General features: G+C 58.6%; 53 protein-coding genes, 1 other RNA gene and 2 pseudogenes (2 of these 56 only partly in view). 28 read left to right on the forward strand and 28 right to left on the reverse strand.

Translation table 11 applies throughout. The features are described 5' to 3' along the window. Positions 1-1,570 carry the 3' portion of an oxidoreductase gene (locus tag EIEH_RS16295; protein ID WP_015870443.1) on the forward strand. Its footprint begins 497 nt before the window's first position, so the window shows 1,570 of its 2,067 coding nt (coding positions 498-2,067); the start codon falls outside the window, past its left edge; its stop codon occupies positions 1,568-1,570. Between the two features lie 58 nt (positions 1,571-1,628). Here EIEH_RS16295 and EIEH_RS16300 read toward each other — a convergent pair whose 3' ends face one another. From EIEH_RS16300 to EIEH_RS16310, 3 genes are all read right to left on the reverse strand, one after another. Next, positions 1,629-3,680 (reverse strand): oxidoreductase, encoded by a 2,052-nt coding sequence (locus EIEH_RS16300; RefSeq protein WP_015870444.1) that lies wholly within the window; start codon positions 3,678-3,680, stop codon positions 1,629-1,631. A 78-nt stretch (positions 3,681-3,758) separates the two neighbouring features. Next, positions 3,759-5,183 carry an APC family permease gene (locus EIEH_RS16305; protein ID WP_107775180.1) on the reverse strand — a complete coding sequence of 475 codons (1,425 nt, stop codon included), beginning with the start codon at positions 5,181-5,183 and terminating at the stop codon, positions 3,759-3,761. A gap of 68 nt (positions 5,184-5,251) precedes the next feature. After that, positions 5,252-6,436 (reverse strand): MalY/PatB family protein, encoded by a 1,185-nt coding sequence (locus EIEH_RS16310; RefSeq protein WP_015870446.1) that lies wholly within the window; start codon positions 6,434-6,436, stop codon positions 5,252-5,254. A gap of 372 nt (positions 6,437-6,808) precedes the next feature. Here EIEH_RS16310 and nrdR point away from each other — a divergent pair, with 372 nt between their 5' ends. From nrdR to pgpA, 6 genes are all read left to right on the forward strand, one after another. Continuing rightward, on the forward strand, positions 6,809-7,258 hold the full coding sequence (gene nrdR / locus EIEH_RS16315; protein ID WP_015870448.1) for a transcriptional regulator NrdR: 450 nt from the start codon (positions 6,809-6,811) through the stop codon (positions 7,256-7,258). A 22-nt stretch (positions 7,259-7,280) separates the two neighbouring features. After that, positions 7,281-8,402 (forward strand): bifunctional diaminohydroxyphosphoribosylaminopyrimidine deaminase/5-amino-6-(5-phosphoribosylamino)uracil reductase RibD, encoded by a 1,122-nt coding sequence (ribD, locus tag EIEH_RS16320; protein WP_015870449.1) that lies wholly within the window; start codon positions 7,281-7,283, stop codon positions 8,400-8,402. Between the two features lie 142 nt (positions 8,403-8,544). After that, on the forward strand, positions 8,545-9,015 hold the full coding sequence (gene ribH / locus EIEH_RS16325) for a 6,7-dimethyl-8-ribityllumazine synthase (protein WP_015870450.1): 471 nt from the start codon (positions 8,545-8,547) through the stop codon (positions 9,013-9,015). Between the two features lie 21 nt (positions 9,016-9,036). Continuing rightward, a complete protein-coding gene (gene nusB, locus EIEH_RS16330; protein ID WP_015870451.1) occupies positions 9,037-9,456 on the forward strand; it encodes a transcription antitermination factor NusB in 420 nt (139 codons plus the stop codon). A 109-nt stretch (positions 9,457-9,565) separates the two neighbouring features. Next, positions 9,566-10,537 (forward strand): thiamine-phosphate kinase, encoded by a 972-nt coding sequence (gene thiL / locus EIEH_RS16335; protein WP_015870452.1) that lies wholly within the window; start codon positions 9,566-9,568, stop codon positions 10,535-10,537. Between the two features lies 1 nt (position 10,538). Then, positions 10,539-11,039, forward strand: coding sequence for a phosphatidylglycerophosphatase A (gene pgpA, locus EIEH_RS16340; protein ID WP_035610367.1), 501 nt, complete (start codon positions 10,539-10,541; stop codon positions 11,037-11,039). Between the two features lie 81 nt (positions 11,040-11,120). Here pgpA and dxs read toward each other — a convergent pair whose 3' ends face one another. From dxs to xseB, 3 genes are all read right to left on the reverse strand, one after another. Then, positions 11,121-12,986 carry a 1-deoxy-D-xylulose-5-phosphate synthase gene (gene dxs, locus EIEH_RS16345; protein ID WP_015870454.1) on the reverse strand — a complete coding sequence of 622 codons (1,866 nt, stop codon included), beginning with the start codon at positions 12,984-12,986 and terminating at the stop codon, positions 11,121-11,123. 75 nt (positions 12,987-13,061) lie between these two features. Continuing rightward, positions 13,062-13,967, reverse strand: a complete 906-nt coding sequence (gene ispA, locus EIEH_RS16350; protein WP_015870455.1) for a (2E,6E)-farnesyl diphosphate synthase — start codon at positions 13,965-13,967, stop codon at positions 13,062-13,064. 3 nt (positions 13,968-13,970) lie between these two features. Continuing rightward, entirely contained in the window at positions 13,971-14,213 is a 243-nt protein-coding gene (gene xseB, locus EIEH_RS16355; RefSeq protein ID WP_015870456.1) for an exodeoxyribonuclease VII small subunit, read from the reverse strand. Between the two features lie 210 nt (positions 14,214-14,423). Between xseB and thiI the strand changes: the two genes are divergently transcribed. Further along, positions 14,424-15,872 (forward strand): tRNA uracil 4-sulfurtransferase ThiI, encoded by a 1,449-nt coding sequence (gene thiI / locus EIEH_RS16360; protein WP_015870457.1) that lies wholly within the window; start codon positions 14,424-14,426, stop codon positions 15,870-15,872. On the opposite strand, the gene EIEH_RS16365 is transcribed toward thiI, so the two are convergent. From EIEH_RS16365 to panE, 7 genes are all read right to left on the reverse strand, one after another. Then, positions 15,869-16,624: an energy-coupling factor ABC transporter ATP-binding protein gene (locus EIEH_RS16365; RefSeq protein WP_015870458.1), complete on the reverse strand. Its 756-nt coding sequence runs from the start codon at positions 16,622-16,624 to the stop codon at positions 15,869-15,871. The two genes, thiI and EIEH_RS16365, sit on opposite strands and share 4 nt — an antisense overlap. Then, positions 16,602-17,375: an energy-coupling factor transporter transmembrane component T gene (locus EIEH_RS16370; RefSeq protein ID WP_015870459.1), complete on the reverse strand. Its 774-nt coding sequence runs from the start codon at positions 17,373-17,375 to the stop codon at positions 16,602-16,604. Before EIEH_RS16370 ends, EIEH_RS16365 begins: the two co-directional genes overlap by 23 nt. After that, a complete protein-coding gene (gene cbiM, locus EIEH_RS16375) occupies positions 17,375-17,980 on the reverse strand; it encodes a cobalt transporter CbiM (RefSeq protein ID WP_015870460.1) in 606 nt (201 codons plus the stop codon). Before cbiM ends, EIEH_RS16370 begins: the two co-directional genes overlap by 1 nt. Then, a complete protein-coding gene (locus tag EIEH_RS16380; RefSeq protein WP_015870461.1) occupies positions 17,967-18,449 on the reverse strand; it encodes a hypothetical protein in 483 nt (160 codons plus the stop codon). Before EIEH_RS16380 ends, cbiM begins: the two co-directional genes overlap by 14 nt. Positions 18,450-18,531: 82 nt before the next feature. Beyond that, the gene (locus EIEH_RS16385; protein WP_015870462.1) at positions 18,532-19,317 is read right to left on the reverse strand and encodes a DUF4198 domain-containing protein; all 786 of its coding nucleotides are present in this window, start codon (positions 19,315-19,317) and stop codon (positions 18,532-18,534) included. Positions 19,318-19,621: 304 nt separating this feature from the next. Further along, the gene (yajL, locus tag EIEH_RS16390) at positions 19,622-20,212 is read right to left on the reverse strand and encodes a protein deglycase YajL (RefSeq protein WP_015870463.1); all 591 of its coding nucleotides are present in this window, start codon (positions 20,210-20,212) and stop codon (positions 19,622-19,624) included. Next, the gene (panE, locus tag EIEH_RS16395; RefSeq protein WP_015870464.1) at positions 20,172-21,089 is read right to left on the reverse strand and encodes a 2-dehydropantoate 2-reductase; all 918 of its coding nucleotides are present in this window, start codon (positions 21,087-21,089) and stop codon (positions 20,172-20,174) included. Before panE ends, yajL begins: the two co-directional genes overlap by 41 nt. Positions 21,090-21,258: 169 nt before the next feature. On the opposite strand from panE, the gene EIEH_RS16400 reads away from it, so the two are divergent. Next, complete coding sequence (locus EIEH_RS16400; protein ID WP_015870465.1) at positions 21,259-21,750, forward strand: YajQ family cyclic di-GMP-binding protein; 492 nt, start codon at positions 21,259-21,261, stop codon at positions 21,748-21,750. A gap of 35 nt (positions 21,751-21,785) precedes the next feature. Here the strand turns inward: EIEH_RS16400 and EIEH_RS16405 are convergent, their stop codons facing one another. The 3 genes from EIEH_RS16405 to EIEH_RS16415 are packed head-to-tail and all read right to left on the reverse strand — an operon-like array spanning position 21,786 to position 25,296. Next, entirely contained in the window at positions 21,786-23,165 is a 1,380-nt protein-coding gene (locus tag EIEH_RS16405) for an MFS transporter (protein ID WP_015870466.1), read from the reverse strand. A gap of 36 nt (positions 23,166-23,201) precedes the next feature. Beyond that, positions 23,202-24,683 carry a muropeptide MFS transporter AmpG gene (gene ampG / locus EIEH_RS16410; protein WP_015870467.1) on the reverse strand — a complete coding sequence of 494 codons (1,482 nt, stop codon included), beginning with the start codon at positions 24,681-24,683 and terminating at the stop codon, positions 23,202-23,204. A 34-nt stretch (positions 24,684-24,717) separates the two neighbouring features. Further along, complete coding sequence (locus EIEH_RS16415; protein ID WP_015870468.1) at positions 24,718-25,296, reverse strand: lipoprotein; 579 nt, start codon at positions 25,294-25,296, stop codon at positions 24,718-24,720. A 419-nt stretch (positions 25,297-25,715) separates the two neighbouring features. Here EIEH_RS16415 and bolA point away from each other — a divergent pair, with 419 nt between their 5' ends. The 8 genes from bolA (at position 25,716) to EIEH_RS16455 (ending at position 35,824) form a co-directional block, all read left to right on the forward strand. Next, positions 25,716-26,042 (forward strand): transcriptional regulator BolA, encoded by a 327-nt coding sequence (bolA, locus tag EIEH_RS16420; protein WP_015870469.1) that lies wholly within the window; start codon positions 25,716-25,718, stop codon positions 26,040-26,042. A gap of 457 nt (positions 26,043-26,499) precedes the next feature. Next, on the forward strand, positions 26,500-27,801 hold the full coding sequence (gene tig, locus EIEH_RS16425) for a trigger factor (RefSeq protein ID WP_015870470.1): 1,302 nt from the start codon (positions 26,500-26,502) through the stop codon (positions 27,799-27,801). 229 nt (positions 27,802-28,030) lie between these two features. Then, entirely contained in the window at positions 28,031-28,651 is a 621-nt protein-coding gene (gene clpP / locus EIEH_RS16430; protein ID WP_015461119.1) for an ATP-dependent Clp endopeptidase proteolytic subunit ClpP, read from the forward strand. 182 nt (positions 28,652-28,833) lie between these two features. Next, entirely contained in the window at positions 28,834-30,105 is a 1,272-nt protein-coding gene (clpX, locus tag EIEH_RS16435; RefSeq protein WP_015870471.1) for an ATP-dependent protease ATP-binding subunit ClpX, read from the forward strand. Positions 30,106-30,329: 224 nt separating this feature from the next. Further along, positions 30,330-32,684, forward strand: coding sequence for an endopeptidase La (lon, locus tag EIEH_RS16440; protein ID WP_015870473.1), 2,355 nt, complete (start codon positions 30,330-30,332; stop codon positions 32,682-32,684). A 216-nt stretch (positions 32,685-32,900) separates the two neighbouring features. After that, positions 32,901-33,173, forward strand: coding sequence for a nucleoid-associated protein HU-beta (gene hupB, locus EIEH_RS18220; protein WP_015870474.1), 273 nt, complete (start codon positions 32,901-32,903; stop codon positions 33,171-33,173). A gap of 283 nt (positions 33,174-33,456) precedes the next feature. Beyond that, a complete protein-coding gene (ppiD, locus tag EIEH_RS16450) occupies positions 33,457-35,337 on the forward strand; it encodes a peptidylprolyl isomerase (RefSeq protein WP_015870475.1) in 1,881 nt (626 codons plus the stop codon). Between the two features lie 142 nt (positions 35,338-35,479). After that, on the forward strand, positions 35,480-35,824 hold the full coding sequence (locus EIEH_RS16455; RefSeq protein ID WP_015870476.1) for a ComEA family DNA-binding protein: 345 nt from the start codon (positions 35,480-35,482) through the stop codon (positions 35,822-35,824). A gap of 78 nt (positions 35,825-35,902) precedes the next feature. On the opposite strand, the gene queC is transcribed toward EIEH_RS16455, so the two are convergent. Both queC and EIEH_RS16465 read right to left on the reverse strand, forming a co-directional pair. Beyond that, complete coding sequence (queC, locus tag EIEH_RS16460) at positions 35,903-36,592, reverse strand: 7-cyano-7-deazaguanine synthase QueC (protein ID WP_015870477.1); 690 nt, start codon at positions 36,590-36,592, stop codon at positions 35,903-35,905. A 52-nt stretch (positions 36,593-36,644) separates the two neighbouring features. Continuing rightward, positions 36,645-38,360, reverse strand: coding sequence for an SgrR family transcriptional regulator (locus tag EIEH_RS16465; protein WP_015870478.1), 1,716 nt, complete (start codon positions 38,358-38,360; stop codon positions 36,645-36,647). 100 nt (positions 38,361-38,460) lie between these two features. On the opposite strand from EIEH_RS16465, the gene cof reads away from it, so the two are divergent. Further along, complete coding sequence (cof, locus tag EIEH_RS16470) at positions 38,461-39,279, forward strand: HMP-PP phosphatase (RefSeq protein WP_015870479.1); 819 nt, start codon at positions 38,461-38,463, stop codon at positions 39,277-39,279. 153 nt (positions 39,280-39,432) lie between these two features. Continuing rightward, positions 39,433-39,894 (forward strand): Lrp/AsnC family transcriptional regulator, encoded by a 462-nt coding sequence (locus tag EIEH_RS16475; protein WP_015870480.1) that lies wholly within the window; start codon positions 39,433-39,435, stop codon positions 39,892-39,894. A 28-nt stretch (positions 39,895-39,922) separates the two neighbouring features. Here the strand turns inward: EIEH_RS16475 and EIEH_RS19190 are convergent, their stop codons facing one another. After that, positions 39,923-40,138, reverse strand: coding sequence for a hypothetical protein (locus tag EIEH_RS19190; RefSeq protein WP_128574010.1), 216 nt, complete (start codon positions 40,136-40,138; stop codon positions 39,923-39,925). Positions 40,139-40,192: 54 nt separating this feature from the next. Between EIEH_RS19190 and glnK the strand changes: the two genes are divergently transcribed. Beyond that, the gene (gene glnK / locus EIEH_RS16480; RefSeq protein WP_015870482.1) at positions 40,193-40,531 is read left to right on the forward strand and encodes a P-II family nitrogen regulator; all 339 of its coding nucleotides are present in this window, start codon (positions 40,193-40,195) and stop codon (positions 40,529-40,531) included. A gap of 24 nt (positions 40,532-40,555) precedes the next feature. Continuing rightward, positions 40,556-41,833: an ammonium transporter AmtB gene (gene amtB / locus EIEH_RS16485; protein ID WP_015870483.1), complete on the forward strand. Its 1,278-nt coding sequence runs from the start codon at positions 40,556-40,558 to the stop codon at positions 41,831-41,833. 33 nt (positions 41,834-41,866) lie between these two features. Here the strand turns inward: amtB and tesB are convergent, their stop codons facing one another. Both tesB and EIEH_RS16495 read right to left on the reverse strand, forming a co-directional pair. Further along, positions 41,867-42,733: an acyl-CoA thioesterase II gene (tesB, locus tag EIEH_RS16490; RefSeq protein WP_015870484.1), complete on the reverse strand. Its 867-nt coding sequence runs from the start codon at positions 42,731-42,733 to the stop codon at positions 41,867-41,869. A 45-nt stretch (positions 42,734-42,778) separates the two neighbouring features. Continuing rightward, on the reverse strand, positions 42,779-43,108 hold the full coding sequence (locus EIEH_RS16495; RefSeq protein ID WP_015870485.1) for an MGMT family protein: 330 nt from the start codon (positions 43,106-43,108) through the stop codon (positions 42,779-42,781). Positions 43,109-43,250: 142 nt separating this feature from the next. Between EIEH_RS16495 and ffs the strand changes: the two genes are divergently transcribed. Together ffs and EIEH_RS19195 are read left to right on the forward strand one after the other, a co-directional pair. After that, positions 43,251-43,347: signal recognition particle sRNA small type (gene ffs, locus EIEH_RS18225), an RNA gene on the forward strand. A 738-nt stretch (positions 43,348-44,085) separates the two neighbouring features. Further along, positions 44,086-44,193 (forward strand): annotated as a pseudogene (locus EIEH_RS19195) (IS5/IS1182 family transposase); the annotation flags it as partial. A gap of 19 nt (positions 44,194-44,212) precedes the next feature. On the opposite strand, the gene EIEH_RS16505 reads toward EIEH_RS19195, so the two are convergent. The 4 genes from EIEH_RS16505 to EIEH_RS16520 form a co-directional block, all read right to left on the reverse strand. Next, positions 44,213-44,416 carry an HHA domain-containing protein gene (locus tag EIEH_RS16505; RefSeq protein ID WP_012847872.1) on the reverse strand — a complete coding sequence of 68 codons (204 nt, stop codon included), beginning with the start codon at positions 44,414-44,416 and terminating at the stop codon, positions 44,213-44,215. 20 nt (positions 44,417-44,436) lie between these two features. Next, entirely contained in the window at positions 44,437-44,805 is a 369-nt protein-coding gene (gene tomB / locus EIEH_RS16510; RefSeq protein ID WP_015870487.1) for an Hha toxicity modulator TomB, read from the reverse strand. 359 nt (positions 44,806-45,164) lie between these two features. After that, complete coding sequence (locus tag EIEH_RS16515; protein WP_015870488.1) at positions 45,165-48,317, reverse strand: efflux RND transporter permease subunit; 3,153 nt, start codon at positions 48,315-48,317, stop codon at positions 45,165-45,167. Between the two features lie 43 nt (positions 48,318-48,360). Next, positions 48,361-49,545, reverse strand: a complete 1,185-nt coding sequence (locus tag EIEH_RS16520; protein WP_015870489.1) for an efflux RND transporter periplasmic adaptor subunit — start codon at positions 49,543-49,545, stop codon at positions 48,361-48,363. 141 nt (positions 49,546-49,686) lie between these two features. Here EIEH_RS16520 and acrR point away from each other — a divergent pair, with 141 nt between their 5' ends. The 3 genes from acrR to mscK all read left to right on the forward strand — a co-directional run bounded on the left by acrR (position 49,687) and on the right by mscK (position 54,339). Next, on the forward strand, positions 49,687-50,400 hold the full coding sequence (gene acrR, locus EIEH_RS16525) for a multidrug efflux transporter transcriptional repressor AcrR (protein ID WP_015870490.1): 714 nt from the start codon (positions 49,687-49,689) through the stop codon (positions 50,398-50,400). A 6-nt stretch (positions 50,401-50,406) separates the two neighbouring features. Beyond that, positions 50,407-50,760 carry a DsrE/DsrF/TusD sulfur relay family protein gene (locus EIEH_RS16530; protein WP_015870491.1) on the forward strand — a complete coding sequence of 118 codons (354 nt, stop codon included), beginning with the start codon at positions 50,407-50,409 and terminating at the stop codon, positions 50,758-50,760. 216 nt (positions 50,761-50,976) lie between these two features. Beyond that, the gene (mscK, locus tag EIEH_RS16535; protein ID WP_015870492.1) at positions 50,977-54,339 is read left to right on the forward strand and encodes a mechanosensitive channel MscK; all 3,363 of its coding nucleotides are present in this window, start codon (positions 50,977-50,979) and stop codon (positions 54,337-54,339) included. 41 nt (positions 54,340-54,380) lie between these two features. Here mscK and rsmS read toward each other — a convergent pair whose 3' ends face one another. The 3 genes from rsmS to priC form a co-directional block, all read right to left on the reverse strand. Beyond that, complete coding sequence (gene rsmS / locus EIEH_RS18235) at positions 54,381-54,545, reverse strand: pleiotropic regulatory protein RsmS (protein WP_015870493.1); 165 nt, start codon at positions 54,543-54,545, stop codon at positions 54,381-54,383. Positions 54,546-54,553: 8 nt separating this feature from the next. Continuing rightward, complete coding sequence (locus tag EIEH_RS16540; protein WP_015870494.1) at positions 54,554-54,805, reverse strand: GlsB/YeaQ/YmgE family stress response membrane protein; 252 nt, start codon at positions 54,803-54,805, stop codon at positions 54,554-54,556. A gap of 77 nt (positions 54,806-54,882) precedes the next feature. Next, positions 54,883-55,422, reverse strand: coding sequence for a primosomal replication protein PriC (gene priC / locus EIEH_RS16545; protein WP_015870495.1), 540 nt, complete (start codon positions 55,420-55,422; stop codon positions 54,883-54,885). Between the two features lie 70 nt (positions 55,423-55,492). On the opposite strand from priC, the pseudogene EIEH_RS16550 reads away from it, so the two are divergent. Both EIEH_RS16550 and apt read left to right on the forward strand, forming a co-directional pair. Next, a pseudogene (locus tag EIEH_RS16550) lies at positions 55,493-55,871 on the forward strand (DUF454 family protein). 170 nt (positions 55,872-56,041) lie between these two features. Further along, a protein-coding gene (gene apt, locus EIEH_RS16555; RefSeq protein ID WP_015870497.1) for an adenine phosphoribosyltransferase crosses the window boundary here: on the forward strand, positions 56,042-56,551 show its 5' portion. It continues 42 nt past the right edge of the window; 510 of the gene's 552 nt are visible here — the first part of the coding sequence; it begins with the start codon at positions 56,042-56,044; the stop codon falls past the right edge of the window.

Below are 56,551 nucleotides of genomic sequence, written 5' to 3' on the forward strand. Positions count from 1 at the left end.
GGGGTTCGACGGGGTGGAGGTGCACGGTGCCCACGGCTATTTTCTGCAGAGTTTTTTGAGTCGGGTGTGGAACCGGCGCGAGGACGAGTATGGCTGCCAGAGCATTGAAAACCGCACCCGCCTGATGGTGGAGATCATTCGGGGTATCAAGGCCAGACTGGGGGAGGATTTCCCGGTCGGCGTGCGCATCAACGGCGAGGAGTTTATGGCGCAGGGTGCGATGACGCTGGAGGAGTCGATCCAGATTGCCCAGGCGCTGGAGCAGGCTGGAGCCTGCTATATCAGCGTCAGCGGCTATGGATTTGGTCCGCTGCCGATGACCTATGTACCGGACTATTTTCCCTATCCTGAGCCGGAGCCGGCGATGTGCCCCTATATGGATCGTTATCGCCAAGAGGGTGTCTATGCCTGGGGAGCTGCCGCGATCAAACCCCACGTACAGATCCCGGTGGTGGCGGTAGGGCGGATGGATGAACAGCGCGGGGAGCGTCTGCTGCAAGAGGGTAAGGCGGATATTATCGCCTATGGCCGTATGCTGTGGGCCGATCCGGCCTTTCCCAATAAGCTGCGGGAGGGGCGGCCTCTCGATATCGTGCGCTGTAACCGCTGTGCCACCTGTGAGGATCCGCCGCGCGCCGCGCGCCGCTGTCGGGTGAATCCGGCATTGGGCCGCGAGCGGGCGCTGGCGATCTACCCCGCAGTGCAGGCCAGACGTATTCTGGTGATCGGTGCAGGCCCGGCTGGGATGGAGGCCGCGCGGGTGGCCGCGCTGCGTGGCCATAGGGTGACGCTGTGCGATGCGGCACCGCGTCTGGGGGGACGGCTGTGGCTGGCCTCGATGATCAAGGGGTCCGCGGTGGAGAATGTGCGCCCGTTGGTGGATTACCTGATCCATCAGGTGCGTAGCATATCCGGGATTGAGATCTGCCTGAATCGAACGATGAACGCCGAAGAGGTCATGACGCTGCAGCCGGATGCCGTGGTGGTGGCGACCGGGGGTAACTATGCGCTGCCGGACATTCCCGGGATCCAGCGCTGGAATGTCCGGGGGGTCAAGTCATTGTCGCGTCTGGCGGCCTGGCCGCTGCGCGTGTTTGGGCCGGATCTGCTTAATCGGCTGAGCCGGATTGCGCTGCCGCTGGGATCGCGTATTGTGATTCTGGGCGGGCAGATCGAGGGTATCCAAGGGGCTATCTTTCTTGCCAAGCGCGGCAAGCGGGTTACCGTGCTGGAGCCTTCGGTGCAGCTGGGCGAGGGAATACCGCCCCGCTATCGGGAGCGGGCGCTGGCCTGGCTGCAGCAGCACCCGCGGGTCACTCTGCATACCGGCGTATGCTGGCAGCGTATTGAGCGGGATGGTGCCCACTTCCTGACGGCGGAGGGGGAGGATCGGTGTGAGCCCTGTCATTCGGTGCTGGTGCTGACCCGGCAGAGCCCGGCGACCGAACTGGCCGATGTCCTGCGCGTGCGCGGGGCAGAGGTGCATGTGATAGGATCGGCCAACGGGGCGCAGCATAGCCTGATCGTCGATGCTATGGCGCAGGGACGGGAGGTCGGCGTCATGCTGTAGGGCGCAGTGATGCTAGGGAAAGCGCCCGCTTGGGGGGCGCAGTCGTGTCAGGTAGCGTTTACAGTATGCAGCCGGTACGGCGTCCATCCAGTAACGCGTGTTTCAGCAGACCGTTTTCTGCGCCCAGTGCGGAGCCGATCTGATGCAGCTCCGCGACGTGAGGCGCAAGGGAGGCTGCCAGCGTCTGATCCGGCAACTGGGGCATCAGCACCATTACCGTATCACAGGGTAATGTGTGGCGTTGTCCCAGTTTGTCACTCACGATGACCTGACGGCGCTGGATAGACAGAACGTGGGTTTCTGTCAGCAGGTTGACCCCTTTACGCTGTAGCCACGGCAGTAAACGTTGCAGATAGCGCTCTGGGATCCCGGCACCCACCTCGGCACCGGACTCTACCACGGTGACCGTGCGTCCCCGTTTACGCAGGAAGACGGCACCTTGTAACCCTTCTATCTGCCCACCGACCACTACCACCCGTCGTCCGACGGGGAGAAAGAGGCGAGTTAGACGCTCCAACAGGCGCGGACCGAACAGACGCAGGGGGAGTGCGGCGCGCTGGGCAAGCTGTTTGATGCCCAGTACGTGGGGCTGATCGATACCGGGAATGGTGGGCAGTGGGTACTCGCCGCTGCTGGCGATGACGATGGCATCGGGGCGTTCGTTCTGCACCAGTGCTGGGGTGACCTCGGTACCCAGGTGCAGGGTGACCGTAGATTTGGCCAACTGGGTACTGAGCCAATCGTAGATGGGCAGGACGTTTTCCACATCGCACCCTTTGATCATCGCTGCCAGACGGATCCGCCCACCGAGTACGGGGGCGCGATCGTACAGCGTGACCCGATGACCGCGTAGCGCCGCCACCCGCGCCGCCTCCATCCCAGCGGGGCCGGCCCCGATGATCATCACCTTTTTGGGCTGTGGTGCGGGCCGGATGGCCAGCTCACGCTCCCGGCCCAGTGAAGGGTTGACCCTGCAGATCCGCGGTTGGGTGACCGGATCCTCGCAGCTGGCGCAACGGGTGCAGCGCATGATGTCTTCAGGGTGTCCCTGTAGCACTTTGCGCGGGAAGTCGGGATCGGCCCACAGTGTGCGGCCGAGACCGATGAGATCCGCATCGCCGTCACGCAGAATACGCTCCGCCCGATCCTCATCCATCCTGCCCGCGGTGATCACCGGTACGCTCACCACCCGCCGTATATGGCGCGCCGAGTCACTCCACAGCCCCTTGTCGCGCCAGGCGGCCATATGGGGCTGCATAAAGTCATCAGGCTCCGGATAGGGGAAATAGTCGGGACAATAGCGGAACGGGGCACTGCCATAGCCGTAACCGGCGACGTTGATGAACTGGGCGCCGGCCTGTTCCAGAGCTATGGCATTCTCCATGGCCTCCTCAATGGTGATGGCACCCTGCGCACCGTATTCGCGCCCATTGATGCGAACGCCCAACACAAACTCCGGTCGGCAGCGTTGGCGGGCAGCTTGCAGGATTTCCCGTACGATACGGGTGCGGTTTTCCACATTCTGGCAGCCATACTCATCATCACGCCGGTTCCATACCCGGCTGAGAAAGCTGTTTAGCAGATAGCCGTGGGCTGCGTGGATTTCCATACCGTCCAGCCCGCCCTGATCGGCACGGACACAGGCATCAACGATCTGCTGTTGTTTGTGGCGGATCTGAGCCAGCGTCATGCCCTGGCAGGGATTGGCCAGCGGCGGTTTCATCGGAATTTCGTCGACGGTGAGCGTTGAGGATGAGATAGGGGGCTCTCCCAGCCGCGGCCAGGCCGCCGGCCCGGAGTGGTGAAACTGGGCGAACAGCTTACAGCCATGGCGCTGGACACGCCCGGCCAGATGGCGCAGACCGGGAATAAACCGATCATCCCACAGGCCCAGATAGATCCCCGGGGTTTCCTCAATGGCGCAGCCGCCCAGAATGATGGCCGCCGCCCCGCCTCGGGCGATATTTTCGTACAGATCGGCAGCCCGGCTCTCTTCGGCCGTGCCATCCGGGTTCCACAGCCAGGTCGACTGACCGCTTTTTATTAAGCGGTTTTTTAACCTGCAGTGCGGGGTGAGTGTCAGGGGAGAGAAGATCAGGGGATAGCGCATGGCGGTCCTCCGGAAAGGCAGTGGGGGAAAATGGCCACGCTCCGGGAGCATTGCGCCCGGGCGTACCGTTGTTGTGATTTATTCGCTCTCATGGCTCTCTTCGATACTGTTGGCGATGCGGGGATAGCGCCAGCTGACATACAGAAAGCCGAGGACAGTGACCGTGAGCAGACCACACAGCTGAATGGCACTGGCACGGCTTGCCAGCAGATAGCACTGAAAGGCGGTTCCGGCCATGGAGAAGGCCAGCAGACATTTCAGGACCCGTGGTGAGACACGGTAGGGGGAACGGGCATACTGCTGGGGAAACAAGCGGGGTAAATCCAGCACCTTATAGGCGAGAACGATTTTGAAGCTGTAGGCCAGCAGCACCTCGCTGCTGGCAATGGCGCCCATGCTGAAATCAAACAGGATCGGAAGCAGGCCGATCAGATATAAGATCACCAACAGATAGACCGGTGTTTTGTACTGTGGGTGCAGATAGGCCAGCTGCCGGGGAAACCAGCCGTCATCGCCGGCCTGCAAAATGGGTTTGGTGCAGGTGCTAATCTTGGCATTCAGGGTCGTGGCCAGGGCAAAGATGGCGCCGCAGATGACAAAATAAATGAACAGGGGGCGGGGCAGGATAGCCTCGGCGACCAACAGCAGTGACTGACCGGCCACCTGGGTGAGTGGAAGCACGCCGGCCGCCACGCTGCATAACAGGGCATATAACAGAGCCACCGCCAGCGTAGAGATGATTATTACCAGCGGAATGTCCCGTTTGGGATTGCGGGCCTCGCCACTGACATCGACGATCACCTCGGCGCCGCCGGTGGCGAACACCAGCAGGGCCGCCGTTTGTAACAGACCGACCGTGCCGTGGGTGAGAAAGTCCGGGGGGCTGAAGAATCCCGGGCGGATGGCGGGTAGCCCGAACAGGGTAAACAGCAGCAGGGCACCGACCAGGCTTAGTACCATGATCCGCTGCACCCGTGCGGCAGTGGCCACCCCGAAATAATTAATGATGAAGAACAGGGTTAAAACGGCGATGGCGAGGGTTTTTTCGCTGAAATAGGGAATAAACGGGTGCAGATACTGCGCCAGCGAGAGGGTAAACAGCGAAATGGAGATACAGCCGATGGTGTACTGGATGATGTATAGCCCAGACCATTTCGCGCCGATGAAAATCCCGGTTTGGGTATAGAAGCCGCCGCGCAGACGCAGACAGCTGTTGACGAAGACCAGCGGAATGGCCGCCGCGATGACGAACAGTGTGGAGATGAGAAAGGCGAAATTGGCCGATCGGCCGGTCATGGCGATGGCTATGCCGGTTAGCGACATGATCCCCGCACCGATAATCTGGCCGACGGCGATCCCCATTAAGTCGGAGCGACCCAATACCCGTTTTAGCTCTTTGGTACTCATGATGTCAGTCCTTTGCGCAGGCGATCCGCGGCTCTGCACCCGGGACAGCTGACGCCGGGTCAGGGGAAAGTGGTGGCGGGTGATGTCGTTTTTCACCGTGCCCGCTATGTATGGGTGGTGACTCCGCCCCGGTGTGCAGCGTGCGGCGGCGGAGAGGGACAATATTAAGACGGCTTCAGCGCCATGATGATATTGTCGACCGCCTGGCGAATATACTCCGGCGAGGTGGCGATATTCAGGCGGATAAAGCCGCGCCCTGCGTCGCCAAACCATGCGCCATAGTCGACGGCCAGTCGCCCCCGCTGCTGGATCCGCTGCGGCAGCTCCTCGTCGCTGCAGTAGGCGCGCAGATCGATCCACATCAGGTAGGTCCCCTGCAGCGGCGAAATCTGGATCAGGGGCAGCGTCCGGCGCAGGGTGGTGTCAATATAGCCATAGTTGCTGCGAATGATCGAGAGCACCTGCTGCAGCCAGTCGGCGCCGTGACGGTAGGCGGCGGCGATGGCGTAATACCCCAGCAGACTGCCGTTGGTGGTGTGGACCACGCGCCCGGCATAGTCATCAAAGGTCTCCCGTAGCGCGGGGGGCTCAACGATCAGGAAGGCATTCTTGAGCCCGGCGAGATTGAAGGTTTTGGAGGCGGCGGCGAAGGTGAGAATGCGCGCCCGAAATGCGCCGTCGTCAACGGTGGCGCTCGGCTGATGCTGACCGTCGAGCACCAGATCCTGATGGATTTCATCGGAGATGACCAGCACGTTATGTTGTTCGCACAGCGTCAGCAGCTGCGCCAGCTCCTGCTCTTGCCAGACCCGCCCCACCGGGTTGTGGGGGGAGCAGAGAATAAACAGTCGTACCCGGTTAGCGGCGATCTTCTCCGCCATATTGGCGAAGTCCATGCTGTAATGCCCCTGATGGTTAACCAGATCGGAGGTGATCAGCGTACGGCCGCAGTCGCGGATCGCCTGCAAAAACGGATAGTACACCGGGGTATTGACCATCACGGCGTCACCGGGGTGGGAGAAGGCGTTAATCAGCCAGTACAGGCCGGTGACGACGCCGGGCGTATAGCGCAGCCACGTGCGCTGGACAGGGTAGCGGTGCCGCTGCTGCTGCCACTGTATAAACGCCTGAAAATACGCCTCCGGTATCTGGCTGTAGCCGAATACGCCATGTTGTGCCCGCTGAAGGAGGGCTTCAGTGACGGCGTCAGGAGAGCGAAAGTCCATATCGGCAACCCACATGGCGAGCAGATTGTCATCGCCGAATCTCTCCTGTAAACCGTCCCATTTCACGCTGTCGGTGTGCCGACGCGGTGTAAAGTATTTTTCTATAAATGTATTTTGTTCCATAAATAAACTATCTCCTTTTTTATTTTTATTATTTTTATTATAGAGTTCACCAGAGGCGCAGAGATGTGAATTGCTGCTCAAGAATTAATCAGCGTCAGGCGGAACGAATTTTTTATTTATATGCGATAAAAATAATGTTCATTAAAGTGAATATTATTGGTGGTGTCGGCGGATGCCAGGCTATTTTCTCCGTGGCTTGGGCTGGGGGAATATCTTTGGATCGCTGAGCGCGATCCCAGGGATATAGCCGGTGAAATATGCGTTTTATCGTGCGGTTGTGTGATTTTCCATGCAAACGAAGGCGCGGCTCCCTTTGTTGTCGGCGAGCTTGGGGGTACACTATGGCGACCCCGAAGCTGTCCAGGAAGAGTTATGCACTGTCCGTTTTGTTCCGCTGTCGATACCAAGGTCATTGATTCGCGTCTGGTGGGCGATGGCTCACAGGTGCGCCGCCGTCGCCAGTGTCTGGTTTGCAATGAACGATTTACCACCTTTGAAGTGGCTGAACTGGTGATGCCACGGGTGGTCAAGAGCAACGGTGTGCGGGAGCCTTTCAATGAGGATAAGCTGCGCAGCGGCATGCTGAAAGCACTCGAAAAGCGGCCGGTGAACTCCGACGATGTCGAGATGGCTATCAGCCATATTAAATCCCAGCTACGTGCCACCGGTGAGCGTGAGGTTGCGACCAAGATGGTCGGTAATCTGGTGATGGATGCGCTGAAGAAGCTCGATAAGGTGGCCTACATTCGTTTTGCCTCTGTATATCGCAGTTTTGAGGATGTACGGGAGTTTGGCGAAGAGATCGCCCGTTTGCAGGAGTAGCGCATTCAGCGTAGGAACCGTGATGATGATGTCTGCAGTCCATTCCGATGAATTTTACATGGCGCGCGCCTTTGAGCTGGCGCGCCGTGGCCGCTTTACCACCACCCCCAATCCTAATGTCGGTTGCGTACTGGTACGCGACGATCGCATCGTGGGCGAAGGGTTTCACCTGCGCGCCGGTGAGCCTCATGCCGAGGTTCTTGCTCTGCGGATGGCCGGTGAGCAGGCCCGTGGTGCGACGGCCTATGTCACCCTGGAGCCGTGCAGCCACCATGGCCGTACGCCCCCCTGCGCAGATGCGCTGGTGGCCGCCGGTGTCAGCCGGGTGGTCGCAGCAATGCAAGACCCGAATCCCCACGTGGCCGGACGGGGGCTATACCGTCTGCAGCAGGCGGGGATCGCGGTGCAACATGGACTGATGCTGGCCGAGGCTGAAGCCATCAATAAAGGCTTTCTGAAGCGTATGCGTACCGGCTTTCCCTATGTACAGCTGAAGCTGGGTGCTTCTCTCGATGGGCGTACCGCCATGGCCTCCGGCGAAAGTCAGTGGATCACCTCTGCTGCCGCTCGCGCCGATGTTCAGCGTTACCGGGCGCAGAGCTCGGCGATTTTAAGCAGTAGCGCGACGGTGCTGGCGGACGATCCGGCACTGACGGTGCGCTGGGATTCGCTGGATGAGGATACCCAGCGTCTGTATCCGCGTGAGCACCTGCGCCAGCCGCTGCGGGTGATCGTGGACAGCCATAACCGGGTGACGCCGCAGCACGGGCTGGTCGCACAGCCCGGTGAGACGCTACTGGCACGGATTGATCCCGATACGCAGGACTGGCCGCCATCGGTGAGCCAGCTGGCTGTACCGCGTCACGGCGAGGGGCTGGATCTGGTGCTGCTGATGATGCAGCTGGGTAAAATGCAGCTGAACAGCGTGTGGGTTGAGGCAGGGCCACGCCTGGCCGGTGCCCTGCTGCAGGCTGGCCTGGTTGATGAGCTGATTGTTTATCTGGCGCCGATGCTGTTGGGCGATGCGGCGCGCGGACTGTGCCATCTGCCTGGGTTGGAGCGCCTGGGCGATGCCCCGGCCCTGACGTTTAGCGATGTTACCCGGGTTGGCAACGATTTGCGTCTGACGCTGCGCATGGTCTAGGCGACCTAATTCCGCCCCGGCAGCGTGCCGTGCCGGGTTGGGCACAGCCGCCGAAATGACAATGGATCTGAGCAGAAGTGCAAAGAGTATGATAGAATCCGCCCCCCTGCGGGGTATAACTGACGTATGTTAAGGAAACCGTATGAAAACGATTCAAGGCGTTGTTGCTGCTCCCCAGGCGCGTGTTGCCATCGCGATCTCGCGCTTTAACCATTTCATCAATGACAGTTTGCTGGAAGGGGCGATCGACGCGCTGAAGCGTATTGGTCAGGTTTCTGACGAAAATATTACCGTCGTGTGGGTGCCGGGCGCCTATGAGCTGCCGTTGACCGTACGCGCGCTGGCGTCCTCTGGCCGTTACGACGCCGTTGTGGCGCTGGGCACCGTGATCCGCGGCGGCACTGCCCATTTTGAATTCGTTGCCGGTGAGTGCAGCTCCGGTCTGGCCAGCGTTGCGCTGAATACCGACGTACCGGTCGCCTTTGGCGTGCTGACCACTGAAACCATCGAACAAGCCATTGATCGCGCCGGGGCCAAAGCGGGTAACAAAGGTGCGGAAGCCGCGCTGACCGCGCTCGAAATGATCAATGTACTTAAAGCCATTAAAGCCTGATTTATTAGTAAGGGGAATTCCGTGAAACCTGCTGCCCGTCGCCGCGCCCGTGAGTGTGCTGTCCAGGCACTCTACTCTTGGCAGATCTCTAAAAATGACATCGCTGATGTCGAATACCAGTTTCTGTCAGAGCAGGACGTGAAAGATGTTGACGTTAACTATTTCCGTGAGCTGTTGTCCGGTGTGGCCAGCAATGCGGAGTATCTGGATGGCCTGATGGCGCCCGTGCTGTCACGTCAGCTGGATGAGCTGGGACAGGTTGAGAGAGCTATCCTGCGCGTGTCCATCTATGAGCTGAGCAAGCGCCAGGATGTCCCTTATAAAGTGGCCATCAATGAAGGCATAGAGCTGGCAAAAATCTTTGGCGCCGAAGACAGCCACAAGTTTGTCAACGGCGTACTGGATAAGGTTGCGCCACAGGTGCGTCCGAACCGTAAATAATCATTGCGGGTCGTCCGCCCGGCCTTATGGGGCCTGACAGCTATGCCACAGGCCGGTTCTCCGGCCTTTTTTTCGGCTGTGCGAACGACCAGATCGCAGGAAACAAGCTATGGCACACGGTGAATTTGATCTGATAGCCCGTTACTTTAACCGTCGGTCTACCCCGCGACACGATGTCCAGCGTGGTATCGGCGATGACTGTGCGCTGCTGTCTGTGTCGGAAAAACAGTGGGTGGCCGTCAGCAGCGATACGCTGGTCAGCGGCATTCATTTTTTACCGGAGATTGATCCGGTCGATCTCGGCTATAAATCCCTGGCGGTAAACATCAGCGATTTGGCGGCGATGGGGGCTGATCCGGCCTGGGTATCACTGGCGCTGACCCTGCCCGCGGTGGACGAACCCTGGCTACAGGCCTTCAGCGATGCCCTGTTTGAGCAGTTAGACTACTACGGTATGCAGCTGATCGGGGGGGATACGACCCGCGGCCCGCTGAGCCTGACCTATACCGTTCAGGGATTGGTGCCGGCCGGCCGGGCGCTGCTGCGCAGCGGCGCCCGCGTGGGTGACTGGATCTATGTCACCGGGACGCTGGGTGACAGCGCAGCGGGGCTGGCGCTGCTGCAGGCGCGCCTGACGGTGGCCGATGAGGCCGATCGGCGCTATCTGCTCGGGCGCCATCTGCGCCCGCAGCCGCGGGTGCTACAGGGGCAGGCGCTGCGCGATCTGGCCAGCGCTGCCATCGATATTTCCGACGGGCTACTCGCCGATTTGGGGCATATCCTCAAGGCCAGCGACTGCGGGGCCAACCTGTATCTGGATAAGCTGCCGCTCTCGGCGGAGCTGATGTGCCACGTCGACGCCGAAACCTGCCAGCGCTGGGCACTGGGCGGTGGTGAAGACTATGAACTGTGCTTTACCGTGCCGGAGATGTACCGCGGCGCGCTGGATATGGCGCTCGCCCAGCTGGGGTGCCGCTATACCTGCATCGGGCAGATGGCTCCGGCGTCGGAGGGGGTATGCCTGTGGCGTGGGGAGCGTCAGGTGACGCTGGATATACAGGGGTTTGATCACTTTGGCTAAGATGACGAAGCAACAGCAGCGGGCGGCCAGGGCGCGCCTGCGTATGGGGAATCCCTGGCACCTGCTGGCGACCGGCTTTGGCAGCGGTTTGAGCCCACTGGTGCCCGGCACCATGGGATCGATCGTCGCCATCCCGTTCTGGCTGCTGTTAGTACAGCTGCCGCAGCCGCTGTATATCGTGGTTCTGCTGCTGAGTATTGTGCTCGGCACCTACCTGTGTCACCGCACCGCGCGTGATATGGGGGTACACGATCATGGCAGCATCGTGTGGGATGAGTTTGTCGGTATGTGGATCACCCTGATGGCGGTACCGGTGCTGGAGTGGCGCTGGGTGCTGGCCGGGCTGGTGATCTTCCGGGTGTTGGACATGTGGAAACCCTGGCCGATCCGCTGGTTTGACCGCAACGTACACGGTGGTTGGGGCATTATGGTCGACGACATCGTCGCCGGGGTGCTGTCGGCGCTGCTGCTGTGGCTGGCCGGGCACTATGGTCTGCGTTGATTCGGCGGCTGGCGCGGTGCGTTGGAGAGCGTAAAAAAGGGGCCGCACTACGGCCCCTTTTGTGTTGGTGAGCGGCAGGCGTTAACGCGCCAGCCAGCCCTCCAGCTGCGCGAGGATGCCGTCGGCGTCCAGCTGCAGATCGCGGCGGATCTCCTCCTGGCTGCCCTGGGGAACAAAGCTGTCCTGCAGGCCGATATTGAGCACCGGTCGCGGCAGGCGCAGCTGCATCAGCAGCTCATTGACGCCGCTGCCGGCGCCGCCCATGACGGCGTTCTCCTCCAGGGTGACCAGGTATTCATGCTGCTCGGCCAGGCTGCGCACCAGCGCGTCATCCAGTGGTTTAACAAAGCGCATGTCAGCGACGCTGGCATTCAGGCGTTCGGCGGCTTCCAACGCTTGCGGCAGCAGGCTGCCGAAGTTAAGGATGGCAATCCGCTCCCCACGGCGGCGCAGGACGCCCTTACCGATCGGCAGGGCCTGCGGCGGCGTCAGCGGCGCGCCGGTGCCGGTACCGCGCGGGTAGCGCACTGCCGAGGGACCTTCGCGGTATTCATAGCCGGTCTGCAGCATCTGGCGGCATTCGTTCTCGTCGCTTGGTGTCATGATCACCAGATTGGGGATACAGCGCAGGAACGAGAGGTCAAAGGCCCCCTGATGGGTCTGACCATCGGCGCCGACGATCCCGCCGCGGTCGATGGCGAACAGCACCGGTAGCCGCTGGATGGCGACATCGTGGATCACCTGATCGTAGGCCCGTTGCAGGAAGCTGGAGTAGATGGCGACCACCGGGTGGTAGCCGCCAATCGCCAGTCCCGCACCAAAGGTGACGGCATGCTGTTCGGCGATCGCCACGTCGAAGTACTGCTGCGGGTATTCGCGGGAGAAGCGCACCATGCCGGAGCCTTCACGCATTGCCGGGGTAATGCCCATCAGCCTGTCATCGTTGTGCGCCGTTTCACACAGCCAGTCGCCGAAGATTTTCGAGTAGGTCGGCAGGGTTCCGCTGCTTTTGGGCAGGGTCCCGGAGGCCGGGTCGAACTTGGGTACCGCGTGCCAACTGATGGGATCTTTTTCTGCCGGGGCGTAGCCCTTACCCTTTTTGGTCATGATGTGCAGCAGCTGTGGGCCTTTCAGGTCACGCATGTTTTTCAGGGTGGCGACCAGCGCCTGCACATCATGGCCATCCACCGGGCCGATATAGTTAAAACCCAGCTCTTCGAACAGGGTACCCGGCACCACCATGCCTTTTAGGTGCTCTTCGGTACGTTTGACCAGCTCTTTGATCGGCGGCAGGCCGGAAAGCATCTTCTTACCGCCTTCGCGTAGGCTGGCATACAGCTTGCCGGATAGCAGCTGGGCCAGATGGTTGTTCAGGGCACCGACGTTTTCGGAGATCGACATTTCATTGTCGTTCAGCACTACCAGCATGTCGGCCTTGATATCGCCTGCGTGATTCATGGCCTCAAAGGCCATCCCTGCGGTCATGGCACCGTCACCGATAACGCAGACGGTGCGGCGGCCTAAGCCTTCGCGCTCGGCGGCGACGGCCATGCCCAGTCCGGCGCTGATGGAGGTGGAGGAGTGGCCGACGCTCAGCGTGTCATATTCGCTCTCGTCTCGCCAGGGGAATGGGTGCAGCCCACCCTTTTGGCGAATGGTGGCGATGCGGTCGCGTCGTCCGGTCAGGATCTTGTGTGGATAGGCTTGATGACCCACGTCCCAGATCAGCGAGTCGAACGGGGTCTGGTAGACATAGTGCAGTGCCACGGTCAGCTCGACGGCCCCCAGGCCGGAGGCGAAGTGCCCGCTGGAGCGGCTGACGCTGTTCAGCAGATACTGGCGCAGCTCATCGCACAGCGTCGGCAAACTCTCTTTGGGCAACAGGCGCAGATCGTCGGGATCCGGCACCAGCGCCAGCGTTGGGTATTTGGCAATATCAAAACTCATTAGCGGCTCATGTCTGCGTATTCGTATGACAACACCCGCCGTGCGCATTGGCCGACGGAAATTGTTATTATGGCGTTAATTATCGCGTTCAACGATAAAACTGGCTAAGGATTTTAGCGCCTGCGTATCCAGGTTGTGGCATTGCTCAAGCTCAGCCAGCGCCTGCAGCGCCTCATCCAGCAGCGTAGCGGCTTTCTGCCGCGCCTGATCCAGGCCGAGCAGGGCTGGATAGGTGCTTTTGTCCAGCTGTTGATCCGCTCCCTGGCGCTTGCCGGTCTTACTGCTGTCACCCACCACATCCAAAATGTCATCCTGTACCTGGAACGCCAGACCGATGGCGGCGGCGTAGCGGTCAAGGACCGGAAGGGCGTTCCGTCCAGGGGCACCGCCGGCCAGGGCCCCCATACGTACCGCACAGCGGATCAGCGCTCCGGTTTTATGGCGATGGATCTGCTCCAGCGCCGCCAGCGCCACGTGTCGCCCTTCGGCCTCCAGATCGAGCGCCTGGCCGCCACACATCCCGGCGACGCCGCTGGCGTGGGCCAGCTCACTCAGCATCTGTAGGCGGTCGCGGTCGGTAACCCCGGGCATCTGGCCGTCGGCCAGAATGGAAAAGGCCAGAGTCTGCAGCGCGTCACCTGCCAGTATGGCATGGGCCTCACCAAACTTGATATGGCAGGTTGGCTGGCCGCGGCGCAGATCGTCATCGTCCATCGCGGGCAGATCGTCGTGCAGCAGCGAGTAGGCATGAATGCACTCAACGGCGGCGGCCGGTGCGTCCAGCGCCGTCGGTGAGCAACCAAACAGGCTGCCGGTGGCATACACCAGATAGGGGCGCAGGCGCTTGCCGCCCAGCAGGGCGCCGTAGCGCATGGCGCCTACCAGCGGTCCGTCGGCAAAGGGCAGGGTATCCAACGCCCGGCTCAGTGCCGCATCTACCCGTTGGTGGCAGGTTTTCATCTGTTGCTCAAAAGACGCCATGGCTTACTCTTGTTCTGCATTGAAAGGCGATAGCGGGGCATCCTGATCGTCGCTGAGCAGGATTTTAACGCGCTGTTCTGCCTGCTGTAGGGTCTGCTGTCCCTGGCGGGCCAGACGGATGCCGCGCTCGAATTCGCTGAGCGCCTCCTCCAGCGGAAGGTCGCCGGACTCCAGGCGTACCACTATCTGTTCCAGTTCGCTAAGTGCCTGTTCAAATGCCGGTGCGGCGGGTGCTTTCTTGGCCATATTCTCTTTACTTGGTTGCTGGCAAAACGATGGACGGGTTCGTGGCCCGGCAAGATTCTGCATCTGCCGATGTACATGTTCGCACCGTTTTGGCTAACTTAGTGGTATACTGCGCGCCCTGTGCTCGGCACGGCGCATTCTGCAGAAGACGCGTCCGTGCAGTGTAAGCCCTTTTAACGCATATCTCGACGACTATTAGCCACGACCGCCATGAAGTTTATCATTAAATTATTCCCGGAAATCACTATTAAAAGCCAGTCTGTACGCCTGCGCTTTATTAAAATCTTGACCGGGAATATCCGCAACGTGTTGAAACCGTTGGTTGAAGATGTGGCGGTGACGCGCCATTGGGATCATATCGAAGTTCGGGCCAAAGAGGAAAGCCGCCGCGACCTGGTTCGTGATGCCTTAACCCGGATCCCGGGTATTCATCACATTTTAGAGGTGGAGGATCATCCCTACACCGACATGCACGATATCTTTGAACAGACGCTGGCGATGTACCGTGAGCAGCTGGAAGAGAAAACCTTTTGCGTGCGCGTTAAGCGCCGCGGCAAACATACGTTTACCTCAATTGAGGTGGAGCGCTATGTCGGCGGCGGTCTGAATCAGAATATCCCCAGTGCCCGGGTTCGTCTGAACCACCCCGAGGTGACGGTTAACCTGGAGATTGAAGACGATCGTTTGCTGCTGGTGCGCGGCCGCTTTGAGGGACAGGGGGGGTACCCTATCGGTACCCAGGAGGATGTTCTGTCGCTGATCTCCGGCGGCTTTGACTCCGGGGTTTCCAGCTATATGCTGATGCGCCGCGGCTGCCGGGTGCACTACTGCTTCTTCAACCTGGGCGGCTCTGCGCATGAAATCGGCGTGAAGCAGGTGGCACACTATCTGTGGAACCGGTTCGGCAGCTCGCACCGGGTACGCTTTGTCGCCATTGACTTTGCACCGGTGGTCGGTGAGATCCTGGAGAAGGTGGACGACGGCCAGATGGGGGTGGTGCTGAAGCGCATGATGGTGCGTGCCGCGTCTCGGGTCGCCGAACGCTATGGTATTCAGGCGCTGGTGACCGGGGAGGCGCTGGGACAGGTCTCCAGCCAGACCCTGACCAACCTGCGTCTGATCGACGGCGTGAGCGATACGCTGGTGCTGCGTCCGCTGATTGCCCATGACAAAGAGCATATCATCCGCCTGGCGCGCAACATCGGTACCGAGGATTTTGCCAAGACCATGCCGGAATTCTGCGGCGTGATCTCGAAGAGCCCGACCGTGAAGGCGGTGAAGGCGAGGATTGAGGCCGAAGAGGAGCACTTCGATTTCGCCATTCTGGATCGTGTGGTCGACGAGGCGCAGACCATGGACATTCGCGACATCGCGCGTCAGAGCGAGGCCGACGTCGTCGAAGTCGAGACCATCGAATCGCTGGCCGAGGGCGATGTGGTCCTGGATATCCGCGCTCCCGATGAGCAGGAGGCGAAGCCGTTGCAGCTGGCAGACAGCGAGGTGATCTGCCTGCCGTTCTATAAGCTGGCCAATGCCTTCGGCGATCTGGATCAAGTCCGTCGTTACGTGCTGTACTGCGATCGTGGGGTGATGAGCCGCCTGCAGGCACTCTACCTGCGCGAGCAGGGCTACGACAACGTCCGCGTCTACCGCCCTTAAGCGTTTCCCTCCGCCATGTTGCCGCTCAGCCTCGTTTGCAGGCTGAGCGGTAACGTCAAACCATACGCCTCCAGCAGCGTCTCATCGCGCAGGATCTGCGCCGTCGCACCTTGGGCTGCAATACGTCCACTGCAGAGCACCAGCGTTCGTTGGGTCGTCTGTAGGGCCAAATCGAGATCGTGGGTGGCGAGCAGCAGGGCGCTATTCAGGCTATTCAAATGATGGATCAGGGTACGACGTGCCTGCGGATCGAGCGCCGCGCTGGGCTCATCCAACAGGAGTAGAGCTGGATCCGCGATCAATAATGTGGCTAGCGCCGCGCGTTGCTGTTCGCCGCCCGACAGGTGATGGGGCGGCCGATCGAGTAGCGGCAACAGGCCGAAGGTGGTGGCGATCTGTTGGATCCGCTGTTGATGTGCCACCTCACTCAGCGGAGTGTCACCGATCGACAGCGCTAATTCCTCACGCAGCGATGGCAGAATCAACTGACACTCTTGGCGCTGGAACAACAGGCCTAGGCGTTGTCCCGCGCGCCGGGGCTGGCCGATGCAGGAGATCCCCTCCACCTTGATACTTCCTGCTCTAGGGGTCAAGCAGCCGCACAGGTGTAGCAACAGTGACGACTTGCCGCTGCCGTTGGCACCAATCAGGGCGACCTTTTCTCCATGGTGAATCGTCAGGTTGACATTACGTAGCACCGGTAATGCCTGGTAGGCGACGGTGAGGTGTTCAACCTGGAGTAAGATAGACACGTTCTCCTCCTATGAATAACAGCAGTGTCAAGAGGATCAGGGCGAGCGTCATACTGTCGCGCCGGCGCCAATGCAGATATCGGCGGATGTCGTAGCGCGGCATTGCGGGTTTGCAGCACAGGGCGAGGCGAACATCCTCTGCATGGCGAGTGGCGTAGACCAGTACGGAGCCGAGCATACAGGCGTAGATCCACATCCTGGTGCGTAACGTGAGACGCTGACGCGCCGGCGCGCGCAGCTGCAAGGCTTGCAGGCTGGCACGTAGATAGCGCGCTAAAGTGCTGAGGTGGCGGAAGGTGAGTAGCAGCAGCGAGACGGTGTTGGCCGGTACGCGCATCCCCTGCAATGCGGCACCTAATGTTGTGGTATCGAGTCCGGCACAAAAGAAGAGTAGGAATGCCAGTGATACGTTGGATTTGAGGGTCAACAGCCATGCGAGAGCGATGCCTGGGTGTGATGGCACCGCTGGGACTGGGGGCCAGCTAGCGCCTGCGACGCTAAAGGGTAGGGTGAGCCAGAAAAATAGCATCAAGATATTTAAAGGAATAAAGGCACGATAGGCGCCCCGCGGCAGCGGGGTGAGCAGCAGAGCGAGTGCGGCCAGGGCACCCCAAACGGCGACGAATTGTGGGGTGAGGCTCTGTACTACGCCAGCGCTGACTAACAGCGCGCCGCCGAGCCGGCAACGTGGATCCCAGCCATAGCGTGGCTTGGCCGAGAGCGTGGATCGAGGGGCGTTAAAAGAGAACATTAACGGAAGCTACCGGTGAGCAGTTCGGGAGCGACCCGCTTCAGGAACAGAAAGGCAAACAGGGTGATCCCTCCCTCCAGCAGCGCCAGCGGTAGATTGGCGATGAACAGTAGCGTGGCCGTTGAGGCAAGGGTGGCGTGACTCCAGGTGAGTGCCAGATAGATGAGTACGGCAGCGATGACGATGGGTAAGGCACCGCAGAGAAAGGCGATGCCAGACGCCAGCCGGCCGGGGCGTCGCAACCCAGGAGTCAGTGGCAGGCAGCCCAGTAGCGCTGCGCCGCCCATGACGCTGGCATTGACCCCGAGCGACAAGAGGCCGCCGAATTGAAAGAGTATCGCCTGTAGTGCCAGGGCGATGAAGATGGCGGGAAAAGCGCTCCAGCCGAGGATGATCCCCATAACGCCGAGCAGGGTGAAGTGTATCGAGCTGGCCCCCAGGGGGATACGCACCAACGAGGCCAGAAAGAAAGCGCTGCTCAGGACGGCGATACGCGGCAGCTGTTGCGTAGAGGTGTGCCGCAGCGCCAGCGTTGCCAGTAGCGCGCTACACCCCCAGCCGGAAAAGATCACCGGTAGCGTTAAGATCCCTTCACTGATGTGCATGCGTGTTTTTCCGCCCATGGTGACGCGCCATATAGCCGATGGCGGCGTAGATATTAATGAGTAAGCTAACGCCGAGTAGCGCGCGTAACGGCATGGAGAAGCGGGAGAAGAGGTCGCCATTTAACGGTTGGGGCTCCGCTTTGACCGCCTGTTGTGTCACCTTAAGGGGATGATTGAGCGCATGTCCCATACCGTCGCGCATCTCCAGACGCCATTCACCGCTCTGGTTGGGGACGAAGGCGAAACGCCCCAGGCGATCGGTACGCCCGTTCTGATATTCGGTGCTGGCATTATCGGGTGCATAGAGCTTGATCTGGGCGAAGGGGGCGGCGTCACCGGTGGAATAGCCGAACTGTACCACCTGCGCCTGATCGCTGCTTAGATCGCGCACTAGCACGCTATGTGCATCAACCGGCGCGACCAGCCCCCCCGATAGGGAGAGTAACATCCAGATTGCGATAGAACGCATGATAATTCACCTCCTCAGCCCTGTTGCCGGTCATAACGCCGTTGGAGAACGTCACGTCAGTTAATTCAACTGATGGTGATGGTTATTCTGCGATAGGAAAGACCAGCGTTGCCCGTAAATCATGTTTATTAATATCTGCTTGGGGTTGTGACTGCGTTATCCCGGCATGTAACAACCATAGCCCGGGTTGTGTAATGGTAAATTCGGCGATCCCTTGTGAATCACTTTGCTGATTGGCTAAATATGTCTTATATTCTTGGGAATAACCATCGTAGGTAATGTTGATAGTACTCTGTAGTGGTTGGCCATCTAATAATGATTGAACTTTTATTTTTCCGTTTCCTTTAATGTCGGCAGGATTAGTGAGTAGGATTAACTCCAGTTTCTGTCCTAATGCCTGCTGGTAAGTGGTATCTCCAGGGGTGGGGTTGAGTAAGGTCTTAGCGAACTTTTCATAGCGGTTAACGCTGATGACTTTTTTCCCCTGTGCTTCCAGGGTGGCACGATCGCCGGGTAACATACCTTCGGTGGTTTCACACCAAATCTGCGGTAGCCGGTGGCCAACCAGCAGCGCGCTTCCTGCTTGTGGCAAGACGACTTGGGCATCAAGGGTATTGTGCTGTGGCTGTTCATGTAGAGGAAGAGGAGTACTCACTCCACCTTGATACAAGGCGAGGGTGACATCGCTAAGATTCTCCATCTCTTCATTCACCATAAATATATGGGAGGAGATTGCCTCGACGCGGACAGACTCACCGGCGCTCAGTTGGCTCTTCTCTGGCTTAATCAGAAACTCGTGAGCGGAGGCTGCATTCAGAATCAATAGCAGTCCTAAGGGAATAAGTAAGTGCATGGTTTTAGCTAGCATAGTAACCTCCCTTACATCTTGTTGAGTTTAATAAAGCATAGGGGTGGATTTACTGGAAATAAACCGTGAAGAATAACCCGATCCTTTTAATATAATTTTTCAGTACGCGCAAGTACCCCCATCGAGAGAAGTCAACATAGGGAACGGAGGAAATATAAATATGTGATCGGTCAGGGCGTATGATGAATTAATAAAAACTGCATACATAGACGGGGAATATATTTTCCTCGTTTCTGTCCATTTTTCCGAGGGTATTGAGCGCCGCCTCTGCAGCTCCCCGAACTGGCGGGGAGCGTCTGTACGGTTAGCTTTGGTAATCGTGGATACCGGCAGCCGTGACCAGCTGCGCTGCGACTTCAGCCGCTTTCTCTCTGCCCAGCAGAATATCAATAATCTTCAGTGCAAAATCGATACTGGTGCCCGGTCCCTGGCTGGTCAGCAGGCGTACCCGCTCGTCATAGTAGGCCCGCTTATCCATCCATTTCTCTGCGGGGATCTGGGATTTCATACCCGGGTAACCGGTCATATTGGCGATGGGAAACAGGTTGTGGTGCTGTAAGATCAGCGCTGGGGCAGCGCAGATGGCGGCGATAAGACGCCCCTCCAGGTGCATCTGGCGGATCTTCTCGATCACCAGATCGCTATCGCGCAGGCACTCGGCACCGGCCAGTCCACCGGGCAGGATCAGGGCATCGAAGGGCTCATCGGCCACCTGGACCAGCGTGGTGTCCGCCAGCAGGCGTACGCCGCGCGAGCAGACGATCTCCCGGCTGCCGTCCGGCGCCGCGCTGGCGCTGACGACCCGGATACCGGCGCGCACCAGCAGATCGAGGGTGGTGACCACTTCGGTCTCTTCACTGCCAGGTGCCAGACACACCAAGGCCGATACGCTCATAGGTTTGTTCCTTTCGTTTTATCAGGTCAAAAAGTTGACGGTTTTCCGGCAACGCCAGGCCGTGGCTGCGGCCACAGCGGATTAGATGGCCGGTAATATAGTCGATTTCGGTATGGCGCTGGGCCTGCACGTCCTGCAGCATCGATGAGAGGTTGTCGGCGGTCAGGTTAATCACCTGCATCACATAGCTGTGCAGGGTCTCCTGGGTGGTGCGGTAGCCTTCTGCCTCCATCACCTCGGCGATCTCGGCGATCAGGGCGTGAATATGATCCTGATGGTGGACCAGCGCACCGTTATGGCAGCCATAGAGCACGCTGAGCGGATTAATCACGCAGTTTATCGCCAGCTTATTCCACAGCGCGGGTTGAATATTGTCGTGCCAGGCCACGTCGGGCAGAGCACGGTGCAGGGCATCGGCCAGCGCGCTGCAGGATTGCCCCGCCTCATTGAGCGGGCCGATATGGGTGATCCCCCCGGCAACATGCCAGACGGTATGCCCCTCCCGGCGCGCGGCATGCGTCGTGCTCCCTTGCAGCAGGGGTTGGCGGGGGAGCGTCTGCAACTCATCGAGCGCCCCCATGCCGTTGTGCAGCAGCAGCAGGGTACAGTGTGGGGAGAGCCGTGGCAGCAGCGGCGGCAGGGCGTTGGCGATTTGCCAGGCTTTCAGGGTCACCAGCAGCAGATCGCTTTGCGCCAGCAGGCCAGCGTCATTGGCCGGAAGCTGGCGCTGGTAGGTCAGCCCCTGTGGCGTGATCAGGTGGACGTTACAGTCTGGCTGGGGAAGCCGCAGCCAGCCCTGAACCTGATGTCCGCGCCGCGCCAGTGCAGACAGCCACAGCTTGCCCAGAGCGCCACAGCCCAGAACGGTTATCTTCATTACACCTCCACGGCATTTCCGTGCGCGCCGAAAACGCATGTTACCCCATACAGTATAAACTTTTATGCCGGTCGGTGTCCCGTCACCGTTAGCGGCGACAGCCCGGCGATCTTGCATCATGGCGCTGAGCCGTTATCATGCACGGCATTATAGCGAGAGGAGAAGTAGCATGCCGTCATTCGATATCGTATCCGAAGTGGATCTGCAGGAAGTCCGTAACGCCGTCGAAAACGCCACGCGTGAGCTGGCGTCGCGCTGGGATTTTCGTAATGTGGAAGCCAGCGTTGAGCTGAATGAGAAGAACGAAACCATCAAGCTCACCACCATTTCCGATTTTCAGGTCAAGCAGCTGGTCGATATTCTGCGCGAGAAGCTGGTCAAGCGCGGCATTGAGGCTGGCGCACTGGAGATCCCGGAGGAGTGTGAGCACAGCGGCAAGCTTTACAGCGTAGAGGCGAAGCTGCAGAAAGGTATCGATAGCGTCATGGCGAAGAAGCTGGTGAAGCTGATTAAAGACAGCAAGCTGAAGGTGCAGACGCAGATCCAGGGCGAACAGCTGCGCGTCACCGGTAAGTCACGCGACGATCTACAGGGGGCGATGGCGCTGGTGCGCGGCGCCGATCTGGGCCAGCCATTCCAGTTTAATAACTTCCGTGACTGATCCCTGCGGGGCAGGCTCTGGCTTGCCCTGAGGGGTTACTCTCCCGGTTCTGCGGCGCGTTGCAGGAACGTTTCCAACGCCTCGCGGCTGGTCATCTGGCTGTCGATCTTGATGTAGGCGGTATGCTCATCGGCGATCAGCATGACGTCGTTCACCCCCGGCTGTTGGCGCAGCTGGCAGGCCAGCATGGTATTGGCTATCAGCGCAGGCGGCAGCACAATACGCAGGCTGCTGACGTAGGGCGGTTCCTTCATGGTCAGACTGATCACAAACCACATCACCGCCAGTACCGCACAGCCGGTAAAGATGGCTTCGGCCCCGCCGCGGGCATAGATGATCCCGCCGAGAATACCGCCGATGGCGACGCCGATAAACTGGCAGGTGGAGTATACCCCCATCGCTGTTCCCTTATAGCCCGGCGGTGACTCTTTGCTGATCAGCGAAGGCAGCATCGCCTCCATCATGTTAAAGGCGAAGAAAAATAGCTGAATACCCAGAATAATGCTCCACAGATGCAGCCCAGCGTACCAAAGTACTACTTCGGCGGTGATCATCAGTACGATGCACAGCTGAAAAATCTGCTTCATCCGCCGCTGTTTTTCAGCGTAGATAATAAAAGGCACCATGGTGATAAAGGCGATCAACATGGTGCACAGATAGACTTTCCACTGCTCGCTGCGCAGCAGTCCCGCCTGTTCCATCAGCGGTGGCAGCGCGACAAAGCTGGACATCAGCAAAATATGTACACACATGATGCCGGCGTTGAGGCGCAGCAGGGCCGGGCGTATCAGCACGTTGCCGAAAGCGCCGCGTACCATACTGGCGTCGCGGTTGAGCAGATGGGTGGTCGGCGTGGGGATCAGGTACAGGGTAATGGCGATACCGATCAGCGCCAGCAGGGTGATCAGGCCGAACAGCCCGGAAATGCCCAGCGCGTGGGTAATCAGCGGTCCGGCAACCATCGCAATGGCAAAAGTGACGCCAAAGCTGACACCGATGAAGGCCATGGCTTTGGTTCTGTTTTGCTCGCGGGTCAGGTCGGAGAGCAGCGCCATCAGCGCCGCGGCGATGGCACCTGCGCCCTGCAGCGCGCGCCCGAGGATGACGCCCCAAATGGAGTCGGTCATGGCCGCGACGGCGCTGCCGCAGGCAAAGATCAGCAGTCCGGCGACGATTAGCGGTTTACGGCCTATCCGATCGGAAATGATGCCAAAGGGGATCTGGAATAGCGCCTGGGTGATACCGTAGATACCGATGGCCAGGCCTATCAGGGGTTCGCTGGCACCACTCAGGGACATACCATAGGTTGTGAGCACCGGCAGCACCATAAACATGCCCAGCATACGCAGGGAGAAGACAGTGCCCAGTCCCCAGGTGGCCTTACACTCGTCTGGCGTCATGCGAAAATCATTCATTACAACCTCACGTCGGTATGGGGATTCTCCCGTGGCTTAACTCTGCGGCACGGGCAGTGACTGGGCGCGATAGTCGAGCCAGGCTCCCCAGAGGACGCCTGATACGCACAGGGTGAGCCCCAGCGTAAACAGCGGTTCAGACGGGATGTGCAGCGCGGGATTGTACAGGTATTGCACCAGCAGGAGCAGCAGCCATACACCGATCAGCAGGACGCCGGACAGCAGCAGGCGCAGCGCGCGGCGGTAAGCCTGTGGGTAGGCGTGGCGCGGGCGAAAGCGCCCGGTCTCCTGGGCGTACTCCAGGGTACGGCGGCACAGCAGCAGCAGCGCCAGACCCGGTAGGGCGGTGAGGACGGAAAACAGGTAGAACAGCGGCCAGCCGTACAGCTCAACGAACCAGCCGGCGATGGGGCCGACGTAGACCCGCCCAACGGCGGAGAGCGCAGAGATCAGGGCGAACTGGGTTGCGGAGAAGGCCCGGTTACACAGGGTCATCAACAGGGCGACAAACGCCGCGGTGCCCATGCCGCCGCACAGATTCTCCAGAAAGATGGCGCTGCCCATGGTCAGCAGGTTCTTATCCGTTACGGCCAGCAGCCAGTAACCGAAGTTGGAGACCCCCTGTAGAATACCGAACAGCATCAGGGCGCGGAACAGCGACAGGCGCTGCATCAAGACTCCGCCCCACAGGGCACCGATGATGGTTGCCAACAGCCCCAGTGTCTTATTGACCAATCCGACTTCGCCGGCATCGAAGCCGACACCGCGGATCAGAAAGGTGGTGCTCAGGCTGCCGGCGAAGGCGTCGCCCATTTTGTACATCACGATCAACAGCAGGATTAGCCAGGCGTTATCGCGCAGAAAAAAATCGCGCAGCGGTGCCAGCACCGCCTGTTCCAGCGTGCGCGGCGGCGGCACATCGGCCTGAGGCTCCGGCGCCATCAGGGTGGCGGCAATACCGATCAGCATCAGGGCTGCCATCAGCCAGTAGGTGGCCTGCCAGCCCAGATAGCGATCGGCCAGCCACAGCGCCAGTCCCCCGGAAACCAGCATTGCCAGACGGTAGCCGAACACGGAGATGGCCGCTCCCGCGCCGCGCTCCTCCGCGCTGAGCAGGTCGGTTTTGTAAGCGTCGAAGACGATATCCTGTGACGCGGAGCAGAATGCGACCGTGACCGCCAGCGCAGCCAGCCACCACAGGTGCTGCTCCGGATTGAGCAGGCCCATGCTGAAGATGGCGATCAGTAGCAGCACCTGGCTCAGCAACAGCCAGCCCCGGCGGCGCCCAAGCAGCGGCGGCGTGTAGCGATCCATCAGCGGTGACCAGAGAAATTTAAATACGTAGGCCTGGCCGACCAGGGAGAAGAAGCCGATGGTTTTCAGGTCGACGCCGGCGACGGTCATCCACGCCTGCAGGGTACCGGAGGTCAGGGCCAGCGGTAGTCCCGATGCGAAGCCGAGCAGTAATAAAATGGCGCTGCGGCGTTGGGTGAAAATGGCTAAATAGGTTGTTGGCATAGGGGTATTTACCGGTGCGCCGCGGCGTCAGGGGTTAACGGGCGTTAGCTTTAATAAAGTCGCTGATGCTGCCATCCTGGGCCATATTACTGACAATGTCGCTCAGTGCATTGTTGACGGCGTTGGCGATTTTGCCGTTGCTGGCGGTAAAGGCGCCCTGTTCGTTATAGCTGGCGCGGTAGGTTTTCACCAATTTGCTGCCACTGTGCGCGGTGGCGATGATGGAGACATCGGCGTGGGTGGTGATGCTGTAGCGCAGGTTGCCTTCGCTGACGTCGGCATACAGGCGGTTAATCACGATCTGCAGATCCACGGCACCGTTTGCACCGATCATGTAGCCGCGGGCGGTCATCTGTTTCTCCAGGATCTCCTGCAGCAGAAAGCGCAAATCGCGCTGTGCGGTCAGTGTGACCAACTGGCCGTCGCGGTTTACCTTGGCTAGCGCTTTGTCCTGACGCATGTCGGCGCCGTTGATGCTGATGGTGATCCCCCGCAGCATCGGATCCTGCTGCGGCAACGCCATCTGCGGATTGATATTCAGGGTGGTGCTGTGGCTGGCACAGCCGGCCAGAGCGATGAGCGCCAGCAGGGGAATAAAAAATTTTTTTAGCATCGTCATTGTGATAGCCATTGTCTGGTGTTGAGTGATAACAGGCATTGTGTCCACTGTGTCGGAGGTAGACTCTTACATTATATCATTGCCCCCGCAGAGGCGGGAGGCCTGCTACGGGGGATTTTTGCGGCGCGGCGCGGCGAACGTTGACTATGGCGAAGATATCGTTTTTACCGTATTGATTATGAGGGTTTATTTAAGGTTGAAAGCAGATTATACGTAACATTAAATTACAGGTGGGAGTGCGTCGAAGGGTAAAAAGCGGCTACGCTTGAGGATAGGAGGCGGGCACGATATACCATTTAGCCGCCGTTAATGGCGGGTATATCGGATGCAGCAACTAAGCCTGCCGCCACGATGTGCTCCCGACGCGTTAGCGTGTCATGTACCACTGCCGTTGCCGGATAAGGGGATGTCGTATGATGAGAGAGCAGATAGAAGCCAAACTACAGGCGGCCTTTGAGCCGGTCTATCTGGATGTTGTGGACGAGAGCTACCGGCATAATGTCCCGGCCGGTTCGGAGACGCACTTTAAGGTGGTGATGGTCAGCGATCGCTTCCAGGGTGAGCGTTTCCTGTCGCGCCACCGCGCGATTTATGGCACGTTGGCGGACGAGATGGCCGATGGGGTGCACGCCCTGGCACTGCATACCTATACCCGTAAGGAGTGGGCGGGGCTACAGGATACGGTGCTGGCCTCCCCGGTATGCCGCGGTGTGGGCAGCGGCAGCGCACGTCTGGCCTGAGTGTCGCACAGGGAGTCGTATCGGCGGGTACACGAAAGAAGATGGCCTGCGGGCCCTCTTTTTTATACCCTGTGCAGGGTCGGATGGGATAGCCCGGTGCGAAAATGTGAGGCGCCGCGTGACTTACATCCCGGCGGTTCTCGACTCCCAGTGCGCGCATCGCTATAATGTCGCGTCTATTTTTCCGGAATGGTATTCGGGACGCTTCTGAAAACAGGGAATGCGATATACACCCGATGCGCTTCGGGTTGCATCGGCGCGGCGCCGCAGTGAACTCTCTGAAACCTACTGAGGTAGGTGGTCAGGGGGGCGCGGGGAAGCCGGCGGCGATACGGCTTGAAAGGCGGCGGGGTTACGTTTTGCGCTATCCCACTTCAGAGTAAGTTGCGGCTCTCAGGCATGATGCAGAGAACGGCTTCTGGCGTTGACCGAGCACTGTGATTTTTTGAGGTATAAGATGCAAGTTTCTGTTGAAACCACCGAAGGCCTGGGTCGTCGCGTAAATATTACTGTTACTGCTGACAGCATCGAAAAAGCAGTAGAGAGCGAACTGCGTAATGTTGCCAAGAAGGCACGCATTGACGGTTTCCGTAAGGGCAAAGTGCCGATGAACATCGTCGCTCAGCGTTATGGCGCATCTGTACGTCAGGACGTGCTGGGCGATCTGATGCAGCGTAATTTCGTCGATGCGATCATCAAAGAAAAACTGAACCCGGTCGGTGCTCCGAAGTATGTCCCGGGCGAATACAAGTTGGGTGAAGACTTTGCCTATGCGGTAGAGTTTGAAGTTTACCCGGAGATCGAGCTGAAGGGTCTGGACACCATCGTGGTTGAGAAGCCGCAGGTTGATGTTAACGACGCCGACGTAGATGCGATGATCGAAACCCTGCGTAAGCAGCAGGCTTCCTGGAGTGTTAAAGAGGGCGAAGTGGGCGCAGAGGATCGTGCGACCATCGATTTCACCGGTTCTATCGACGGCGAAGCCTTCGAAGGCGGCAAGGCGACTGACTTTGTCCTGGCCATGGGTCAGGGCCGTATGATCCCGGGCTTCGAAGACGGTATTCTGGGTCACAAAGCCGGTGAAGAGTTCGTTATCGATGTCACCTTCCCGGAAGACTATCACGCTGAAAACCTGAAGGGTAAAGCGGCCAAGTTCGACATCGTACTGAAGAAAGTCGAAGAGCGCGAACTGCCGGAGATGACCGCTGAGTTCATCAAACGCTTTGGCGTTGCCGATGGTTCTCTGGATGGCCTGAAGGCCGAAGTGCGTAAGAACATGACCCGCGAGCTGAAAAACGCCGTGCGTAACCGCATCAAGGCCCAGGTTCTGGACGGCCTGGTTCTGGCTAACGAAATCGACGTTCCGGCTGCGCTGGTTGACGGTGAAATCGACGTGCTGCGCCGTCAGGCCGCACAGCGCTTCGGTGGTAACGAGCAGCAGGCGATGGAGCTGCCGCGCGAGCTGTTCGAAGAGCAGGCGAAGCGTCGCGTTATCGTTGGTCTGCTGTTGGGCGAAGTGATCAGCAAGAGCGAGCTGAAAGCCGATGACGCCCGCGTAAATGCACTGATCGAAGAGATGGCTTCTGCCTACGAAGATCCGCAGGAAGTGATCGAGTTCTACAGCAAGAACAAAGAGCTGATGAACAACATGCGCAACATGGCGCTGGAAGAGCAGGCGGTTGAAGCTCTGCTGTCCCAGGCTCAAGTCAGCGAAAAAGCGACCACCTTCAACGAACTGATGAACCAGCCGCAGGCGTAAGCCCCAGGCCATTGGGTTCGTGAGTATGAAAACCTTCGTCCTCGGGCGAAGGTTTTTTTTATTATGTGGCGGCTTTATTTTATCTCATCCGCCCCCAGATCGTTTACATACTGTCTGCCTGCTGTGCAGGGACGGCAGGAGAGGGCCCGATTGCGCATAGTCAATCTGGCCTATCTCAAGTAGAATCAAAACGTACTACTGCTGAAGAGATTTCTATAGGAGACGGTTAATGTCATACAGTGACCAGCGTGAGTTAGCACCGCACATGGCATTGGTGCCCATGGTTGTTGAGCAGACTTCGCGCGGCGAGCGTTCATACGATATTTTTTCCCGTCTGCTCAAAGAACGCATTATCTTTCTGACAGGGCAGGTCGAGGACCATATGGCCAACCTGATCGTGGCCCAGATGCTGTTCCTGGAAGCAGAAAATCCGGAGAAAGATATCCACTTATATATCAACTCACCGGGTGGGGTGATCACCGCCGGGATGTCCATCTATGACACCATGCAGTTTATTAAACCGGATGTCAGTACCATCTGTATGGGACAGGCCTGCTCAATGGGGTCATTCCTGTTGGCGGCTGGCGCGCAGGGTAAACGTTTCTGTCTGCCGAACTCCCGGGTGATGATCCATCAGCCGTTGGGCGGCTTCCAGGGGCAGGCGACCGATATTGAGATCCATGCCAAAGAGATCCTCAGCATCAAGGCGCGCATGAATACCCTGATGGCCAAGCACTCCGGGCAGCCGATTGAGGTTATTGAGCGCGATACCGAGCGCGATCGTTTCATGTCTGCACAGGACGCGGTGGAGTACGGCCTGGTTGATGCCGTATTGACCCAGCGCGCCTGATTTGTGCGGCGAACCGACCCTCATGCTGCCTGTCTGGCCATTCGCCGATATACTATAGTGATGCAAAGCGCCCCCGGGCGCTTTCGTTCGGATATCGCTGTGAACCGCGCGGGCCCTACATGCATGGATGGGGCGTACGCCCGCCATTGGCGGGACAGCTATTAAATGAAAGAGGTTTACTGATGACAGATAAGCGCAAAGACGGTTCAGGCAAGCTGCTGTACTGCTCTTTTTGCGGCAAAAGCCAGCATGAAGTTCGTAAGCTGATCGCCGGGCCGTCAGTGTATATCTGCGACGAGTGTGTCGATTTGTGCAATGACATCATTCGCGAAGAGATTAAGGATGTAACGTCGCACCGTGAGCGCAGTGCACTGCCGACGCCCCATGAAATTCGTCATCATCTGGATGACTATGTTATCGGTCAGGAGCAGGCGAAGAAGGTGCTGGCGGTGGCGGTGTATAACCACTACAAGCGCCTGCGCAACGGAGACGCCAGCAACGGCGTCGAACTGGGTAAGAGCAACATCCTGCTGATCGGCCCGACGGGCAGCGGCAAGACCCTGCTGGCGGAGACGCTGGCGCGTCTGCTGGATGTGCCTTTCACTATGGCTGATGCCACAACGCTGACGGAAGCCGGCTATGTCGGTGAAGATGTTGAGAACATCATTCAGAAGCTGTTGCAGAAGTGTGATTATGATGTACAGAAGGCCCAGCGTGGCATCGTGTATATCGATGAGATCGATAAGATCTCCCGTAAGTCAGACAACCCGTCGATCACCCGCGACGTATCCGGCGAAGGGGTACAACAGGCGCTGCTGAAGCTGATCGAAGGTACGGTCGCTGCGGTACCGCCTCAGGGGGGGCGTAAGCACCCGCAGCAGGAGTTCCTGCAGGTAGATACCTCCAAGATCCTGTTTATCTGTGGCGGCGCCTTTGCCGGCCTGGATAAAGTGATCGGCCAGCGCGTGAATACCGGCACCGGCATCGGCTTCGGCGCCAAGGTGAAGGGGAAGGCGGATAAGGCCAGCGAAAGCGAGTTGCTGGGCCAGGTTGAGCCGGAGGATCTGATCAAGTTTGGCCTGATCCCGGAGTTTATTGGCCGTCTGCCGGTCGTCGCGACCCTGAAAGAGCTGGATGAAGCCGCGCTGATCCAGATCCTGCAAGAGCCGAAAAACGCCCTGACCAAGCAGTATCAGGCGCTGTTTGGTCTGGAGGGGGTCGATCTGGAGTTCCGTGACGAGGCTCTGACCGCTATCGCCAAGAAGGCCATGGCGCGTAAGACCGGCGCGCGCGGGCTGCGCTCTATCGTTGAGGGGACGCTGCTCGACACGATGTACGATCTGCCCTCCATGGAGAACGTGGAGAAAGTGGTCGTCGATGAGAACGTTATCAATGGCCAGAGCAAGCCGATGCTGATCTATGGTCAGCCTGAGGCGCAGGCCTCCGGCGAGTAACTCACCGTTACCGCTGTCGCGCGTCGCGTAGATCGCCGGCAGCGATACGGGAAATGGGGTAAAATGGGGGATAGCATCCCCCATTTTTTTTCCGCGGGTGACAGCGTTGAATCCCGCAAATGTATCCCCATATACTCAGATAATCCTCTGGCGAAGCAGCCGTTGTCCGTTGTGCGGTGCTGTTTCTCCATAACCTGGCGGAAGCTAAACAAAGAGAGAGCTCTATGAATCCTGAGCGTTCCGAACGCATAGAAATCCCCGTATTGCCGCTGCGCGATGTGGTGGTTTATCCGCATATGGTGATTCCGTTGTTTGTAGGCCGGGAAAAATCGATCCGTTGCCTGGAAGCCGCAATGGATCACGATAAGAAGATCATGCTGGTGGCACAGAAAGAGGCCTCGACCGATGAGCCGGGGATCAGCGATCTGTTTACGGTCGGTACGGTGGCCTCCATTCTGCAGATGTTGAAGCTGCCCGATGGTACGGTAAAAGTACTGGTAGAAGGGATCCAGCGTGCGCGTATTACCACGCTGTCTGACGGCGGCGAACACTTTGCGGCTCAGGCTGAGTACCTGGATACGCCGGAGATGGATGAGCGCGAGCAAGAAGTTTTGGTCCGCACCGCCATCAATCAGTTTGAAGGCTATATCAAGCTGAACAAAAAAATTCCGCCGGAGGTGCTGACGTCGCTGAACAGCATCGACGATGCTGCCCGTCTGGCCGATACCATTGCTGCCCATATGCCGCTGAAGCTGAACGATAAACAGACGGTGCTGGAGATGTCCGACGTGGCGGAGCGTCTGGAATACCTGATGGCGATGATGGAGTCCGAGATCGATCTGCTGCAGGTGGAAAAGCGCATCCGTAACCGGGTGAAGAAGCAGATGGAGAAGAGCCAGCGCGAGTACTATCTGAATGAGCAGATGAAGGCGATTCAGAAAGAGCTCGGCGAAATGGACGATGCACCGGATGAGTTTGAGGCCCTGAAGCGCAAGATCGAAGCGGCCAAAATGCCGAAAGAGGCGCGCGCAAAGGCGGAGTCCGAGCTGCAGAAGCTGAAGATGATGTCGCCGATGTCAGCGGAAGCTACCGTGGTACGCAGCTACATCGACTGGATTGTACAGGTACCGTGGCACGCTCGCAGCAAGGTGAAAAAAGATCTGTGCAAGGCGCAGGAGACGCTGGACGCCGACCACTATGGCCTTGAGCGGGTCAAGGATCGCATCCTGGAATACCTGGCGGTACAGAGCCGGGTCAGCAAAATTAAAGGGCCGATCCTATGTCTGGTTGGACCGCCGGGGGTAGGTAAAACCTCGCTGGGGCAATCTATCGCCCGGGCGACCGGACGTCAGTATGTACGTATGGCGTTGGGCGGGGTACGCGACGAGGCGGAGATCCGTGGTCACCGTCGGACCTATATCGGGTCTATGCCGGGTAAACTGATCCAGAAGATGGCTAAAGTGGGAGTTCGTAACCCGCTGTTCCTGTTAGATGAAATCGATAAAATGTCCTCTGACATGCGCGGCGATCCGGCCTCGGCCCTGCTGGAGGTCCTAGATCCGGAGCAGAATGTCGCCTTTAACGATCACTATCTGGAAGTGGACTACGATCTGTCCGATGTAATGTTCGTCGCCACCTCTAACTCCATGAATATTCCGGCGCCGCTGCTGGACCGTATGGAGGTGATTCGCCTGTCCGGCTATACCGAAGACGAGAAGCTTAACATTGCCCGCCAGCACCTGCTGCCGAAGCAGATTGAGCGTAATGCGCTGAAGAAAGGCGAGTTAACGGTGGATGATAGCGCTATTATCGGGATTATTCGCTATTACACCCGTGAGGCCGGGGTGCGCGCGCTGGAGCGTGAAATCTCCAAGCTGTGTCGTAAGGCGGTGAAACAGCTGCTACTGGATAAGTCGCTGCGCCATATTGTGATCAATGGCGATAGCCTGAAAGACTATCTGGGCGTTCAGCGCTGTGATTATGGCCGTGCCGACAGCGAAAACCGCGTAGGTCAGGTCACCGGCCTGGCTTGGACCGAGGTGGGTGGTGATCTGCTGACCATTGAAACCGCCTGTGTCCCGGGTAAGGGAAAACTGACCTATACCGGCTCACTGGGAGAGGTGATGCAGGAGTCGATTCAGGCGGCGTTGACCGTGGTGCGCGCGCGCGCTGACAAGCTGGGGATCAACCCGGACTTCTATGAGAAGCGCGATATCCACGTGCACGTACCGGAGGGGGCGACCCCGAAAGATGGCCCGAGCGCCGGTATTGCCATGTGTACGGCGCTGGTCTCCTGCCTGACCGGTAATCCGGTGCGCGCCGATGTGGCGATGACTGGGGAGATTACGCTGCGAGGTCAGGTACTGCCGATCGGCGGGCTGAAGGAGAAGCTGCTGGCGGCCCACCGTGGTGGGATTAAGACCGTGCTGATCCCGGACGACAACAAGCGTGATCTGGAGGAGATGCCGGAGAACGTTCTGCGCGATCTCGATATCCATCCGGTGAAGTGGATCGATGAGGTTTTGGCCCTGGCGCTGCAGAGTTCCCCGTTTGGGATGGACGTTGTTACGGCAAAATAGTGATATATCGCAAAATACGTTGATAAAACACCGGCTGGCAGCGTATTTCGGGCTTGCCAGCCTTTTTTTGTACGGCTAACGTAGAACTCTGTCAGCCGTAGCAAGTGGCCGTGAAACGCCTTGCCGGACAGAGACAGGCTTGATATAACAGCTGCGCCGCCGTACGGTAGGGAGAACCGTTTCCTGTACGGCGAGATTTTTAAAGGGGATGATAGAGTGAATAAATCACAACTGATCGACAAAATTGCTGAGGGTGCAGATATTTCCAAAGCGGCAGCTGGTCGTGCGCTGGATGCATTCATTGCATCCGTGACCGAAAGCGTGCAGGAAGGTGACGCCGTTGCACTGGTCGGTTTTGGTACTTTTGACGTCCGCGAACGTGCTGCCCGCACTGGCCGTAATCCGCAGACGGGCAAGGAAATTAATATTCCTGCCGCGAAGGTTCCTGGTTTCCGTGCGGGCAAGGCGCTGAAAGACGCCGTTAACTAAGCCGATGGTGCGCTGCGCCGGGCGTTGGCGGGCGATGATTTCCAGAAATCGCAAACAATCGACTGACGCCATGGTATAGCTAAGGTAAAATACAAAGCGCATCATGCTGATGCGCTTTTTTTATGGCGGGAAACTGCCTTCCTTGAACTCGGCGGTGCGATCTCCGGTCAGGGCAGTCTGAAGCAGTTAATCTAATCGTGTGCTGTGCGTATACGGGCCATGGCCTGGAACAAAGCGGAGTCACAACGTATTACCAACAATCACAGCGGAGTGTTGCCACACTATGATGGACAATTTACGCGCGGCCGCCAATCACGTCGTGCTCAAGGTTATCCTGGCTCTGATCATCATCTCGTTTGTGCTGACCGGGGTAGGTAATTATCTGATCGGCGGATCCGGCGACTATGCGGCCAAGGTGGATGGCCAAGAGATCGGTCGGGCCCAGCTCGAACAGGCTGTGCAGAATGAGCGCAGCCGTCTGCAACAGCAGCTGGGCGATCAGTTCTCCGTGCTGGCAGGTAACGAAGGATATATGAAAGAGCTGCGTAAGCAGGTGCTTTCCCGCATGATCGATGACGTGTTGCTCGATCAGTATGCCAAAAAGCTTAATCTGGCGATCAGCGATGCACAGGTAAAGGAAGCGATCCGCGCAATGCCCTATTTCCAGAGCGATAATCACTTCGATAACGCTAAATATCTGGATATGGTGGCGCGTCTGGGACTGAGCCCGGATACCTACGCTCAGCTGGTGCGTCAGCAGCTGGTGACCCAGCAGCTAATCCAGGGGTTCACCGCCACCGGCTTTACCCTGCCGGCTGAGGTCAACGCCTTGGCGGCGCTGACTATGCAGCAGCGTCAGGTCAGCCTGGCAACCATTGACATCAGCAAGCTGATGCCGCTGCAGCAGGTCAGCGATGCGGAGCTACAGGGCTATTATCAGCAGCATCAGAGCAGCTTCATTGCCCCAGAGACGGTCAAGGTACGCTATATCGAAATGGATGCTGCGGCCATCAACGATAAAATGACGGTCAGTAATGCGGAGATTAGCGCCTATTACGATCAGCATAAAGGGAGCTTTACCCAACCGGCGCGCAGTGACTACAGCGTGATCCAGGTGAAGACAGAGGCGGAGGCGAAGGCTATCGCCGGGCAGTTGGCCAGCGGTGCCGATTTCGCGACCCTGGCCAAGGAGAAGTCTACCGATATTATCTCCCGTAAAAACGGCGGTGAACTGGGTTGGCTGGAGCAGGAAACCACGCCGGATGAGATCCGCGCGGCTAAACTGAGCCATAAAGGTGACGTCTCTGCACCGATAGCCTCCAGCGTGGGCTACCTGATCGTGCGTCTGAACGGTATACAGCCCGCGGTGGTTAAACCGTTGTCTGAGGTACGTGCAGAGATCGCCGACAAGGTGAAGCAGCAGAAGGCGCTGGATGCCTTCTATGCGCTGCAGCAGAAGGTGAGCGATGCGGCGACCAACGACAATGATTCGCTGGCCGGGGCCGAAGATGCCGCCGGGGTGAAAGCGACGGAGACCGGCTGGTTTTCCCGCGACAGTGTGCCACAGGTACTTGATTTTAAACCGATTACCCAGGCTATCTTCGACGGTTCCCTGTTTGGGGAAAACGGCACGCCGGGCAGTAACTCTGATGTGATCAGCGTCGAGGGCGATCGCGCTTTTGTACTGCGCGTCAGTGAGCACAAGCCAGAGGCGGTGAAACCGTTCGATCAGGTGCGCGATCAGGTGACGGAGCTGCTGAAGCGTCAGAAGGCGATTGCCCAGGCGCGCAGTGATGGCGAGAAGTTACTGGCCGCGCTGCAGGCAGGTAAGGGCGAGGCGTCACTGAAGGCTGCTGGCCTGCGCTTTGGTGCCGAGCAGACACTGACCCGTGCCTCTGAGGATCGTCAGCTGACGGATACGGTATTCGCGATGCCGCACCCACAGACTGATAAGCCGGTGTACGGCATATCGACAGATCGTCATGACAATATCGCGTTGATTCGCCTGAACGCCGTAACGGCGGGTCATCTGTCGGCGGAGCAAATGAAGGCATTCGCCTCTCAGATGCTCACCGGTGAGACCGGGATCACCTTCGATGCCCTGATGGATAACCTGCGCGATAATGCCAAGATCAAGCTGGGCGCGGCGGCAGATGTGCAGTAATTCCCATCGCCGTGGCTGAGTTGATGTAACACCAAAAGGCCGCATTCGCGGCCTTTTGCATATTGCGCTATCCGGCTTTGCCGGACCCATCTCAGAAGGGCATTGTAAGAGGCGACTACCATTATCCCTAAGGAGCCCTGCCATGAATCCGTTAACTCTGTTGTTATCTTCTCCACTCTGGATCGCGCTACTCTTTTTTCCCTCTGTACCGCAGGCGGCTACGGCCCCCACCTCTGTACCGTCCACAAGCTCCGTCACGCACAGCAGCGGGGCTGTGGAGAGCGCCGAACACGGGCGGGTCAATATCAATCAGGCGTCAGCGCAGGCGCTGTCTGAGGGGCTCAGCGGCATCGGCCTGGAGAAGGCCCGGGCGATCGTCGCCTTTCGTGAGCAGCATGGCGTGTTTTCCCGTTTGGAACAATTGCTACAGGTGAAGGGGATTGGCGCTGCGCTGCTGGAGAAGAACCGGGCGCGCCTGGCGCTCTAGTGATAGCGCGGCACCGATCTGCGTATGGGTCGGCGCTGCGCAGTCTCCTCGTTTGGCGTAGGGTGGCGAAAGGGGGCGTTACTGCAGTCCACTCTTGCGCTTTAGCGCGGCCATCACGGCCGCCGGATTGGCAAGATACTGCTGCAGGCCGTGGGCGCGTAGGTGGCAGGCGGCGCAGTGGCCGCAGCCATCGCCCTGAACGCCGTTGTAGCAGGTCAGGGTGTCGTGGCGTACCCGCGCCAGCTGACCGTAGTAGTCGGCCAACGCCCAGGTCTCGGCTTTGTTGAGCCACATCAGTGGCGTTTCGAAGCGAATATCGCGCGCCATGCCTAGGCAGACGGCGTGATTCAGAGCCTGTACAAACTGATCCCGACAGTCCGGATAACCGGAGAAGTCCGTTTCACAGACGCCGGTGATCACGGCCTCAGCCTCAACCTGATAGGCATAGATCGCCGCCAGGGTCAGAAACAGCACATTGCGGCCAGGGACGAAGGTATTGGGAATGCCGTCCTCGCTTTGGGTTGGCACGGGGATGTTGTCCCGCGTCAGGCTGCTGATGGCCAGCTCGTTGAGCAGGCCGACGTCCAACACCTTGTGGGCGCTGGCGCCCAGCTGCCCGGCCAGCCGACGGGCCACGTCGATCTCGGCGCGGTGGCGCTGCCCGTAGTCAAAGGTGATGCAGTGGACATCATCATAGTGGTGCAAGGCCTGGATCAGGCAGGTGGTCGAGTCCTGACCGCCACTGAAAACTACTACGGCGCGTTTCATACAATAACCTCAATTGTGCGCTAAAAGAAAATATCGGCCGTATGGTAGCCGCTCAGCCTGGCGATGAACAGCTTGCTGCTGGCGCCGGCACCCAGGCCTGACAAAAGTCGAACCAGCCGTGGGCGGTCAATATGATGCCGTTGACCCGGGGCGGAACGCTGACCTGATAGCGATAGTTGAACAGCGGCGCCATATATCCCTGCGCCATCAGCGAGCCGTACAGCTGACGCAGCGCGGCTAACCGCTGTGCCTCAGCGCTGACCTGCCGCTGGAGGTTGAGGCGCGCCAGCGTATCTGCATAGGCATTGGGAGGGAGGATCGCCTGCCACAGTCGGTCGGTACGCGGCCAGTTATCCAGGGTGGCGCCGGGCGATTCGCCGATGCGCTTGTCCCCCAGGATAATGTCTGCCTGAGCCAACTGGGCATCATCGCTCCAGCGTTTTCCGCTGATGAGCTGCAGTGTGAGGGCGCAGCCGCAGGCGGCCAGACGGCTCTGTAGTCGGCGTGCCAGCTGGTGCAGGGCTGACGCCGGGTAGCTGAGAAGGGTCAGGCGGGGCGGCAGCGGGCCGGGTGGCCCGGTAAACGCCGGGATCGCCCAGCCGGGCAGCAGCTCCTCGCAGCGTAGGGTGATCCCCTCCTCCAGCGACAGGGCGCTGAAGGTCTGCCCTTCGCGCATCAGGCCGAGCAGGTCGCGCGCCTGGCGAGGAGAGAGGCGTCCCTGACGCAGGTTGACGGCCATGTAGCCAAAGCCCAGGCTGGTGCTGCTTTTGAGGCGTCGGGTGTCCTGGGCTCCCTCATCGTGTTGTTGTATCTGTATTCTGACAGCCCTCTGACAGGAGGGCAGTGCCGTACCGGCTCCGGCGGTGATCCAGTATTCGATTGCGTGCAGATAGGGTCGCCGTAGATGGTAGCCCTCATACTGCTCTAGACGCAGCAGGGTTGGACTGGCGCTGACCAGACGGAATGGCCCTGCACCAATATCGGGCAGCTGTGGGTGGGGCAGCAGGCACAGCAGGTTGGCCAGCCGGTGCGCCAGCCAGTAATCGGGGCTATGTAGGGTAAAGCGCAGGCACAGTGGATGGGGGCGGTCGATAGCGGCGACGCTGGCCAGCAGAGCACTGGCCTGGGGGTGTATGCAGAGGGCGCGCAGCGTCTCCAGAAGCTGCCCGGCGCCAATCGGTTGGCCGTGGTGCCAGCGCAGATTGTTGTGCAGTAAAAATTGCCAGCACAGGCCGTCGGCGCTGATCTGCCAGTGGTGGGCCAGATCTGGCTGCGGCGCGGTGCTTCCGGGAACGAATCGCGTCAGGCCGGCGTGCAGGGTGTGCGCCAGGTGCTGCTCGGCGCGTCCGCTTAGCTGCAGGGGGTGGATGGGCTCCAGCGGGCGGTAGTAAGGAATGCGTAGGGTAGGCAACTCGGCCTGCCAGTGGCCGCCGAGATGGGGCTGCAGATAGGGGGTCAGCTGGGCCGGATCGCGGGCCGCCAGCCGTAGGGCGCCCTGATGGTTGCCCTCGCGCAGCAGGTGCTCCATCAGCTGGTGGCGCAGCTGCGATACCGGAAGCAGGCAGCGTAGGCTGCCGCGCCGCCCGCGCCCGGCGCTGGCTTGCCAGCGGATCCATCCGGCCTCCTGCAGCTGACCTAGCAGCGTTCGCACGTGGCGATCGCTGCAGCAGATAATGGCGGCCAGCTCGGCGACGGTGGCCGACACCGGCACATCGCCGGCAAACTGGTACAGGCGTTGATATTGATTAAGGCGTTGCAGCAGGCGCATTAAGAAACCCTGAACTCTTTTTTCTAATTGTTCACTATTAGTTCCGTAAATGCCACGCGATACTGTATGTCATGCAGAAGAGGTCACAAACGGAGGCGATATGCGTTTGGCAGCGTTTGATATGGACGGCACCCTGTTGATGCCGGATCACCGCATCGGCGGGGAGACGCTGGATGTCCTGCAGCGCCTGATGCAACAGCAGGTCGTGCTCACTTTTGCTACCGGGCGTCACTTTTTAGAGGTTAGCCGCATGATCCGCCGCCTGGGGCTGCGGGGACACCTGATCACCGGCAACGGCACCCGGGTGCATGATCATGACGGCCAGCTGCTGTTCAGTCAGGATCTGGTGCCGGAGGTGGCCTATGAGCTGATGCACGCCGACTGGAGCGATACTGCCTCGCTACACCTGTTTCGCGACGATGGCTGGCTGACGGCCAGCGACTGCTCCGAACTGTTGGCGCCCCACCGGGCCGATGGCTTTTCCTACCGCCTGACGGATCTGCGTCGCCTGCCGGCCTACGGCGTCAGCAAGGTGTGCTTTATCGATCGTCATGAACGTCTACTGTCGCTGCAGCAGCGTTTGCGCGCCTACTTCGGCAGCGCCGCTGATCTCTGCTTCTCGGGTCATGACTCGCTGGAGGTGATCCCTCCGGGCAGCAATAAGGGTAGTGCGCTGGCGGCTCTGTGCGATCGCCTGAATATTGGTCTGGATGAATGCATGGCGTTTGGCGATGCAATGAACGATCGGGAGATGCTTGGCATGGTCGGTCAGGGATTCATCATGGGTAACGCGCTGACACAGCTTCGGCAGTCCTTGCCACACCTGCAGGTGATCGGCGACTGCTGCCAGCAGGCGGTGGCGCAACAGCTTTCTCTTTGGCTAACACAATCTCACCTCACAATTCCCCCGAATCACTGAGGCTATTCAGCCAGCCGGGCTGCGTGTTTGACTGCGCGTACCCGGTTTTCTTTTTATTTTTTCTGGCGTCGGATATCCGATGGAACGGGAAAAGATTGATTATTATTGCGTGTAGCGGCCTAATTGGAGGAAATCTTTCTCCTGGAGGCCCCTATGCTGGATAAAATTGACCGTAGTCTGCTGAATATGCTACAGCGGGATTGCACCCTCTCCCTGCAGGTGCTGTCAGAAGCGGTTAACCTGACGTCGACCCCCTGCTGGAAGCGGCTAAAGCGTCTGGAGGAGGAGGGCTATATTACCCAACGGGTCGCGCTGTTGGATAAAGAGAAGCTTGGACTGGGGCTAACGGCGTTTGTGGCGATAAAGACCCAGCACCACAGCGCGGAGTGGTATCGTAACTTTGTGCAGCAAGTGGAATATATACCGGAGATCCTAGCATTTTACCGTATGGCCGGCGAATACGATTACCTGATGCAGGTGCAGGTTTCTGATATGAAAAGCTTCGATGATTTTTATAAGCGTCTGGTCAACTCGGTAAAGGGGTTGAGCGATGTCACGTCGAGTTTTGCCATGGAGCAGATTAAGTTTACTACGGCGCTGCCGCTGCGTGAGTAGAGTGCCTTTCCCGCCAGCGGTCACCGGCTCACCCCGGTGACCTGCCCCCCATTTCCTGCAGATATTCCTCACTCAGCGATACCCACGTTGGGGAGATCTGCCCCTGCTCCGGTGCACTGAAGTGCACCACGGTTGGTGCATTGCACTGTTTCGGTGCCGTTGCCTCCGCTACGCTGTGCTGGCGTGAATAGCTCACTACCCCGTGTTTTGCGCGGGATCCGTTGGACGCCTTCTGGATTGGCATGACCTTTGCTCATAGTTTTTGTGAATGAGTGTTGGTGGCAGAGGAGGGGGAGCCATGAAGCTGGTAAGCGCGGTGATCAGGCCGTTCAAGGTGGAGGCGGTGCGTGAGGCGCTGTTGGCTATCGGTATTCAGGGACTGACCTTGACTGAGGTGAAGGGATTCGGCCGACAGAAAGGGCACGCTGAGCTGTATCGCGGTGCTGAGTACAGCGCCAATTTTTTACCCAAGGTCAAAATTGAGGTGGCGCTGGAGGATGAGCGACTGGAGGCAGCGATAGACGCTATTCGTCAGGCGGCCTGCAGCGAAAAAATTGGTGACGGTAAGATTTTTGTTGCCGAACTGACGCGCGTGGTGCGCATTCGCACCGGTGAGTGCGATGACGCGGCGCTGTAATGGCCCGCATGGAGGTGTGAGATGATGCGATTGGGCAGGGGGATGGTGAGCGTGGCGCTGCTGCCGGGGGTTGCGCTGGCCGGCGCGCCACAGGTGGATCGGGCGGATAACGGCTTTATGATGCTAGCGACGGCGCTGGTGCTGTTGATGACCCTGCCGGGGATCGCGCTGTTTTACGGCGGCCTGCTGCGCGCTAAAAACGTGCTGTCGCTGATGACACAGGTGATGGTGGCCTTCGCCGTCGTGAGCGTGCTGTGGGTGATCTATGGCTATACGCTGGCATTTGGCCGTGGGAACGCCGTCGTCGGTAATCTGCACGCTCTGTTGCTCAGGGGGATCGGATTGCACGAGGTGACCGGCTCGATATCGACGCTAGTGCACGTGGCCTTTCAGGGATCGTTTGCCTGTATTACGGTGGCGCTGGTGACCGGCGCACTGGCTGAGCGGGCCCGTTTTTCGGCGGTGCTGATCTTTGCCGCGCTGTGGTTTTCGCTCTCCTATGTGCCGCTGGCCCATATGGTCTGGGGCGGGGGCTGGCTGGCCGCCGACGGTGCGCTGGACTTTGCCGGTGGGACGGTAGTGCATATTAATGCCGCCGTGGCAGGACTGCTGGGCGCCCGCCTGCTGGGACGGCGCAGCGGCTATGGGCGGGAGTCGTTTAAGCCGCACAGTGTACCGATGGTTTTTCTTGGCACCTCAATTCTGTATATCGGCTGGTTTGGCTTTAACGCGGGCTCCGCCGGTGCTGCCAACGATATTGCTGCGCTGGCGTTTATCAACACGATGATCGCCACCGCCGCCGCCATTCTCTCTTGGGTCTTGGCGGAATGGGGGCTACGCGGGAATCCTTCCCTGCTGGGAGCCTGCTCCGGCTGTATTGCCGGGCTGGTGGCAGTGACGCCGGCGGCGGGCAGCGTGGGTGTCGGTGGCGCGCTGCTGCTTGGCCTGATCGCGGGTGCGGCAGGGCTATGGGGCGTGGTGGTATTGAAACGCTGGCTGCGGACAGATGACGCCTGTGATGTGTTCGGCGTACACGGCGTCTGCGGTATCGTCGGGTGTCTGGCTACCGGGGTACTGAGTGCTGCCCCGCTGGGCGGTACGGGCTATGCCAGCGGTGTCACCATGGGTCACCAGCTGTGGGTTCAGATGCTGAGTGTGCTGGTCTGCGTGATCTGGTCCGCGGCGGCGGCGCTGATTGCCTATAAGGCGGCGGATCTCTGCGTGGGGCTGCGGGTCAGTGAGGATCAGGAGCGCGAGGGGCTGGATGTGACCAGCCACGGTGAGAACGCCTATAACCGCTAGACGCGCGGCGCCGTGCTGCGCGCTGCAGGGCGCTTAGCACGCCGGATGCTGCCGAATAACCCCCTCCTGCGCGGCGGAGGCGACCAGACGTCCCTGGCGGTCGAAGAACTGTCCGCGAACCAAGCCGCGGGCGCCGGAGGCGGAGGGGCTGTCCACCGCGTACAGCAGCCAGTCGTCGAGGCGAAAGGGGCGGTGGAACCACATGCTGTGATCGAGGGTCGCCACCTGCATGCCGGGCTCAAGAAAGCCCTTGCCGTGGGGCTGAAGCGCCGTCGGCAGGAAGTTGAAGTCTGAGGCATAGCCCAGCAGGTATTGATGCACCCGCGGATCGTCGGGAAGGACGCCGTTGGCGCGCAGCCAGACGTAGCGCTGCGGCGGGCATACCTCGCCTTTGAGTGGGTTATGGAAGGTGACCGGGCGCATTTCAATGGCCTGTTCGCGGGTAAACGTATCGCGGACGGCCTCGGGGATCAGGTGCTGCAGCGACCGGGCGATATCGGCCTCGCTGGGCAGCCCCTCGGGACCGGCGACCTGAGGCATGCTGCTCTGGTGTTCAAAGCCCGCCTCCAGGGACTGGAAAGAGGCCGTCATATAAAAGATGGGCTTACCATGCTGGATGGCGTTGATACGGCGGGCGCTGAAGCTGTTGCCGTCGCGCAGGACTTCGACATCATAGACGATCGGCATACGGCTATCGCCGGGACGCAGAAAATAGCTGTGGAATGAGTGTAGCTGACGCTGGGCGTCAACGGTCTGTTTAGCGGCATACAGCGCCTGACCGATAACCTGGCCGCCGAAGACCTGGCGCAGCCCTAAATCCTCACTTTGCCCCCGGTAGATACCCTGTTCAATTTTTTCTGGGTTCAATAGGTTTAATAATTGTTGTAATGCCTGGCTCATTGCTAATACCTATATTTTATAGCGGTGGAGACCCCCGCTGCGGGGCTATGGCTGCCAGCGCAGGTGCGTCAGGTCGAGCCGTCCATCGGCATTGACGTAGATCCCTTCGGCCTGCAGTGCGCTGCGCTGGCGGGTGAAGTCTTCACCGACCAGAGAGAGGGCGCCAAGGTGATTGACCACACGATGCCAAGGTAGGGCAGTGCCCGTCGGCAGGGAGCGCAGGATGGTACCCACCTGGCGCGCAGCGCGCGGGTGACCGGCCATCATGGCGATCTGACCATAGGTCGCAACTCGGCCTGCGGGAATGGCCGCGATACACAGCAGTACGCGCTGGCGGAAGTCATCCGCTGCGTGGAGCGGGGTCGTCGTTGTCATGGCACGATTATCGCTGTCCTATGACGTTAGCTCAAGAGGTCTGTTTAAGAAAACAACGGTTGGCGGGGGGCGCCTTGCAATTGGGCATGGCATCGCTGATAATGCTCCGGCGCTGAGGTTATAGCGCTCGTTATGGGGGCCCTGTTGGTTCTCCCGCAATGCTAACCCGTGAATTCGGTCAGGTCCGGAAGGAAGCAGCCGCAGCGGGTGACGCGTGTGCCGGGATGTAGCTGGCAGGGCTCCCACCCATTTATGCTAATTAAATGATATCTATCATGTAATCCTTTGTTTTCATGCATTGAAACGGAGGTGATTCAACTGGTGTGTATCACTTATGACGCTAATCAATATCGCACCTTATGCTTTCCCGTCACAGGGCCTGGTACCATCGGCTCTACCTGACTGCGTGGAAACGCCGTGAAATCCTGATTTATCTTCGCACATGTTCCAAGCGTGAAGTCTTGCTCTGTGTGGAGAAATACTCACCTCACAACCTTTCCACTGCGTTCCGCTGTCCATCCTGACACACACACACCGTCTGCTTCATTCCAACAGCCATAACAGAAGAAGGCATTTAAGAGTCTGAAGGGCGAGCTTGATAGGTACATTAAAGTTAAAGTGGGAGCAGTTGGTGAACGGGAAATATTGACGATCAACAGGTGACTGCATGACAACATCGCCGCTTGCTGGCTCAAAAAAACGGACCGTAATCCTACGGACTGGGGGTAAGTAGGGCATAAAGTGCAGCCTGATGATCGATGCGAGCGGGCTATGTATCAGGGAAAAATATTCATGACATGCAGATGGTTGAAGATTCGGCTGGTGCGCTACAGACCGGCCGCAGGCTGCCGCTGTGGCTGGACAAAGGGTATGATGCCGAATGGCTGGAAGTTTGTCTGAAAGTACGTCGTTACGAACCTCATATTCCGTCGGGAAGAGAGGCGTCTAAGGCAATCAAAAACAGCGGCTTCAAGGCGCATCGTTGGATGAAGCGCTTTCGCCGGATCCTGATCCGATGGGAAAAGAAGGCCGAAAACCATGAGGCGATGCTGCATTTTGCATGCGATCTCATTGCCTGGAATTAAATCCTACTGGGATAGCTGATTAGCGGACGTATTGCCAAACTTCTGCCGGAATTTTGTCGTATAGTTTATTCATGGTTAATTCAGCCAGTCGATGATCTGCGGCAGAATAAAAAATTTCCAGCTCATCATCTGAAAGTTCGTATTTGTTCTTTTCGATCACGCGTTCCAGAGTATCCAGCGTCGTGCATTTACGCAACTTCATCAGATAATCGATTTTTGTCATCACAACATCCTATTATTGGACTAAACATGTAAGGCAGCGTTGCGCTTTTCATGCGCCAGACAGTATGCCATCCGACGTTTGGTACGCAACCATTGCCTGAGCGCCGTTTCACTTATGCTATAGGTGCCAAACAGGGCATAGGTTTCATCCAGATAATAATCCAGCATTTCGGCTAAATCCGAATGACGCGGATATTTGATCTTAAATGATTGCGCGATGCTGGCAATATGCTCAATCAGCTCGTTAAGCTGTAGATTTACTTCTGCCGTCGGATCGCTGACCCAGCCGTGATTGCTTTCTCCCAAGACATCTATTCCCTGATGATACAGGTAATCACACAGGTATTTTAACTCTGAGATGTCATGCTGATAAGAAGTGTTCTCATCCATAGTCTACCCCCTTGCCGGAACTGAGCCTGTTTCCCTGTAGCAAGGAATATAGCAAATCAATGCAATAATCAATCAGTTACGCAATGGCTATGATGGTTAACACCAGTATCATATCAAAGGTGCAGGGTAATGGGAAAAGTTTTATGTTAGTAAGTATTTAAACTATACATGGGATGATTAAACATAGCTCTCATTTTATGAGTTAGAGGAATAAATATTTTAATGAGTTATCCTGACTGGCCATATCATTTCACTGAATGAAGTATATTCATGTTTGTCAGGAGGGTTGGCCGTGTATGGAGTGGGCCGTCTATGGATAAAAAAAGACCGCCTTCAGGCGGTCTTTTCATTTTATATATCTATTTATTGTGCGGTTCAACCGGCCTGCTGTGCTCAAGATCCTCGCTGCGGCGGCCAAAGCGGCGGCGCACCACCACAAAGAACACCGGTACGAAGAAGATAGCCAGAATGGTGGCGGAGACCATTCCGCCCATCACTCCGGTACCGACAGCGTTCTGTGCTCCTGAGCCGGCACCGTTACTGATGACCAGCGGCATAACCCCGAGGATAAAGGCCAGCGAGGTCATCAGGATCGGGCGCAGGCGCATGCGCACAGCCTCCAGTGTCGCTTCAACCAGTCCCTTACCCTCTTTGTGCATCAGGTCGACGGCGAATTCGACGATCAGGATGGCGTTCTTCGCCGACAGCCCGATCGTCGTCAACAGGCCGACCTGGAAATACACATCGTTGGTCAGACCGCGCAGAGAGGTCGCCAACAGGGCACCGACGACGCCAAGCGGTACCACCAGCATGACGGAGAACGGGATAGACCAGCTCTCATACAGGGCGGCCAGGCACAGGAAGACCACGATCAACGAGATGGCATACAGGGCCGGAGCCTGGTTGCCGGACAGACGTTCCTGATAGGACATTCCGGTCCAGTCATAACCGACGCCCGCCGGCAGCTTGGCGACCAGGGTCTCCATCAGCGCCATGGCCTCACCGGTACTCTTGCCGGGTGCGGCTTCGCCGAGAATCTCCATGGAGGGCAGGCCATTATAGCGTTCCAGACGCGGTGATCCGTACTCCCAGCGTGAGCTGGAGAAGGCGGACAGTGGTACCATTTGACCATTGCTGCTGCGTACGTACCAGTTATCGATATCGCTTGGCAGCATACGGAACGGGGCATCGGCCTGTACATAAACGCGTTTGACGCGCCCGCGGTCGATAAAGTCGTTGACATATGCCCCACCCAGCGCGGCAGAGATGGTCTGGTTCACATCGGCAAGAGAAACCCCCAGCGACTGCGCTTTTTCTTGGTCGATATCGAGCTTGAACTGTGGCGTATCCTCCAGGCCGTTGGGGCGCACGCCGACCAGTAGGTCAGGGTGCTGTGCCGCCATACCCAGCAGCTGGTTACGTGCTTCAGTCAGCTTTTCGTGGCCAAGGTTAGCCTGATCGATCAGCTCAAAGTCGAAGCCGGATGCTGTGCCCAGCTCAACGATAGCCGGCAGGTTAAACGGATACACCATGGCGTCGTTGATCTTACTGAAGGCGACCGCTGCACGTTGAATGATCGCAGTAACCTTGTTCTGATCGCCCTTACGCTCGTCCCACGGTTTCAGACTGACGAAAGCCAGACCGTTGTTCTGCCCCTGACCGCTGAAGCCGAAACCGCTGACGGTAAAGACCGATTCAACGTTATCCTTCTCCTTGGTCAGGTAATAGTGGGAAACCTGCTTGAGTACATTGTTGGTGCGTTCCTGGGTCGCACCGGGTGGTAGCTGGGCCATGGTCAGAAGTACCCCCTGGTCCTCTTCCGGCAGGAAGGAGGTGGGCAGGCGGATAAACAGCAGCCCCATACCGACCACGATCAGCAGGTAAATCACCAGATAGCGCCCGGTGCCGCGCAGGATGCGGCCAATGCTGTCGGTATAGTGGTGGGTACTCTTTTCAAACAGGCGGTTAAACCAGCCAAAGAAGCCGGTCTGTACACCGTGATCGCCTTTGGCGATCGGTTTGAGCATGGTGGCGCACAGCGCCGGCGTCAGGATCATCGCCACCAGCACCGACAGCACCATGGAGGAGACGATGGTGATGGAGAACTGGCGATAGATGGCCCCGGTCGAGCCGCCGAAGAAGGCCATTGGTACAAATACCGCGGAGAGCACCATGGCGATACCAACCAGCGCCCCCTGGATCTGCTCCATGGACTTCTTGGTCGCTTCTTTCGGAGGCAGCCCCTCTTCGGACATGACGCGCTCGACGTTTTCCACCACTACGATGGCGTCATCCACCAAGAGGCCTATCGCCAATACCATCCCGAACATGGTCAGGGTGTTGATGGAGAAGCCTACGATCTCCAGAACGGCGAAGGTCCCCAGCAACACCACAGGTACGGCGATAGTAGGGATCAGGGTAGCGCGGATATTCTGCAGGAACAGATACATCACCACGAATACCAGCACGATCGCTTCCAGCAGGGTCTTCACTACTTCGTCGATAGAGAGCTGAACGAACGGGGTGGTGTCATACGGATAGACCGTCTTCAGGCTTGCCGGGAAGTAGGGAGCCAGCCTGGCCAGCTCCGTTTTCACGGCCTTGGCGGTATCCAGTGCGTTAGCGCCGGTCGCGAGCTTCACGGCGATACCGGCGGCCGGTTTACCGTTATAGCGGGCGATGGTGCCATAGTTCTCTGCCCCCAGCTCTACGCGCGCAACGTCGCGCAGCAGAACGCGGGAACCATCCTGCTGAACCTTAAGCAGGATCTTGCCGAATTCGGTCGGATCCTTCAGTCGGGTCTGCACGATGATAGAGGCGTTCAGCTGCTGACCCGGCACCGGCGGGGTTCCCCCCAGCTGGCCACCGGCGATCTGGTTGTTCTGCACCTTAATCTGGGAGACAACGTCGACCGGCGTCAGGTTATACTTATTCAGCTTGTTGGGGTCCAGCCAGATACGCATGGCGTACTGGGAGCCGAACAGCTGTACGCTGCCGACGCCCTGGGTACGGCTCAGGGGATCTTTAATGTTGGATGCTACATAGTCGGCGATGTCATCCTGACTCAGACTGCCGTCTTCGGAGATAAAGCCTGCGACCAGCAGAATACTGCTGGAGGCTTTATCCACGCTGACCCCCTGCTGCTGTACTTCCTGCGGCAGGGAGGGCATGGCCAGCTGCAGCTTATTCTGCACCTGGACCTGGGCGATATCCGGATCGGTACCGGCCTCAAAGGTCAGGGTGATGCTGGCGTTACCGGCCGAGTCACTGGTTGATGACATGTACATCAGGTTATCGATACCGTTCATGTTCTGTTCGATAACCTGCGTCACGGAGTTTTGCACCGTGGCCGCATCCGCCCCCGGATAGCTGGCGGAGATGGTGACTGCCGGCGGAGCAACGGTAGGGTACTGTGCGACAGGCAGGCTCATGATCGCCAATGCGCCGGCCAACATCATAATGATGGCGAGAACCCAGGCAAAGATCGGACGATCGATAAAAAATTTAGCCATGTATTACTGGCTCCTTTTCCCAATATTATGCATCGCGATGCGTTTACTGCTGTGCGCCACTGGCCGCACCGTCGCTGACCGCTGCATTCAGTTTAGCTTCCTCTACTTTCACCTGCATACCCGGGCGAATACGCTGCAGGCCGGATACGATAACCCGATCGCCGCTCTTCAGGCCGCCCGTGACCAGCCACTGATCGCCGATAGCCTGAGCGGCATCGATAGTACGCATTTCGACCTTGTTGTCTGCGCCAACCAGCATTACTGTCGCCTGGCCGCGGGGGTTACGCGTTACACCCTGCTGTGGAACCAGCAGCGCATCGGGGCGGACGCCTTCGTCCAGGCGCGCACGCACGAACATTCCCGGCAGCAGGTCGTTTTGCGGGTTGGGGAACACGGCGCGAATAGTGATAGAACCGGTGCTCTCATCCACGGTCAGGTCGGAGAACTCCAGCGTGCCTTTCCGCGGATAAGGCTGGCCGTTTTCCATCACCAGCTCAACGCTGGCTTTACCGTTTTCCTGCTTGATCTGCCCGTTGGCCAGCTCCTGCTTCAGACGCAGAAAATCATTGCTGGACTGGGTCACGTCGACATAGATGGGATCAAGCTGCTGTACCTTCACCAGCGCGTTGCTCTGGTTGGCGGTCACCAAGGCGCCCTCGGTGACCGAGGACTTGCCACTCAGGCCGGTGATAGGCGAGGTGACTTTGGTGTAAGCCAGATTGATGCGTGCGTTTTCAACAGCGGCTTTAGCGGCGACGACGGTCGCGTCGGCCTGGCGTGCGTTGGCGACAGCGGTATCATAGTCCTGCTGGCTGATGTATTTGGTGCCCAGCAGCGGGGTATAGCGTTTGACCGTCAGATGGGCGATGTTAGCGGCAGCCTCTGCCTTGGCCAGATCGCCACGGGCACTGTCATAGGCGGCCTGATAGGTTGCAGGGTCGATCTGATACAGTGATTCGCCGGCTTTTACCGTGCTGCCTTCGACAAAGTTACGCTTAAGGATAATACCGCTGACCTGCGGACGGACTTCTGCGATACGGTACGCAGAGGTTCGGCCCGGAAGTTCGGCTGAGACATTTAACGGCGCCGTTTTCAGTGTGACTACACCGACTTCGGGGGCAGGGCGTTGCCCGGTTGCGTCATTGTCATCGTTACATCCTGTAAGAAGTAAACCGCCGGAAAACAGCAGTATCGCTGCCAGAGGCATTAACCATCTGTTTTTCTTCATATTATACCTCAAGAGTCCAAGTGCGAAATGGGTGTGGAGCACACTGGTAAAAAACCCATTGCTGCGCTATCAAAAAACGCATGTTATGGTACATACATTCATCAATGTATGTAAGTCTTGATACTTTAAAAAAATAACGCCATGGCACGAAAAACCAAACAGCAGGCCCAAGAGACCCGACAGCAAATCCTTGACGCTGCCATACGTGAGTTTTCCGCACGCGGTGTCGCCGCCACCTCATTAAACGATATCGCTAACGCTGCAGGGGTTACCCGTGGGGCCATTTACTGGCATTTTAAGAACAAAACTGACATTTTTCACGCCGTCTGGGAGTTTATGGAGTCCAGGCTCAGTGAGCTTGAGCTAGAGTATCAGACAAAGTTTCCGGATGATCCACTGCGTATATTGCGTGAGCTCCTAATTTTTATTTTGGTCGCGACGGTGGTGGATCCGCAGCGACGGGCGATGATGGAAATTCTGTACCATAAGTGCGAGTTCGTCGGCGAGATGCGGGCGCTGGGCGAACGGCGTAAACTGATGTATCTGGAGAGCTACACGCGCATTGAACGGGTTCTGCAGCACTGTGTCTTTCGGGAGCAGCTGCCGTCGAATCTGGATATGCTGCGCAGTGCCATCGCCCTGCGCAGCTATATTACCGGTATCATGGAGAGCTGGCTGTTTACCCCGGAGCGCTTCGATCTGCAACAGCAGGCGATACCGCTGGTGGATAACGTGATCGCCATGCTACAGCACAGCCCGTTTTTACGCCGTGATGCGGCGTGTGCGCCCAATGATACCTCTGTATGGGAAAGCGGTTTCCCAGCCATGCTAAACAGTGTTGATAAAGACGAGTAGATAACAATGCAAAAAATTGTCGTGATTGCCAATGGGGCCGGTTATGGCCATGAATCTCTGTTCAATGCGCTGCGCCTGGCGCTGGCGATGAAGGAGCAGGCGGCGGATATCGATCTGAAGCTGTTCCTGATGTCGGACGCCGTGACGGCGGCGCTGCCGGGACAAAAGCCCCATGAGGGTTACAGCCTGCAGCAGATGTTGGAGATCCTGTGCGCGCAGCGCACGCCCATTCTGTTGTGTAAGACCTGCGCTGACGCTCGCGGCATTGCGTCGCTTCCGCTGATTGAGGGGGTGGCCATCGGCACGCTGACCGAACTGGCCGCCTGGACGCTGGCTGCTGATAAAGTATTGACGTTCTAAGACGTGCTTCGCCGTTTATCCGACGACGGTGGACGCGCTACCGCCCGGCGTGAGACTCCGACACCGGGCAATTTTCTCCGATTGCGCCTATTCTTGCTATTACAGCTTCATGTTACTCTAGGCCACTTTTCGCGATGGAACGTTGCCAAGCGTCACGCGAAATAGAGCCCAGGAAACCTATTTTTCCTTTATTGATAAAGCCTGCTTAATTTTACTATGACTCACGGCGTGTTATTACGGCCATGCAAGGGTGTTGCCCTTTGGCGCGTTATTATTGTCACTCTGCTGTTTTCCCTGCTCTTTTGCAGCGCTCTGGCGCGGGCGCAGAGCGGTGATATCGATTCGTACACTGAGGTGCAAAATCAGATCGATGCCCTGAATCGGCAGAAGAGCCTGTCGGCCAGCGATAAGCTGGTGCTGCAGGATCTTAACCAAACCCTGGACTATCTGGATGGCATTGAGCGCTATCGCAAAGAGAGCCAGCAGCTGAAACAGCAGGTGCAGCAGGCGCCGGGAAAACTGAACCAGGCACTGGCCGGACTGGAGGCACTGCAACGCAGCAGCGATGCGGCTGATGAGGCCAACTTTTCTGCCATGAGTTCCCGCCAGCTGCAGAGTCAGTGGGATGATACCCTGTCCGAGCTGAAGCAGACACAGGATGACCTGGCCTCCTACAGCAGTCAGTTGATCGCCCTGCAGACCCAGCCGGAGCGTGCCCAGGCCTCCATGATGACCAGCTCCCAGCAAATTCAGCAGATCCGTAATACCCTGGCAGAAGGCGCCCAGCTGCGTGCCAGTCAGCGTAACATGCTGAATACGGAGCTGGCGATGCTAAACCAGTCCCTGGATTACCAGCAGCAGAGCCTCGGGGACAACACCACCCTGCAGGATGTACTGCAAAAGCAGCGCGATTATGCCAGCGCCTGTATTACCAAGCTGGAGCGCCGCGTACAGCTGATCCGCCAGGCGGGCTATAGCAAGCAGCTGATTCAGTCTGAAAAAACGGCCAGAGAGGCGATCAATCCCGACGATGCGGCCCAGGACTTTACCCACAATCCACTGATCGCCAAAGAACTGGAGATAAACCGCGCGCTGAGCCAGCGGCTGATCGACGCCACGGAAAAGACCAATGCGCTGGTACAGGAGAATATCCGGGTTAAAAACTGGCTTGACCGTTCGCTGCAGGCCGAACGTAATCTGAAAGAGCAGATCTCGGTGCTGAAGGGCAGTCTGCTGCTGTCGCGTATTCTTTACCAGCAGCAGCAGAAGCTGCCAACGGAAAAGCTGAGCAACGATGTGGCGGCGCAGGTGGCCGATTTGCGCGTGGCCCAGTTTGATATCAACGCTCAGCGCGATGCCCTGAGTCAAAGCAGCGACTATGTGGCGGCGCTGCAGACCGACAGCAAGGAAATACTGAGTGATGAGGCGATCACGGCGCTGGAGGATCTGGTCGATACACGCCGGGATCTGCTGGATAAGCTGAACAAACAGCTGGGCAGTGAGCTGACGCTGGCCATCAGCCTGCAGATCAATCAGCAGCAGCTGCGCAATGTGAATGATTACCTGCAGCATACCCTGACCCAGCAGATCTTTTGGGTCAGCAGCAATAAACCGATGAACCTGGCCTGGTTTATCGGACTGCCCGCGGCGCTGCATACCCAAGCGGCGAACCTGCACATTGACTTCAAACCGGCGCAGCTGCTGGAGGGCTTTATCAGCTCGCTGTATCTGTTCATTCCCCTGCTTATCGGCACCGGGTTACTGCTGTGGCGCCGTCGTGCCATCAACGCCCGCCTGGATAAGCTGGGCGATGAGGTGGGGCAGCTGAAGCGGGACGGACAGCTGCATACGCCGGAGGCCATCCTGCTGAATATCCTGCGTGGGCTGCCGGGAACGCTGCTGCTGCTGGCCGTGGGGGTGATGTTCTACCATACCGAAACTCAGATAAGCGGTCTGCTGTGGGTCATGTCTCTGCGCTTCTCGCTGTTTTGGCTGATCATCAGTACCACCTATCGCCTGATTTCACCGGGGGGGATCTCTGAGCGCCACTTTAACGTACCGCCGCTGGTCTGCGCCCATTACCGTCGTATGGTCCGGCGGCTGGGCTTCACCCTGATCCCGCTGATGGTGTGGTGCGTGATCGGGGAGAAATTACCGCTGCAGCTGAACGAGGATGTGATCGGGCAGGTGGTGATTCTGATCACCCTGGCATTGTTGACGGTGTTTGTCTTTCCGTTGTGCCGCGATGCCTGGCGGGAGAAAAACTCCCATAGCGTACGTCTGGTGCTGGTGACCCTGCTGGCGATCGCGCCGCTGATCCTGATGATCCTGACGGCCTGTGGTTATTTCTATACCGCCCTGCGTCTGGGTACCCGCTGGATAGAGAGCCTGTACCTGATGTTGCTGTGGGCCGTGGTCTACTCCACGGTGCTGCGCGGTCTGAGCGTGGCGGCCCGCCGTCTGGCCTATCGCCGCGCGCTGGCGCGCCGCCAGCAGAACGCCGCCGGCGCCTCGCGCGAGGGGGCTGAGGGGCTGGAGACGATCGAAGAGCCGCCCCTGGCCATCGATCAGATCAATACCCAGTCCCTGCGTCTGACCACGATGGTGCTGTTTTTGATCTTTGGCTGCGTGCTGTACTGGATTTGGGCCGATCTGTTTACGGTGATCTCCTATCTCGACAGCATTACCCTGTGGCACTACAACAGCGGCAGCGGCGCCAGCCAGATAACCCAGGCGGTGACGCTGGGCAACCTGCTGTTTGCCATGATGACGGTGGTGGTGGCCTATATCATGATGCGTAACTTGCCCGGTCTGCTGGAGGTGTTGGTACTGTCGCGTCTGCAGCTGCGTCAGGGTGCGTCCTATGCGATCACCACCATCCTGACCTATACGATTATCAGCGTCGGGGTGATTATCTTCTTCGGCTCGCTGGGCATCTCCTGGGATAAGCTGCAGTGGATGGCTGCCGCGTTGTCGGTGGGCCTCGGCTTTGGACTGAACGAGATCTTCGGTAACTTTATCGCCGGCCTGATCATTCTGTTTGAGCGACCGGTCCGTATCGGAGACACCATCACCATCGGCTCCTACTCCGGCTCGGTGAATAAGATCCGTATCCGTGCGACCACCATCACCGACTTCGATCGTAAAGAGGTGATCATTCCCAACAAGGCTTTTGTGACCGAGCGGCTGATTAACTGGTCGCTGACGGATACGGTGACCCGGGTGCTGATCAAGGTCGGCGTGGCCTATGGTTCGGATCTGGATAAAGTTCGGGAGCTCCTGCTGCAGGCGGCGGGTGAGAACCCGCGGGTGATGGTGGAGCCGGAGCCGCAGGTCTTCTTCCTGGCCTTTGGCGCCAGCACGCTGGATCATGAGATGCGGCTGTATGTGCGCGAACTGCGCGATCGTAGCTATGTGGTGGATGAACTGAACCGTCGCATCGATCAGCTGTGCCGAGAGAACGATATCAACATCGCCTTTAACCAGCTGGAGGTGTACCTGCATAACCCGCAGGGCAATGAGGTACAAGAGGTGAGGCGTACGCTGACGGATCCGCGCCCTGACTCACTGATGGCCTGATGGACGGACGATCGGGCGGTGGGTGCTATGCACCACCGCTGCTATCCGCTGTGTGCAGGGCTGGCCTGCGCCAGTTTCTGCCGGTAGTCGCGCAGGACGATCTCCAGCGCCGCCAGTGCGGTGTGCGCGGGAACAGCGTTACTCTCCAGCAGGTAAATCAAATCGACGGCCAGCTTGACCTCGTCGCTTGCTTGCTCCAGTGACATGGGGCTCCTTATGATCGGATCTTACGGTAAATAAACAGCACCAGCATCGCACCAATCACCGACATAATCAGGCTTTTTAGATTGAAGCCAGCAGTGATATTCATATGAAACAGCAGGTTGCCGAAATAGCCGCCGAGCAGGGCGCCGACGATGCCCAGCGCCACGGTCATGATAATTCCCCCATCATCCCGGCCCGGCATCAGCCATTTCGCCATTATTCCGACGATAAGTCCCAGTACAACCCACGCAATGATACCCATGGTACATGCTCCTGCATAGGTGATGGGCCGACCCCCTGTGCGGCCACCTTAATCCAGTATAGGTAAGGCGTAGGCGCTCAGCGAAATCCGTTTTCACGGTGTTCGATCTGCTTTTCGATCCGCCGCAGCGCCTGGCGGCAGCGCTGCAGCCGTCCCTCCATGGCAGCCAGTTCGCGCTGGATCTGCTGCTGCTGGGCCAGGGTCTGGCAGGCGGCCAGGCGCAGCTCGCGCTCACGCACCATGGTTTGCAGACGCCGCTCATAGTCCTGGTGGCGCGCCAGCTCCTGGTACAGATCGCCCGCGCTCTCCGCCCGCTGCGGCTCTTGTCGCCGCAGCGTCTGGGTGGCCTGCTCGCGCTGTAGGGCGGCCATCTGAGCCAGCAGACGCTCGGCGAGAAAGGCGACCTGCTGGCGCTGCCCGGCGCCGACGGCGCGCTGCAGGGCGGTGAAGTTATCCCGGGTCTCCTGCAGATAGTCTTTCAGCCGGGTACCGTGGGTCAGGAACAGCGCCCGATCGAAGCGTGAGCGGGCGGCGGGCTGTTCGGCCAGCGGCGCCAGCGCCTGAGCCAGCCGCTGCAGGCGCTGCTCGAGCTGGTTGAGCATCTGTTGACTCGACATAACCTACCTTTAAATGATAGTAACCATAGCGCATGGTACTGGAGCGGCAGGGAGCGGAGCAAGCCAGAGAATGAAACGCATGATATTAATGGCGCTGGGGTGGATAGCCTTTTCCCTGGGCTGTCTGGGCGTTGTGCTGCCGCTGCTGCCGACGACCCCCTTTCTGCTGCTGGCGGCGGCCTGTTTTGCCCGTTCGTCTCCGCGCTTTCATCACTGGCTGCTATACCGCGCCTGGTGCGGCGGCTACTTACGTCACTGGCAACAGCACCGCGGCCTGCCGCCGCGCGCGCCGACGCGCGGCGATCCTGCTGCTGGCGAGCTTTTCCCTCTCCCTGTGGCTGGTGGAGAGCAGCTGGCTGCGCCTGTTGCTGCTGATGCTGTTGGCTGCACTGCTGCTGCTGCTGTGGCGACTGCCGGTTATTGATGTACCGCAAGAAAAAAGCCCTTAATCCGGCGATGTCGGTTGCAATTTTCCGGCGGTTTGCATAAATTTGAACGTTTTCGTGCGCGGGTTACCTCCCTGTTCCGAGGGCGACGGCGATTAATGTCGGGCCATGTTTGGGGGGGATTGCAGGTGGCTTGCGTTAGCCCGGACCCGGTGTTTATCAGGCAACAAGTTATGACCGCTACAGCACAACAACTCGAATTCCTTAAACAAAATATTAAGACCATCCCTGACTACCCTAAGCCAGGTATCCTTTTCCGTGACGTGACCAGTCTGCTGGAAAAGCCCGACGCCTATGCTCTGAGTATCGAGCTGCTGGCGGCGCGTTACCGTGCCGCCGGGATCACTAAGGTGGTGGGAACGGAAGCGCGTGGCTTTCTGTTCGGCGCTCCGGTAGCACTGGCGCTGGGCGTGGGTTTTGTGCCGGTGCGTAAGCCGGGTAAACTGCCGCGGGCGACGTTGGCGGAAAGCTATGCACTGGAGTACGGCACCGATACGTTGGAGATCCATCAGGATGCCATTGACGCGAACGATCGCGTACTGATGGTGGATGATTTGCTGGCGACCGGCGGCACTATCGAGGCGACGACCCGCCTGATCCGCCGCCTGGGCGGCGTGGTACACGACGCGGCGTTTATCATCGACTTGCCTGCGCTGGGCGGTGAGGCACGCCTGGAGGCGATG

The sequence above is a fragment of the Edwardsiella ictaluri ATCC 33202 genome (assembly GCF_000264785.1).
GTDB lineage: Bacteria > Pseudomonadota > Gammaproteobacteria > Enterobacterales > Enterobacteriaceae > Edwardsiella > Edwardsiella ictaluri.

Bases quoted from the DNA above. Each gene is read 5' to 3' on its own strand.
- EIEH_RS16300 (WP_015870444.1), bottom strand. From the start codon at position 3,680: ATGCGCTATCCCCTGATCTTCTCTCCCCTGACACTCACCCCGCACTGC.
- EIEH_RS16310 (WP_015870446.1), bottom strand. From the start codon at position 6,436: ATGGAACAAAATACATTTATAGAAAAATACTTTACACCGCGTCGGCAC.
- nrdR (WP_015870448.1), top strand. From the start codon at position 6,809: ATGCACTGTCCGTTTTGTTCCGCTGTCGATACCAAGGTCATTGATTCG.
- ribD (WP_015870449.1), top strand. From the start codon at position 7,281: ATGATGATGTCTGCAGTCCATTCCGATGAATTTTACATGGCGCGCGCC.
- ribH (WP_015870450.1), top strand. From the start codon at position 8,545: ATGAAAACGATTCAAGGCGTTGTTGCTGCTCCCCAGGCGCGTGTTGCC.
- thiL (WP_015870452.1), top strand. From the start codon at position 9,566: ATGGCACACGGTGAATTTGATCTGATAGCCCGTTACTTTAACCGTCGG.
- pgpA (WP_035610367.1), top strand. From the start codon at position 10,539: ATGACGAAGCAACAGCAGCGGGCGGCCAGGGCGCGCCTGCGTATGGGG.
- dxs (WP_015870454.1), bottom strand. From the start codon at position 12,986: ATGAGTTTTGATATTGCCAAATACCCAACGCTGGCGCTGGTGCCGGAT.
- ispA (WP_015870455.1), bottom strand. From the start codon at position 13,967: ATGGCGTCTTTTGAGCAACAGATGAAAACCTGCCACCAACGGGTAGAT.
- xseB (WP_015870456.1), bottom strand. From the start codon at position 14,213: ATGGCCAAGAAAGCACCCGCCGCACCGGCATTTGAACAGGCACTTAGC.
- thiI (WP_015870457.1), top strand. From the start codon at position 14,424: ATGAAGTTTATCATTAAATTATTCCCGGAAATCACTATTAAAAGCCAG.
- EIEH_RS16370 (WP_015870459.1), bottom strand. From the start codon at position 17,375: ATGTTCTCTTTTAACGCCCCTCGATCCACGCTCTCGGCCAAGCCACGC.
- cbiM (WP_015870460.1), bottom strand. From the start codon at position 17,980: ATGCACATCAGTGAAGGGATCTTAACGCTACCGGTGATCTTTTCCGGC.
- EIEH_RS16380 (WP_015870461.1), bottom strand. From the start codon at position 18,449: ATGCGTTCTATCGCAATCTGGATGTTACTCTCCCTATCGGGGGGGCTG.
- EIEH_RS16385 (WP_015870462.1), bottom strand. From the start codon at position 19,317: ATGCTAGCTAAAACCATGCACTTACTTATTCCCTTAGGACTGCTATTG.
- yajL (WP_015870463.1), bottom strand. From the start codon at position 20,212: ATGAGCGTATCGGCCTTGGTGTGTCTGGCACCTGGCAGTGAAGAGACC.
- panE (WP_015870464.1), bottom strand. From the start codon at position 21,089: ATGAAGATAACCGTTCTGGGCTGTGGCGCTCTGGGCAAGCTGTGGCTG.
- EIEH_RS16400 (WP_015870465.1), top strand. From the start codon at position 21,259: ATGCCGTCATTCGATATCGTATCCGAAGTGGATCTGCAGGAAGTCCGT.
- EIEH_RS16405 (WP_015870466.1), bottom strand. From the start codon at position 23,165: ATGAATGATTTTCGCATGACGCCAGACGAGTGTAAGGCCACCTGGGGA.
- ampG (WP_015870467.1), bottom strand. From the start codon at position 24,683: ATGCCAACAACCTATTTAGCCATTTTCACCCAACGCCGCAGCGCCATT.
- EIEH_RS16415 (WP_015870468.1), bottom strand. From the start codon at position 25,296: ATGCTAAAAAAATTTTTTATTCCCCTGCTGGCGCTCATCGCTCTGGCC.
- bolA (WP_015870469.1), top strand. From the start codon at position 25,716: ATGATGAGAGAGCAGATAGAAGCCAAACTACAGGCGGCCTTTGAGCCG.
- tig (WP_015870470.1), top strand. From the start codon at position 26,500: ATGCAAGTTTCTGTTGAAACCACCGAAGGCCTGGGTCGTCGCGTAAAT.
- clpP (WP_015461119.1), top strand. From the start codon at position 28,031: ATGTCATACAGTGACCAGCGTGAGTTAGCACCGCACATGGCATTGGTG.
- clpX (WP_015870471.1), top strand. From the start codon at position 28,834: ATGACAGATAAGCGCAAAGACGGTTCAGGCAAGCTGCTGTACTGCTCT.
- lon (WP_015870473.1), top strand. From the start codon at position 30,330: ATGAATCCTGAGCGTTCCGAACGCATAGAAATCCCCGTATTGCCGCTG.
- ppiD (WP_015870475.1), top strand. From the start codon at position 33,457: ATGATGGACAATTTACGCGCGGCCGCCAATCACGTCGTGCTCAAGGTT.
- EIEH_RS16455 (WP_015870476.1), top strand. From the start codon at position 35,480: ATGAATCCGTTAACTCTGTTGTTATCTTCTCCACTCTGGATCGCGCTA.
- queC (WP_015870477.1), bottom strand. From the start codon at position 36,592: ATGAAACGCGCCGTAGTAGTTTTCAGTGGCGGTCAGGACTCGACCACC.
- EIEH_RS16465 (WP_015870478.1), bottom strand. From the start codon at position 38,360: ATGCGCCTGCTGCAACGCCTTAATCAATATCAACGCCTGTACCAGTTT.
- cof (WP_015870479.1), top strand. From the start codon at position 38,461: ATGCGTTTGGCAGCGTTTGATATGGACGGCACCCTGTTGATGCCGGAT.
- EIEH_RS16475 (WP_015870480.1), top strand. From the start codon at position 39,433: ATGCTGGATAAAATTGACCGTAGTCTGCTGAATATGCTACAGCGGGAT.
- EIEH_RS19190 (WP_128574010.1), bottom strand. From the start codon at position 40,138: ATGCCAATCCAGAAGGCGTCCAACGGATCCCGCGCAAAACACGGGGTA.
- glnK (WP_015870482.1), top strand. From the start codon at position 40,193: ATGAAGCTGGTAAGCGCGGTGATCAGGCCGTTCAAGGTGGAGGCGGTG.
- amtB (WP_015870483.1), top strand. From the start codon at position 40,556: ATGCGATTGGGCAGGGGGATGGTGAGCGTGGCGCTGCTGCCGGGGGTT.
- tesB (WP_015870484.1), bottom strand. From the start codon at position 42,733: ATGAGCCAGGCATTACAACAATTATTAAACCTATTGAACCCAGAAAAA.
- EIEH_RS16495 (WP_015870485.1), bottom strand. From the start codon at position 43,108: ATGACAACGACGACCCCGCTCCACGCAGCGGATGACTTCCGCCAGCGC.
- EIEH_RS16505 (WP_012847872.1), bottom strand. From the start codon at position 44,416: ATGACAAAAATCGATTATCTGATGAAGTTGCGTAAATGCACGACGCTG.
- tomB (WP_015870487.1), bottom strand. From the start codon at position 44,805: ATGGATGAGAACACTTCTTATCAGCATGACATCTCAGAGTTAAAATAC.
- EIEH_RS16515 (WP_015870488.1), bottom strand. From the start codon at position 48,317: ATGGCTAAATTTTTTATCGATCGTCCGATCTTTGCCTGGGTTCTCGCC.
- EIEH_RS16520 (WP_015870489.1), bottom strand. From the start codon at position 49,545: ATGAAGAAAAACAGATGGTTAATGCCTCTGGCAGCGATACTGCTGTTT.
- acrR (WP_015870490.1), top strand. From the start codon at position 49,687: ATGGCACGAAAAACCAAACAGCAGGCCCAAGAGACCCGACAGCAAATC.
- EIEH_RS16530 (WP_015870491.1), top strand. From the start codon at position 50,407: ATGCAAAAAATTGTCGTGATTGCCAATGGGGCCGGTTATGGCCATGAA.
- mscK (WP_015870492.1), top strand. From the start codon at position 50,977: ATGACTCACGGCGTGTTATTACGGCCATGCAAGGGTGTTGCCCTTTGG.
- rsmS (WP_015870493.1), bottom strand. From the start codon at position 54,545: ATGTCACTGGAGCAAGCAAGCGACGAGGTCAAGCTGGCCGTCGATTTG.
- EIEH_RS16540 (WP_015870494.1), bottom strand. From the start codon at position 54,805: ATGGGTATCATTGCGTGGGTTGTACTGGGACTTATCGTCGGAATAATG.
- priC (WP_015870495.1), bottom strand. From the start codon at position 55,422: ATGTCGAGTCAACAGATGCTCAACCAGCTCGAGCAGCGCCTGCAGCGG.